This window comes from Streptomyces sp. NPDC051105 (assembly GCF_040682795.1).
Lineage (GTDB): Bacteria > Actinomycetota > Actinomycetes > Streptomycetales > Streptomycetaceae > Streptomyces.
Genome location: NZ_JBFBBR010000006.1, coordinates 337000 through 393820 on the forward strand (window position 1 = coordinate 337000; position 56821 = coordinate 393820).

48 protein-coding genes (1 of these 48 cut by a window edge) are annotated in these 56821 nt (G+C 71.6%); 25 read left to right on the forward strand and 23 right to left on the reverse strand.

What is annotated here, in order from left to right; translation table 11 throughout:
- Positions 1-641: the 3' portion of a thioredoxin-like domain-containing protein gene (locus AB0N16_RS17865; RefSeq protein WP_365797631.1), read on the forward strand. It extends 1213 nt beyond the left edge of the window; the window shows 641 of its 1854 coding nt (coding positions 1214-1854); its start codon lies off the left edge, out of view; the stop codon is at positions 639-641.
- 69 nt (positions 642-710) lie between these two features.
- Here AB0N16_RS17865 and AB0N16_RS17870 read toward each other — a convergent pair whose 3' ends face one another.
- From AB0N16_RS17870 to AB0N16_RS17880, 3 genes are all read right to left on the reverse strand, one after another.
- Positions 711-950, reverse strand: coding sequence for a DUF6458 family protein (locus AB0N16_RS17870; protein ID WP_365797632.1), 240 nt, complete (start codon positions 948-950; stop codon positions 711-713).
- Positions 951-1024: 74 nt separating this feature from the next.
- A complete protein-coding gene (locus tag AB0N16_RS17875) occupies positions 1025-2323 on the reverse strand; it encodes a M18 family aminopeptidase (protein WP_365797634.1) in 1299 nt (432 codons plus the stop codon).
- A 79-nt stretch (positions 2324-2402) separates the two neighbouring features.
- Positions 2403-4229: an acyl-CoA dehydrogenase gene (locus tag AB0N16_RS17880; protein ID WP_365797636.1), complete on the reverse strand. Its 1827-nt coding sequence runs from the start codon at positions 4227-4229 to the stop codon at positions 2403-2405.
- A gap of 175 nt (positions 4230-4404) precedes the next feature.
- Between AB0N16_RS17880 and AB0N16_RS17885 the strand changes: the two genes are divergently transcribed.
- The 3 genes from AB0N16_RS17885 to AB0N16_RS17895 all read left to right on the forward strand — a co-directional run bounded on the left by AB0N16_RS17885 (position 4405) and on the right by AB0N16_RS17895 (position 8246).
- Positions 4405-4884 carry an SseB family protein gene (locus AB0N16_RS17885; protein WP_365797638.1) on the forward strand — a complete coding sequence of 160 codons (480 nt, stop codon included), beginning with the start codon at positions 4405-4407 and terminating at the stop codon, positions 4882-4884.
- A 330-nt stretch (positions 4885-5214) separates the two neighbouring features.
- Positions 5215-7155 carry an Ig-like domain repeat protein gene (locus tag AB0N16_RS17890; RefSeq protein ID WP_365797640.1) on the forward strand — a complete coding sequence of 647 codons (1941 nt, stop codon included), beginning with the start codon at positions 5215-5217 and terminating at the stop codon, positions 7153-7155.
- Positions 7156-7268: 113 nt separating this feature from the next.
- Complete coding sequence (locus AB0N16_RS17895) at positions 7269-8246, forward strand: pirin family protein (protein WP_365797642.1); 978 nt, start codon at positions 7269-7271, stop codon at positions 8244-8246.
- A 241-nt stretch (positions 8247-8487) separates the two neighbouring features.
- On the opposite strand, the gene AB0N16_RS17900 is transcribed toward AB0N16_RS17895, so the two are convergent.
- Positions 8488-10605 carry a SpoIIE family protein phosphatase gene (locus AB0N16_RS17900; protein WP_365797644.1) on the reverse strand — a complete coding sequence of 706 codons (2118 nt, stop codon included), beginning with the start codon at positions 10603-10605 and terminating at the stop codon, positions 8488-8490.
- Between the two features lie 227 nt (positions 10606-10832).
- Between AB0N16_RS17900 and aspS the strand changes: the two genes are divergently transcribed.
- Together aspS and AB0N16_RS17910 are read left to right on the forward strand one after the other, a co-directional pair.
- Complete coding sequence (aspS, locus tag AB0N16_RS17905; RefSeq protein ID WP_365797646.1) at positions 10833-12596, forward strand: aspartate--tRNA ligase; 1764 nt, start codon at positions 10833-10835, stop codon at positions 12594-12596.
- A gap of 133 nt (positions 12597-12729) precedes the next feature.
- Complete coding sequence (locus tag AB0N16_RS17910; RefSeq protein WP_365797648.1) at positions 12730-13653, forward strand: intradiol ring-cleavage dioxygenase; 924 nt, start codon at positions 12730-12732, stop codon at positions 13651-13653.
- 144 nt (positions 13654-13797) lie between these two features.
- On the opposite strand, the gene AB0N16_RS17915 is transcribed toward AB0N16_RS17910, so the two are convergent.
- The gene (locus tag AB0N16_RS17915) at positions 13798-14274 is read right to left on the reverse strand and encodes a hypothetical protein (RefSeq protein ID WP_365797650.1); all 477 of its coding nucleotides are present in this window, start codon (positions 14272-14274) and stop codon (positions 13798-13800) included.
- A gap of 189 nt (positions 14275-14463) precedes the next feature.
- Between AB0N16_RS17915 and AB0N16_RS17920 the strand changes: the two genes are divergently transcribed.
- Positions 14464-15816, forward strand: a complete 1353-nt coding sequence (locus AB0N16_RS17920) for a polysaccharide lyase family 1 protein (RefSeq protein WP_365797652.1) — start codon at positions 14464-14466, stop codon at positions 15814-15816.
- Between the two features lie 67 nt (positions 15817-15883).
- On the opposite strand, the gene AB0N16_RS17925 is transcribed toward AB0N16_RS17920, so the two are convergent.
- The 5 genes from AB0N16_RS17925 to AB0N16_RS17945 form a co-directional block, all read right to left on the reverse strand.
- On the reverse strand, positions 15884-17374 hold the full coding sequence (locus tag AB0N16_RS17925) for a polysaccharide pyruvyl transferase family protein (RefSeq protein WP_365797654.1): 1491 nt from the start codon (positions 17372-17374) through the stop codon (positions 15884-15886).
- A gap of 141 nt (positions 17375-17515) precedes the next feature.
- Positions 17516-19234, reverse strand: coding sequence for a methionine--tRNA ligase (gene metG, locus AB0N16_RS17930; RefSeq protein WP_365797656.1), 1719 nt, complete (start codon positions 19232-19234; stop codon positions 17516-17518).
- 125 nt (positions 19235-19359) lie between these two features.
- Positions 19360-21216, reverse strand: coding sequence for a VWA domain-containing protein (locus tag AB0N16_RS17935; RefSeq protein WP_365797658.1), 1857 nt, complete (start codon positions 21214-21216; stop codon positions 19360-19362).
- A gap of 312 nt (positions 21217-21528) precedes the next feature.
- Positions 21529-23475 (reverse strand): FUSC family protein, encoded by a 1947-nt coding sequence (locus tag AB0N16_RS17940; protein WP_365797660.1) that lies wholly within the window; start codon positions 23473-23475, stop codon positions 21529-21531.
- A gap of 238 nt (positions 23476-23713) precedes the next feature.
- Positions 23714-24502, reverse strand: a complete 789-nt coding sequence (locus AB0N16_RS17945; protein ID WP_365797662.1) for an alpha/beta fold hydrolase — start codon at positions 24500-24502, stop codon at positions 23714-23716.
- A gap of 80 nt (positions 24503-24582) precedes the next feature.
- On the opposite strand from AB0N16_RS17945, the gene AB0N16_RS17950 reads away from it, so the two are divergent.
- A complete protein-coding gene (locus tag AB0N16_RS17950; RefSeq protein ID WP_365797664.1) occupies positions 24583-25935 on the forward strand; it encodes a PLP-dependent aminotransferase family protein in 1353 nt (450 codons plus the stop codon).
- Here the strand turns inward: AB0N16_RS17950 and AB0N16_RS17955 are convergent.
- On the reverse strand, positions 25914-26909 hold the full coding sequence (locus AB0N16_RS17955; protein ID WP_365797899.1) for a hypothetical protein: 996 nt from the start codon (positions 26907-26909) through the stop codon (positions 25914-25916). The genes AB0N16_RS17950 and AB0N16_RS17955 overlap by 22 nt on opposite strands.
- Positions 26910-27331: 422 nt before the next feature.
- On the reverse strand, positions 27332-27772 hold the full coding sequence (locus AB0N16_RS17960) for a hypothetical protein (RefSeq protein ID WP_365797666.1): 441 nt from the start codon (positions 27770-27772) through the stop codon (positions 27332-27334).
- 166 nt (positions 27773-27938) lie between these two features.
- Between AB0N16_RS17960 and AB0N16_RS17965 the strand changes: the two genes are divergently transcribed.
- Both AB0N16_RS17965 and AB0N16_RS17970 read left to right on the forward strand, forming a co-directional pair.
- Positions 27939-29039 (forward strand): PP2C family protein-serine/threonine phosphatase, encoded by a 1101-nt coding sequence (locus tag AB0N16_RS17965; protein ID WP_365797901.1) that lies wholly within the window; start codon positions 27939-27941, stop codon positions 29037-29039.
- Between the two features lie 190 nt (positions 29040-29229).
- Positions 29230-30285: a hypothetical protein gene (locus AB0N16_RS17970; protein WP_365797668.1), complete on the forward strand. Its 1056-nt coding sequence runs from the start codon at positions 29230-29232 to the stop codon at positions 30283-30285.
- 10 nt (positions 30286-30295) lie between these two features.
- On the opposite strand, the gene AB0N16_RS17975 is transcribed toward AB0N16_RS17970, so the two are convergent.
- Positions 30296-32269, reverse strand: a complete 1974-nt coding sequence (locus AB0N16_RS17975; protein ID WP_365797670.1) for an Ig-like domain repeat protein — start codon at positions 32267-32269, stop codon at positions 30296-30298.
- A gap of 649 nt (positions 32270-32918) precedes the next feature.
- Here AB0N16_RS17975 and AB0N16_RS17980 point away from each other — a divergent pair.
- The 4 genes from AB0N16_RS17980 to AB0N16_RS17995 all read left to right on the forward strand — a co-directional run bounded on the left by AB0N16_RS17980 (position 32919) and on the right by AB0N16_RS17995 (position 37228).
- Positions 32919-34262, forward strand: coding sequence for a helix-turn-helix transcriptional regulator (locus AB0N16_RS17980; protein ID WP_365797672.1), 1344 nt, complete (start codon positions 32919-32921; stop codon positions 34260-34262).
- 224 nt (positions 34263-34486) lie between these two features.
- A complete protein-coding gene (locus tag AB0N16_RS17985) occupies positions 34487-35491 on the forward strand; it encodes a permease (protein ID WP_365797674.1) in 1005 nt (334 codons plus the stop codon).
- Complete coding sequence (locus AB0N16_RS17990; RefSeq protein ID WP_365797903.1) at positions 35488-36318, forward strand: TIGR03943 family protein; 831 nt, start codon at positions 35488-35490, stop codon at positions 36316-36318. The genes AB0N16_RS17985 and AB0N16_RS17990 overlap by 4 nt, the downstream gene beginning before the upstream one ends.
- A gap of 115 nt (positions 36319-36433) precedes the next feature.
- The gene (locus AB0N16_RS17995) at positions 36434-37228 is read left to right on the forward strand and encodes an SDR family oxidoreductase (RefSeq protein WP_365797676.1); all 795 of its coding nucleotides are present in this window, start codon (positions 36434-36436) and stop codon (positions 37226-37228) included.
- A 100-nt stretch (positions 37229-37328) separates the two neighbouring features.
- Here the strand turns inward: AB0N16_RS17995 and AB0N16_RS18000 are convergent, their stop codons facing one another.
- Positions 37329-38114 carry a hypothetical protein gene (locus AB0N16_RS18000; RefSeq protein ID WP_365797678.1) on the reverse strand — a complete coding sequence of 262 codons (786 nt, stop codon included), beginning with the start codon at positions 38112-38114 and terminating at the stop codon, positions 37329-37331.
- 463 nt (positions 38115-38577) lie between these two features.
- On the opposite strand from AB0N16_RS18000, the gene thrS reads away from it, so the two are divergent.
- On the forward strand, positions 38578-39795 hold the full coding sequence (gene thrS, locus AB0N16_RS18005; RefSeq protein ID WP_365797680.1) for a threonine--tRNA ligase: 1218 nt from the start codon (positions 38578-38580) through the stop codon (positions 39793-39795).
- 72 nt (positions 39796-39867) lie between these two features.
- On the opposite strand, the gene AB0N16_RS18010 is transcribed toward thrS, so the two are convergent.
- Entirely contained in the window at positions 39868-40440 is a 573-nt protein-coding gene (locus tag AB0N16_RS18010) for a TetR/AcrR family transcriptional regulator (RefSeq protein WP_365797682.1), read from the reverse strand.
- 95 nt (positions 40441-40535) lie between these two features.
- Between AB0N16_RS18010 and AB0N16_RS18015 the strand changes: the two genes are divergently transcribed.
- Positions 40536-41423: an SDR family oxidoreductase gene (locus AB0N16_RS18015; RefSeq protein ID WP_365797684.1), complete on the forward strand. Its 888-nt coding sequence runs from the start codon at positions 40536-40538 to the stop codon at positions 41421-41423.
- Positions 41424-41837: 414 nt separating this feature from the next.
- On the opposite strand, the gene AB0N16_RS18020 is transcribed toward AB0N16_RS18015, so the two are convergent.
- Positions 41838-42776 (reverse strand): LAETG motif-containing sortase-dependent surface protein, encoded by a 939-nt coding sequence (locus AB0N16_RS18020; RefSeq protein ID WP_365797686.1) that lies wholly within the window; start codon positions 42774-42776, stop codon positions 41838-41840.
- 272 nt (positions 42777-43048) lie between these two features.
- Here AB0N16_RS18020 and AB0N16_RS18025 point away from each other — a divergent pair, with 272 nt between their 5' ends.
- Positions 43049-44695 (forward strand): alpha-amylase family glycosyl hydrolase, encoded by a 1647-nt coding sequence (locus tag AB0N16_RS18025; RefSeq protein WP_365797688.1) that lies wholly within the window; start codon positions 43049-43051, stop codon positions 44693-44695.
- Here AB0N16_RS18025 and AB0N16_RS18030 read toward each other — a convergent pair.
- Entirely contained in the window at positions 44692-45477 is a 786-nt protein-coding gene (locus tag AB0N16_RS18030; protein WP_365797690.1) for a DUF4142 domain-containing protein, read from the reverse strand. The genes AB0N16_RS18025 and AB0N16_RS18030 overlap by 4 nt on opposite strands.
- A gap of 250 nt (positions 45478-45727) precedes the next feature.
- On the opposite strand from AB0N16_RS18030, the gene AB0N16_RS18035 reads away from it, so the two are divergent.
- The 3 genes from AB0N16_RS18035 to AB0N16_RS18045 all read left to right on the forward strand — a co-directional run bounded on the left by AB0N16_RS18035 (position 45728) and on the right by AB0N16_RS18045 (position 47862).
- Complete coding sequence (locus AB0N16_RS18035) at positions 45728-46456, forward strand: DUF6445 family protein (protein WP_365797692.1); 729 nt, start codon at positions 45728-45730, stop codon at positions 46454-46456.
- 156 nt (positions 46457-46612) lie between these two features.
- Positions 46613-47347 (forward strand): DUF4232 domain-containing protein, encoded by a 735-nt coding sequence (locus AB0N16_RS18040; protein WP_365797694.1) that lies wholly within the window; start codon positions 46613-46615, stop codon positions 47345-47347.
- A 101-nt stretch (positions 47348-47448) separates the two neighbouring features.
- A complete protein-coding gene (locus tag AB0N16_RS18045; RefSeq protein WP_365797696.1) occupies positions 47449-47862 on the forward strand; it encodes a hypothetical protein in 414 nt (137 codons plus the stop codon).
- Positions 47863-47872: 10 nt separating this feature from the next.
- On the opposite strand, the gene AB0N16_RS18050 is transcribed toward AB0N16_RS18045, so the two are convergent.
- Positions 47873-48100: an SUMF1/EgtB/PvdO family nonheme iron enzyme gene (locus AB0N16_RS18050; RefSeq protein WP_365797698.1), complete on the reverse strand. Its 228-nt coding sequence runs from the start codon at positions 48098-48100 to the stop codon at positions 47873-47875.
- Positions 48101-48148: 48 nt separating this feature from the next.
- On the opposite strand from AB0N16_RS18050, the gene AB0N16_RS18055 reads away from it, so the two are divergent.
- Positions 48149-48823: a hypothetical protein gene (locus tag AB0N16_RS18055; protein ID WP_365797700.1), complete on the forward strand. Its 675-nt coding sequence runs from the start codon at positions 48149-48151 to the stop codon at positions 48821-48823.
- Positions 48824-48842: 19 nt separating this feature from the next.
- Here AB0N16_RS18055 and AB0N16_RS18060 read toward each other — a convergent pair whose 3' ends face one another.
- The 4 genes from AB0N16_RS18060 to AB0N16_RS18075 form a co-directional block, all read right to left on the reverse strand.
- Positions 48843-49055 (reverse strand): hypothetical protein, encoded by a 213-nt coding sequence (locus AB0N16_RS18060; RefSeq protein WP_365797702.1) that lies wholly within the window; start codon positions 49053-49055, stop codon positions 48843-48845.
- Complete coding sequence (locus tag AB0N16_RS18065; protein WP_365797704.1) at positions 49052-49780, reverse strand: VOC family protein; 729 nt, start codon at positions 49778-49780, stop codon at positions 49052-49054. Before AB0N16_RS18065 ends, AB0N16_RS18060 begins: the two co-directional genes overlap by 4 nt.
- A 130-nt stretch (positions 49781-49910) precedes the next feature.
- Complete coding sequence (locus AB0N16_RS18070; RefSeq protein ID WP_365797706.1) at positions 49911-50528, reverse strand: TOPRIM nucleotidyl transferase/hydrolase domain-containing protein; 618 nt, start codon at positions 50526-50528, stop codon at positions 49911-49913.
- A gap of 180 nt (positions 50529-50708) precedes the next feature.
- Positions 50709-52022, reverse strand: a complete 1314-nt coding sequence (locus AB0N16_RS18075; protein WP_365797708.1) for a hypothetical protein — start codon at positions 52020-52022, stop codon at positions 50709-50711.
- Positions 52023-52569: 547 nt separating this feature from the next.
- Between AB0N16_RS18075 and AB0N16_RS18080 the strand changes: the two genes are divergently transcribed.
- The 3 genes from AB0N16_RS18080 to AB0N16_RS18090 all read left to right on the forward strand — a co-directional run bounded on the left by AB0N16_RS18080 (position 52570) and on the right by AB0N16_RS18090 (position 55105).
- Entirely contained in the window at positions 52570-53235 is a 666-nt protein-coding gene (locus AB0N16_RS18080) for a DUF4328 domain-containing protein (RefSeq protein ID WP_365797905.1), read from the forward strand.
- 130 nt (positions 53236-53365) lie between these two features.
- Positions 53366-54031, forward strand: a complete 666-nt coding sequence (locus AB0N16_RS18085) for an SDR family NAD(P)-dependent oxidoreductase (protein WP_365797710.1) — start codon at positions 53366-53368, stop codon at positions 54029-54031.
- A gap of 135 nt (positions 54032-54166) precedes the next feature.
- A complete protein-coding gene (locus tag AB0N16_RS18090) occupies positions 54167-55105 on the forward strand; it encodes an MIP/aquaporin family protein (protein ID WP_365797712.1) in 939 nt (312 codons plus the stop codon).
- 34 nt (positions 55106-55139) lie between these two features.
- Here the strand turns inward: AB0N16_RS18090 and AB0N16_RS18095 are convergent, their stop codons facing one another.
- Positions 55140-55364 carry an antitoxin gene (locus tag AB0N16_RS18095; protein ID WP_365797714.1) on the reverse strand — a complete coding sequence of 75 codons (225 nt, stop codon included), beginning with the start codon at positions 55362-55364 and terminating at the stop codon, positions 55140-55142.
- A 169-nt stretch (positions 55365-55533) separates the two neighbouring features.
- On the opposite strand from AB0N16_RS18095, the gene AB0N16_RS18100 reads away from it, so the two are divergent.
- On the forward strand, positions 55534-56796 hold the full coding sequence (locus AB0N16_RS18100; protein WP_365797716.1) for an amidohydrolase: 1263 nt from the start codon (positions 55534-55536) through the stop codon (positions 56794-56796).
- The last annotated feature ends 25 nt before the right edge of the window (positions 56797-56821 follow it).

Below are 56821 nucleotides of genomic sequence, written 5' to 3' on the forward strand. Positions count from 1 at the left end.
TCCAGCACCCGCTGGGCGTGACGGCGCTTCCTGACGGCTCGGTCGCGGTGTCCGACACCTACAACCACGCGCTGCGCCGCTACGACCCGGCTACCGGCCAGGTCACCACGCTCGCGACGGATCTGAGAGAGCCGAGCGACGCGGTGCTGGCCGGGGACGACATCGTCGTGGTCGAGTCGGCCCGGCACCGGCTGACCCGGCTGCGGCTGCCCGAGGAGGCGGTCCGGGTGGAGTCGGTCGCCCACCGCACCCAGCGGGCGGCGACCGAGGTGGCCCCCGGCAGCCTCCGCCTGGACGTGATCTTCCAGGCCCCCGCGGGCCAGAAGCTGGACACGCGCTACGGCCCGTCGACGCGGCTGCTGGTGTCCTCCACCCCGCCGGAGCTGCTGCTCAAGGGCGACGGCGCGGACACCGACCTGACCAGAGAGCTGGACCTGAACCCGGCGGTGCCGGAGGGTGTCCTGCACGTCTCGGCGATGGCCGCGTCCTGCGACGACGACCCTGCGAACGAGTACCCGGCCTGCCATGTCCACCAGCAGGACTGGGGGGTCCCGCTCCGCCTCACGGAGGGAGGAGCGAACCGCCTGCCGCTGGTCCTGGCCGGAATGGACCAGCAGGACCAGGAGGACCAGGAGGCCTAGGCAGCCCAGGGGGCAACCCCCTGAGGTTCGCGGTGGCCGGTGACGCCGCTGTGGGTGCGGCCGTGTCCGTCACGCGCCGTACCCGCCGCCGTATCCGTCGCGGCGCCGGTCGTCCTCGACGACGGCCGTCGGCGGTACGACGACCCGGCGGCGCCGGGCGATGCTGCTGAACGTGGCGACTCCGATGATCCCGACGGCCATCAGGATCAGGCCGACGACATCCAGGTTGACGCCCTGCATGTGCCAGTCGGTCGCGAACGTGAGGATGGCCCCCACGGCGATGAGGATGATGCACCCGCCGAGCCCCATGAGCGTTGCCCTTCCTTCAGGTTCGGTGGTTCCGGTCCACACCGGGTACCCAGGGGCGGGCGGGACATGTGCAACTAGCCCCGCAGGAAAGCCGTCAGCGCGTTCGCGAGGAGGAACGGGTCCTCGGCGCCGCACAGTTCGCGGGCGCTGTGCATGGAGAGAATCGCCGCGCCGATGTCGACGGTCTGGATGCCGTGGCGGGCCGCGGTGATCGGCCCGATGGTGGTGCCGCAGGGCATGGAGTTGTTGGAGACGAAGGTCTGGAAGGGAACCCCGGCCCGGTCACAGGCGGCGGCGAAGATCGCCCGGCCCGAACCGTCCGTCGCGTAGCGGTTGTTGACGTTGACCTTGAGGATCGGGCCGCCGTTGACGCGGGGGTGGTGCGTCGGGTCGTGGCGCTCCGCGTAGTTGGGGTGCACGGCGTGGCCGGTGTCGGAGGAGAGACAGACGGTGGCCGCGAAGGCTCTCGCCCGGTCCTCGTACGACCCGCCGCGCGCCAGCACGGAGCGCTCCAGCACGCTGCCGAGCAGGGGGCCGTCCGCGCCGGTGTCGGACTGGGAGCCGGTCTCCTCGTGGTCGAAGGCGGCGAGCACCGGGATGCAGGGGAGCTGCGCGCCGGCCGTCGCCGCGGCCGCGAGGGCCGCCGTGCCGGCGTGCACGGACAGCAGGTTGTCCATCCGGGAGCCGGCCAGCAGCTCCTGGTCGCGGCCCAGGTAGGCCGGCGGTTCGATGGCATAGGTCATCAGGTCCCAGCCGGTCACCGAGCCGGGCGGCAGGCCCGACTCCTGCTCCAGGAAGGCGATCAGGTCGCCGTCGCGGATGTCGTCGCCGAGGCCCCAGATCGGCTGGAGGTGGCGCTGCTTGTCGAGCTTGAGGCCCTCGCTGCTGACCGAACGGTCCAGGTGGATGGCGAGCTGGGGCACCCGCAGCAGCGGCCGGTTCACGTCGACGAGCCGGGTGGAGCCGTCGCGCAGGCTCAGCCGGCCGGCCAGGCCCAGGTCCCGGTCGAGCCAGGAGTTCATGAGCGGTCCGCCGTAGATCTCCACGGCGACCTGGCGGAAGCCGTGCGCCCCGGTGTCCGGGCGGGGCTTGACCCGCAGGTTCGGGGAGTCGGTGTGCGCGCCGACGATCCGGAACGGGGTGTGGGGTGCGGCGCCCTCCGGGACGTACCAGGCGATGATCGCGCCGCCGCGCAGCACGTACTTGCCGCCCGCCGTCCCGTCCCAGACGTCCGTCTCGGCGACCTGCCGGAAACCGGCCTTCTCCAGCCGTTCGCCGGCGTTGGCCACGGCGTGGTACGGCGTGGGGCCGGCCGCGAGGAAGGACATCAGGTCGTCGGTGTGGCCGCGATCGAAGCGGGCTGGTTCGCTCATGGTCCTCACCTTAACGACGGACGGTGGCCCGCTCCCCGGCGAGGGAGCGGGCCACCGTGGGCGGATCAGGCCGGCCGGATCAGAATGCGGCCTCGTCCAGTTCCATCAGGTCCAGGTCGACGTCGGCCGCGACCTTTCGGGCCAGGGTGACGCCCGGCAGCACGTTGGCCGCGAAGAACTTCGCCGCCGCGATCTTGCCGGTGTAGAAGGGCTTGTCCTTGCTGGACGCCGTCTCCAGCTTCTCGGCGGCGATCGCGGCGCCCTTGAGCAGCAGGTAGCCGACGATCACGTCGCCGGAGGCGAGCAGCAGGCGGGTGGTGTTCAGGCCCACCTTGTAGATGTTCTTGACGTCCTGCTCGGTGGCCGCGAGGTCGGTCAGCATCAGGCCGACGATCGCCTCCAGCTCCACGGCCGCCTTGGCGAGGTGCTCGCGGGCGCCCGCCAGCTGCTCGCCGCCGGTGCCGAGGGCCAGGAACTTCTTGATGTCCTCGGCGAGGGAGTTCAGCGCCGCGCCCTGGTTGCGGACGATCTTCCGGAAGAAGAAGTCCTGGCCCTGGATCGCGGTGGTGCCCTCGTAGAGGGTGTCGATCTTGGCGTCGCGGATGTACTGCTCGATCGGGTACTCCTGCAGGAAGCCGGAGCCGCCGAAGGTCTGCAGCGACTGGGCGAGCTGCTCGTAGCCCTTCTCGGAGCCGTACCCCTTGACGATCGGCAGGAGCAGGTCGTTGAGCGCGTGCTCGGCCTTCGGGTCCTCGCCGTTCGCCTCCTTGACGGCGATGGCGTCCTGGATCGAGGCGGTGTAGAGGACCAGGGCGCGCATGCCCTCGGCGTACGCCTTCTGCGTGATCAGCGAGCGGCGGACGTCGGGGTGGTGGGTGACGGTGACCTTGGGCGCGGTCTTGTCCATGAAGTTCGCGAGGTCCGGACCCTGGACGCGCTCCTTGGCGTACTCAAGGGCGTTGAGGTAGCCCGTGGAGAGCGTGGAGATCGCCTTCGTGCCGACCATCATGCGGGCGAACTCGATGATCCGGAACATCTGGCGGATGCCGTCGTGCTTGTCGCCGATCAGCCAGCCCTTGGCCGGGTGGCGGTCGCCGAAGGTCATCTCGCAGGTGTTGGAGGCCTTGAGGCCCATCTTGTGCTCGACGTTCGTGGCGTAGACGCCGTTGCGCTCGCCCAGTTCGCCGGTCTCGAAGTCGAAGAGGTACTTGGGCACGAGGAAGAGGGAGAGCCCCTTCGTGCCCGGGCCGGCACCCTCGGGCCGGGCCAGCACGTAGTGAAGGATGTTCTCCTCCATGTCGTGCTCACCGGAGGTGATGAAGCGCTTCACGCCCTCGATGTGCCAGGAGCCGTCCTCCTGCTGGACCGCCTTGGTGCGGCCGGCGCCGACGTCCGAACCGGCGTCCGGCTCGGTGAGGACCATGGTGGAGCCCCAGGTCCGGTCGACGGCGATCTGGGCCCACTTCTTCTGCTCCTCGGTGCCCTCCTCGAAGAGGATGCGGGCGAACGCCGGGCCGGAGGAGTACATCCACACGGCCGGGTTGGCACCGAGGATCAGCTCCGCGTACGACCAGATCAGCGACGGGGGAGCGGTGGTGCCGCCGATCTCCTCGGGCAGGCCGAGCCGCCAGTACTCGGAATCCATGAAGGCCTTGTAGCTCTTCTTGAAGGAGGCCGGGACCGGCGCGGTGTTGGTCTCCGGGTCGAAGACCGGCGGGTTGCGGTCGGCGTCGGCGAAGGACTCGGCCAGCTCGTTCTCGGCGAGCCGGGTGAGCTCCTCCAGGACGCTCTTCGCGGTGTCGGTGTCCATCTCGGCGAACGGGCCGGTGCCGTACAGCTTGTCGCGACCGAGCACTTCGAAGAGGTTGAATTCGATGTCGCGGAGGTTGGACTTGTAGTGCCCCATGGTGACGGCTCCGTATCCGGATCGGCGAGGCACTGAATCCTCGCGCAAGCTTTCACATACCAACGAGTAGCCCCGATGATGCTACCCGCCGGTAATAAGGCGCAACCCCATCGGTTGAAGTGTGAGAAGGGTCTACCTTCTCGCAGCGGCCGCGTGTCTCGGTAGGCTTGCGCGCATGTATGGATACGGCCAGCCCATGGACGGTGGGGCCGCTCAGCAGCAGTACGCTCAGCCGCAGCAGCAGATGCCCGGCGCGGGTGGGTACGGCCAGCAGCCCCCGCTCTACCCCGAGCCGTCTCCGCCCTCGCTCGCGGACGCGGTGCGGGCTTTCACCACGGGCCAGTTGACCGCCGAGGACTTCCAGCAGGTCTTCGCCACGTCCAAGGTGTACTGCCCGCGCGGCGACAACCCCGGCTTCCTCGCCCTGCACAACACGCAGCAGCCGGTGATCCCGATGTTCACCTCACTGAAGGAACTGCGCCGGTACGCGGGCAAGGAGTCCAAGTACTTCGTGATCACCGGCGCGGAGGTCATCGACCTGCTGCCGACCGGCTACGGCTTCGTCCTCGACATGGAGGGCGAGCACCGGATGGTCTTCGACGCGAAGGCGGTCGAACAGATGGTGGACTTCGCGATGCGGCGGATGTACGGGTAGACGCCCCCACTGGGCAGACGCGCCCACCCGGCTAGACGCGCCCACCCGGCTAGCCGCCCCCCGCTCGGGCAGACGCGCCCCGCGGTGGGCCGCCGCTTTCGGACGCACATGTCCCACGGCGGCCGCTGTCCTCGGAGCCCCCGGAGCCCCCGGAGCCCCCCCGGATCCCTCCGTAAACCCGCTCCCCCTTTGTCACAGCCATGCCATAGGCTGCCCCTGGCAGCCGCGCCCCACGCGCAACCGCTCTTCCGCGGTCGTGTCGGGTGCCGCGCGGCGCTCTCATCCACCCGGCGAACCCGGGTTTCCACTGGGGGTTTCATCACTGTGCGCATGCGCAGCACCTCGGCCGCGACGGCGCTCGCGGTCCTCTTCAGCTCGGCGGCGCTGAGCGTCGTGGCGGCGGGGACCGCCTCGGCGCAGTCGGCCGTCCTCGGCACGCCGGTCGGTCTCGTCGCCGACAGCGCCGTGAAGCGTGTCTTCGTCGCCGACGAGGCCAACGGCCGGATCCTGGCCACCGACTACAACGGCACCCTCGTCGACCTGAACGTCGGATTCGGTGACGTCAGCGACCTGGCGGTGTCGGACGACGGCGCCACCCTGTACGCGGCCCAGGCCTCCGGTCACGCGATCCTGGCGCTCGACGCGGCCACCCTCGAGATCAAGACCACCTACGACATCGGAGCCGGGGCCACCCCGCACGAGGTCGCCTTCACCGGCGGCCGGCTCTGGTTCTCGTACCGGACCGAAGACACGGACGGGTTCCACGGCAACCTGGGCTCGGTGGACCCGGCCGCCACGGATCCGGCCGCCGCGGTGACCCTGGGGCAGCTGCCGGAGACGGTCGCCCCCTACTACAACTCGGGCCTTCTCGGCGCGAACCCGGCCGTCCCCGGCCTGCTGACCTACGCCGACAGCGGGGACTCCCCGGGCGCGGTCAACCTCCTCGACGTCTCCGGTGCCACCCCGCAGCTGGTCGCCAAGACGGACGGCGGACGCTACTCCAGCGACGTCGACCTCCTGCCCGGCACCTCCCAGGTGCTGTGGAACGGCTACCGGAAGCTGAACTACGCCGACGGCACCTTCACGGAGGGTTCGGGCCTCACCGAGACCGGCTGGTTCGGCGACGTCTCGCCGAGCGGCCTGATCGCCCAGGTCTACGACCGTCACGTGAACGTCTACAAGGCGGGCTCGGCCACGCCGGTGCGCCGGTTCGACGCCGGGAACTCCACCATGGGCGCGGTCGCCTGGGCTCCCGACTCCTCCCGGGTGTTCGCCCTGGCCGGCAACTACGACAACACGTACACCCTGAAGGCGTTCTCGGGCCCGGCGCTCAGCGTCCCGGCCCTCACCGTCAACGCGCCGGCGTCCGCGGCCCGGGCCAAGAAGCTCACCGTCACCGGAAAGATCACCGCGAGCGTCGCCCTCCCGGCCGGCTCGCGGCTCGCGGTCACCCGCACCGACCTGGAGTCCCCGAACGGCAAGGCGCTCGCCTCCGCCACGGTCAAGGCGGACGGCACGTACTCCTTCTCGGACACCCCGCCGGCCGGCGGCACGGTCACGTACAAGGTGAGCTTCGCGGGCGACGCCGAGCACACCGCGGTCTCCGCCTCCGACAAGGTCGCGGTCTCCCGTGCGGCGGCGAGCCTGAGCCTGAACAACAACGGCAAGCTGTACAACTACGGCGCCGACGTGAAGTTCACCGCGCACCTGGGGACGACGTACAAGAACCGTTCGGTCAAGATCTACGCGGACCCCTTCGGCGGTGACAAGGGCAAGAAGCTGATCAAGACCGGCAAGGTGGACTCCCACGGGAACATCGCCGGCTGGGTGGACATGACCCGGGACACGGCCGTCTCCGCGGTCTTCGACGGCGACGCCCGTTACGCGCCGAAGACGGTGAAGGCCACGGCGTACGCGCGGGTCAAGATCTCCACCGCCGTCTCCAAGCACTACAAGACGGCGAAGATCGGTTCGACGTCGTACTACTGGTTCCACAAGAACACGGACCCGGTGTTCACCACGACCATGACCTACTACCCGGGCCGCGAGCACCGCCTGGACGTGCAGGTCTACTACCAGGGCACGTGGTACTCGACGGACTCCGAGTACTTCGCGCTCGGCACGAGCGGCAAGTCGGCCGTGCGGCTCGGCGCTCCCGGCGAGTCCGGCATCCGCGCGCGGCTGCGTTCGGTGTACGTCAACGGCTCGTCCGGCGACACCGTGAACTCCACGACGTACGGCGGCTGGAAGTACATCTACTTCAGCAACTGATCCACTGATCGGCGGATGACCGGGCCCGGAGGGAATGTCCTCCGGGCCTTCGCCGTTAGGGGTGGCAGAAAGTTCAACGCTCAACTAAACTGGGCGTACAAGGAGGAGCCAACATGCCTGCAGTGACCGTCGAGAACCCGCTGACCCTTCCCCGGGTGGCCGCACCGGCCGACGCCGTGGCCCGTCCCGTGCTCACCGTCACGACCGCGCCGAGCGGATTCGAGGGCGAGGGCTTCCCGGTACGCCGGGCGTTCGCGGGGATCAACTACCGCCACCTCGACCCGTTCATCATGATGGACCAGATGGGTGAGGTGGAGTACGCGCCGGGTGAGCCCAAGGGCACGCCCTGGCACCCGCACCGTGGCTTCGAGACCGTCACCTACATCATCGACGGCATCTTCGACCACCAGGACAGCAACGGCGGCGGTGGCACCATCACCAACGGTGACACCCAGTGGATGACGGCCGGTTCCGGCCTGCTCCACATCGAGGCGCCGCCGGAGTCCCTGGTCATGTCCGGCGGCCTCTTCCACGGTCTCCAGCTGTGGGTGAACCTTCCGGCCAAGGACAAGATGATGGCCCCGCGCTACCAGGACATCCGCGGTGGCAACGTCCAGCTGCTGACCACCCCCGACGGCGGTGCGCTGCTGCGTGTCATCGCCGGTGAGCTGGACGGTCACGCCGGTCCGGGCATCACGCACACGCCGATCACCATGATCCACGCGACGCTGGCCCCCGGCGCCGAGCTCACGCTCCCCTGGCGCGAGGATTTCAACGGGCTGGCGTATGTGCTGGCCGGCAAGGGTGCGGTGGGCGCGGAGCGCCGGCCGATCCACCTCGGTCAGACGGCCGTCTTCGGCTCGGGTTCCTCGCTGACCGTCCGCGCGGACGAGAAGCAGGACTCGCACACCCCGGACCTGGAGGTCGTCCTGCTCGGCGGGCAGCCGATCCGGGAGCCGATGGCTCACTACGGCCCGTTCGTCATGAACACCAAGGACGAGCTGATGCAGGCCTTCGAGGACTTCCAGAAGGGCCGCCTGGGCACGATCCCGGCGGTCCACGGAATGACGGAGACGGGCCCGCAGGCGTAACCGCCCCGCACCCCGAGAGGCCCGACGTGACCCCTGCGCCGGGCCTCCCACCATTCCCTGACCGGCCGAGCCGACCGGGCCCCTCGACTTCGCTAGCCGCCCGACCGAGTCGGTGCCGGCGCCTCGGCTGGGCTTCCTGTCCGACCGAGTCGGTCTCGGTGTCTCGCTTTTGGATTCCTGTCCGACCGAGTCGAGCGCGGTACGCGACCACCTAGGCATACGCACCCAGGCACCCAGGCACCTAGGCCCCGTCGCCCGCGTACCCCTCGTACAGCTCGAACCAGATGCTCTTGCCCTCCCCGCGCGGTTCGACGCCCCAGGCCTCCGCCAGGAGCTCGATCAGGACCAGGCCACGGCCGGAGGAGGCCAGCTCCCCGGGGCGGCGCTTGTGCGGGAGGTCGTCGCCGACATCCGTGACCTCGACGCGCAGCCGGCGCTCCGGGGCCTGGCCGCAGACCTCGGCGAGCAGCAGCGCGTCCGCGTCGGTGTGGACCAGCACGTTCGTGAGCATCTCGGAGACCAGCAGCACCGCCGAGTCGACCTGGTCGGTCGAGCTCCAGTCGTGCAGCAGCTCGCGCAGTTGCTGGCGGGCCTCGGCGATCCGCTCGGGCTCGTCCTGGGCCACCGACAGCAGGGTGCGGCGGGCCCGGGGCCGTACCGCTATGGTCCCGTCGCCGTGCCCGGCGCCCGGCCGGGACAGCAGCAGGACCGCGATGTCGTCCTCGCGGCGGTCGGCGAGCGGTCCGGTGGTGTGGTGCGAGGAGGGGCCGTGTACGGCCTGGACCAGGGCGTCGGCCAGTTTCTCCAGGTCGCTGTCCTGGTCCTCCATGATCGCCCGGACCCGCTGCCAGCCGCTCTCGATGTCATGGCCGCCGGTCTCGATCAGACCGTCGGTGCAGATCATCATGATCTCGCCGGGTTCGAGGGCGAACCGCGTGGTCGGATAGTCCGCGTCGGGGTCGATGCCGAGCGGCAGCCCGCCCGCCGTCGGCCGCCGCAGCACCGTGCCGTCGGTCATCCGGATCGCCGGGTCGAGATGCCCCGCGCGGGCGATCTCCAGCACCCCGGTCGCCGGATCCGCCTCGACGTACAGGCAGGTCGCGAAGCGGAGGTCGGCGATCTCCTCGTCGTAGGTGATCCCGTGCAGGAAACGGGAGGCCCGGGAGAGGACCGCGTCCGGGCGGTGGCCCTCGGAGGCGTAGGCGCGCAGCGCGATCCGGAGCTGGCCCATGATGCCCGCGGCCCGTACGTCATGCCCCTGGACGTCACCGATGACCAGCGCGAACCGGCCGGACGGCAGCGGGATCATGTCGTACCAGTCGCCGCCCACCTGGAGTCCGCCGCCGGTCGGGATGTAGCGGGCGGCCATGTCCATGCCGGGTATCTCGGGGCCGAGCGACGGCAGCATGGAGCGCTGGAGGCCGTCGGTCAGCTCCCGCTCCGAGTCGGCGATCCCGGCCCGGGACAGGGCCTGCGCCAGCATCCGGGCCACCGTGGTGAGCACGGACCGCTCGTCGGGCGTGAACGACACCGGGTGGGTGAACCCCGCCATCCAGGCGCCCATGGTCCGGCCGGCCACCGTCAGCGGCAGAAAGGCCCAGGACCGGCGGCCGAACCGCTCGGCCAGCGGCCAGGTGACCGGGTAGCGGGACTTGTACTGCTCGGCCGAGGAGATATAGACGGCCCGGCCGGTCCGTACCACCTCCGCCGCCGGGTAGTCGGTGTCCAGCGGCATGCTGGTGAAGGGGCTGTCCTCGTCGATCTGCTGACCGTGGTGGCCGATCATCGTCAGCCGGTCGCCCTTGGCCCCGAAGACGGCCAGTCCGTCCGGGGAGAACCCGGGCATCGACAGTCCCCCGGCGACCCGCAGCACTTCCTCGGTGGACCGCGCCTCGGCCAGCGCTCGGCCCGCGTCCAGCAGGAACGCCTCACGGGAGCGCCGCCAGTCGCCGGTGACCGGATGGCGGCCGGCGCTGCCGGGGGTCGGCTCGGTGACTTCCTGGATGGTGCCCGTCACCCGGTAGACGCGCTCCTCGGAGTCGTACACCGGCCGGAAACGGCTGCGGACGGTACGGATCAGCCGGCCCCGCTCGTCCATGACCCGCAGCCGTACCTCGCCGAGGGTGCCCTCGGTGGCGGCCAGCCGGGTGATGCTGGTGTTCTCGTTCCAGTCCACGGGGTGGAAACGGGACCGGACCAGGGCCTCCGACAGGAGGGACGGTTCGGCCGGCAGCCCGATGAGCCGGGCCGCCTCCGCATCCGCGGTGACCAGCCCGGTGGCGGTGTCCCAGTGCCACAGCCCGGTCGCGAGGGCGGCGAGGACGTCCTCCACGGCGGGCAGGGGCTCGCCAGTTCGCATTGCCCTACTTTAAGAAGATGAGATCGAAGAGTGCCACTGTTTCAGAGCGAGATTAGTGGGACTGAGACCGTCGCCCCCGGCCCCGGTGCGCCGTCGCCTCCGCCTGCGATTAATGGTGGGGAGGCGATCTTTGGGTGCCCGGTACGCTTGATGGGTCCGGGCACCATGGCTTGGTGCCGGTCGAGGAGAGCACCTCGGCAGACCACAAAGAAGAGGAACACCCGACGATGCATCGGTACAGGTCCCACACCTGCGGCCAGCTCCGCGCCTCTGACGTCGGCACCGACGTCCGGCTGAGCGGCTGGCTGCACAATCGGCGCGACCTGGGCGGCATCCTCTTCATCGATCTGCGCGACCACTACGGCATCACGCAGCTCGTCGCCCGCCCCGGCACCGCGGCGTACGAGGCCCTGGACAAGCTCTCCAAGGAATCCACCGTCCGGGTCGACGGCCGCGTTGTTTCACGTGGAACCGAGAACATCAACCCCGACCTGCCCACCGGCGAGGTCGAGGTCGAGGTCGGCGAGGTCGAGCTGCTCGGCGCGGCCGCCCCGCTTCCGTTCACGATCAACGCCGAGGACGGGGTCAACGAGGAGCGGCGCCTGGAGTACCGCTTCCTCGACCTGCGCCGCGAGCGCATGCACCGCAACATCATGCTGCGTACGGCCGTGATCTCGGCCATCCGCCACAAGATGGTCGCCCTCGGCTTCAACGAGATGGCCACCCCGATCCTCACCGCGACCTCCCCCGAGGGCGCCCGTGACTTCGTGGTGCCGTCCCGCCTGAACCCGGGCAAGTTCTACGCCCTGCCGCAGGCCCCGCAGCAGTTCAAGCAGCTGCTGATGATCTCCGGCTTCGACCGCTACTTCCAGATCGCGCCCTGCTTCCGCGACGAGGACGCCCGCGCCGACCGCTCGCCCGGCGAGTTCTACCAGCTCGACGTCGAGATGAGCTTCGTCGAGCAGGAGGACGTCTTCCGCCCGATCGAGCAGCTGATGACCGAGCTGTTCACGGAGTTCGGCGGTGGCCACGAGGTCACCTCGCCGTTCCCGCGGATCCCGTTCCGCGAGGCGATGCTGAAGTACGGCTCCGACAAGCCGGACCTGCGCGCCCAGCTGGAGCTGGTCGACATCACCGATGTCTTCGAGGGCTCGGAGTTCAAGGCCTTCGCCGGCAAGCACGTCCGTGCGCTGCCGGTGCCGGCGGTCCAGGACCAGCCCCGCAAGTTCTTCGACCAGCTCGGTGACTTCGCCGTCTCGCAGGGCGCCAAGGGTCTGGCCTGGGTCCGCGTCGCCGAGGACGGCTCGCTGTCCGGCCCGATCGCCAAGTTCCTCACCGAGGACAACGTCGCCGAGCTCACCAAGCGGCTCCAGCTGGCCGCCGGGCACGCCGTCTTCTTCGGCGCGGGCGAGTTCGACGAGGTCTCCAAGATCATGGGCGCGGTGCGGGTCGAGGCCGCCAAGCGCGCCGGGCACTTCGAGGAGAACGTCTTCCGGTTCTGCTGGATCGTCGACTTCCCGATGTTCGAGAAGGACGAGGACACCGGGAAGATCGACTTCTCGCACAACCCGTTCTCGATGCCCCAGGGCGGCATGGAGGCCCTGGAGACCCAGGACCCGCTGGACATCCTGGCCTGGCAGTACGACATCGTCTGCAATGGCGTCGAGCTGTCCTCCGGCGCGATCCGGAACCACGAGCCGGACATCATGCTCAAGGCGTTCGGCATCGCGGGTTACGACGAGGAGACCGTCGAGCGGGAGTTCGCCGGCATGCTGCGCGCGCTGCGTTTCGGCGCCCCGCCGCACGGTGGCATCGCCCCGGGTGTGGACCGCATCGTGATGCTCCTCGCCGACGAGCCCAACATCCGCGAGACCATCGCCTTCCCGCTCAACGGCAACGCCCAGGACCTGATGATGGGCGCGCCGACCGAGCTGGATGAGGCCCGGCTGCGCGAGCTGCACCTCTCCATCCGGAAGCCGCAGCCGAAGTAAGGCACGCGGAACCAGCACAGCTGAAGGAAAGGCTCGAAACCTGCGTCGGTTTCGAGCCTTTCGCCTGCGTGCCGCGCATTCACAGCTCTCTCCGATGTTCGCACCGGCTCCGCCTTGTCTACGGTCCCTGACCATGACAGACACCCACACCCCCACAGACGCTCAATCCCCCGAAGAGAGAAGAAAGTTGGCCCGTCGTACGGTCCTGGCGGCGGGCAGTGCGGCCGTGACCGCGGTGGGCGTCGGCAGCGCCTTCGCCGCGAGTGACGGCACCGTCGCGGAGACCGGCACCGGCACCGCGGCCTCCCCCTCCGCCTCGGAGGGCGCCTGCTACACGCTGACCTCCGAACTCGTCGAGGGCCCGTACTACATCGACGCCGACAAGCTCCGCCAGGACGTCACGGAGGACCAGGCGGGCATTCCCCTGCACCTCACGCTCAAGGTGATCGACGCGGAGACCTGCAAGCCGCTCAGGAACGCGGCCGTGGACATCTGGCACTGCAACGCGTCCGGCGTCTACTCCGGGTACGAGGCGGTGGGCAGCGGCGGCGGTGGCGGAGGCGGCACCCCGCCGACCGGCGCCCCGCCGACCGACGCGCCCACCGGCACCCCGACCGGCCCCCCGCCCGGCGGGGGCGGCGGCCACCAGGAGCCGACCGACGACACCCGCTACCTGCGCGGCACCTGGCACACGGACCGGCACGGGCAGGTCACCTTCAAGACCGTCTTCCCCGGCTGGTACCAGGGCCGGTGCGTCCACATCCACGTCAAGGTGCACGTGGACGGCGAATGGACGGACGCCGGCTACGAGGGCGGTCACACCTGCCACACCGGCCAGCTGTTCTTCGACGAGAAGTCGGTCCTGCTGTCGGCCGAGGTGGAGCCGTACGCGAGCAACACCACCACCCGCACCACCCTCGACGGGGACAGCATCTATCCGGACAACGGGCACGAGGGCGGCCTGCTCTACCTCAAGTACGACCGCCACCGCATCGCCCGCGGTGTCCGCGCCCACCTGACCCTGGGCGTCGAACCGGACGAGACGAGCAACGGCTGACATCGGGGGGACACCGGTGAAGCATCCCTGACGCGGGCGCCCGGGACTCATGAAGGAGACCTCGGGCGCCTCCGGCGCGTTCAGATCACCGAGAGCAGTCCGTCGCCGCCCAGCATGGTGCCCCACTGCTGGGTGCGGCCAAGGTCAGGTGTCGTACCGGCCGTCCCAGGGCTCGCCGAAGCCCAGATGGTCCGGGTAGAGCTCGGCCCACCCCCCGTCCTCGTCGTCCTTCGCCACCAGCCCGAAGAACACGCCGTCCACCATGAGCTGGAACGGGCGTATCGCGATGTCCGTGTACGTCCGCCTCGGCAGGCTGCGCAGCATGCCCGCCAGGTGCGCGCGGGCCCGTGCCAGCACGGAACCGGTGCCCTCCGGATCGCGTTGCTGCTCGGCCCAGCTGCCCGCGCACCAGATCTGCGAGTCGAGGTAGTTGCCCTCGGCGTCGAAGAGATGCAGCACCGAGTAGAGCCGTTTCCGCTCCTCCCAGCCCTCGTCGAGCCGGAACCCCTCGGGGAACGCGTAGGTGACCGACGCCAGGAACTGTCCGCCGGTGTAGTGACCGATGGCCTCGGTACGGCCGTGGGGCTCGTAGGCGATCGGGATGAGCTCAGGGATTGCCATGGCGAAACCATACGGATGTGTTGTGAGCATGCAGGTACGGGGCCGCCGCTCCTCCAAAAAATTCACGTCTTTCCGCCGGGTCCGGCAGGAGGTGACGGCAACCTTTTCGATCTCCGTGACCACACAGGGGTGAAGCCCGCCCCCGGCGGGCCGTCCCCCAGCACTTCGGAAGTACGTAAGGACTCCCCCGTGGCCTCTGCCTCTCACCGCCGGTCCCTCCGTAAGCGCCGCACCCTCGTCGTCTTCGCAGCCGTCGTGGCCGCCGGCGTCGGGGCCGGTGCGCTCGTGCTGAACGCGAACGCCACGTCGTCCGTGGACCTCTACCACCAGACGCTCGCCGCCAAGGACGGCTGGGCGTCGTCCGGTTCCGGTACGACCGGCGGCGCGAAGGCCGACTCCGCGCACACCTTCACCGTCTCGACCCGCGCCCAGCTGCTGAAAGCACTGGGGTCGGCGTCCGACACCACGCCGCGCGTCATCAAGGTCAAGGGCACCATCGACGCCAACACCGACGACTCCGGCAAGAAGCTGACCTGCGCCGACTACGCGGCGGGGACGGGGTATTCGCTGGCCTCGTACCTGAAGGCCTTCGACCCGTCGACGTACGGCCGTGCCAAGCTGCCCTCGGGGACGCAGGAGAAGGCGCGGGCCGCCGCCCAGGCCAAGCAGGCGAAGAACATCGTCTTCCGGGTGCCGGCCAACACGTCGATCGTCGGCGTGCCCGGCACCAAGGCCGGCATCACCGGCGGCATGCTCCAGATCCAGAACGTCGACAACGTCATCGTCCGCAACCTGACCTTCTCCGGCACCGAGGACTGCTTCCCGCAGTGGGACCCGACCGACGGCGACGACGGCAACTGGAACTCCGCGTACGACTCGGTCACCCTGCGCGGTGCCACCCATGTCTGGGCCGACCACGACACGTTCAGCGACGCCGGGCACTTCGACAGCACCAACCCGAAGTACTACGGCCGTGAGTACCAGGTCCACGACGGCGAACTCGACATCACCAAGAGCTCGGACCTGGTGACCGTGGAGCAGAACCAGTTCACCAGCCACGACAAGACGATGCTGATCGGCAGCAGCGACAGCGAGCCCGGCGGCAAGCTGCGCGTCACCCTGCACCACAACGTCTGGAAGGGCGTCGTCCAGCGCGCCCCGCTGACCCGCGTCGGCCAGGTGCACCTCTACAACAACTACTACGACGTGACGACCCTCAACGGCTACGCGCTGCAGTACAGCATCAACTCCCGCGCCAAGGCCCAGGTCGTGGCCCAGAACAACTACTGGACCGTGCCGACCTCCATCAAGACCTCCAAGCTGCTCAGCGGCGACGGCACCGGCTCGGTCGCGGGCAGCGGCAACCTCGTCAACGGCACGACGACCGACCTCGTCGCCGCCTACAACGCCGCGAACTCCAAGAAGATCAAGACGACGGTCAACTGGACGCCGACCCTGACGGCGGGCCTGGAGAGCAGCGCGAAGAACCTGCCGGCGGAGCTGGCGAAGACGGCGGGCGCCGGGGTGCTCACCGCGAGCTGAGCAGCGCACGGCCCCCGGATCCCCGCGCAGGATCCGGGGGCCGGGGGCCGCGCCCGCGGGGCGGTGGTCAGTCCTTCGGGGACTGGGGCTTCGGTCGGGGCATCCGGCGGCGCAGGGCCGGGCCCAGGCGGACCAGTAGCCGCTTGTCGATGCCGGTGACCCGGCGCTCCACCGCGGACAACTGCTGGGTGACGGCGGTCATTTCCTTGCGGAGGGCGTCGAGCCGGCGGGTCGTCTCGGCCGCGCGCTTCTCGGCGGTGGCCAGCCGGTTGCGCAGCTCCTTGTTCTCCTTGGCGTGCTGGGCGGCCTTCGTGTCGGCCGCGGTGATCCGCTCGCGCAGCCGGCTGATCCGGTACCGCATCTGGCCGTCGTCCCCGCCGTCCCAGACCGGCATCGACGCGGGCAGGTCGAGAGCGGCCAGCCGGGCGTCGAAGGCGGCACCGCCGTCGCCGTGGGTGTAGGTGTTCTGGAGTTCGTTGCGGTCGAGGAAGGCGATGATGCGCTCGAAGCGCTCCCCGTGCCCCTTGAGCATCGCGGAGAAGTCGGCGTCCTCGTACAGCTCCCGCGGGTCGGTGCCGGCGCCCAGTTCGGTGAGCGGGCGGTGCGGGATGTCGAAGTAGCGGCACAGTTCGAGGGTGCGTGAGTCGTGGGTGAGGACCACGCTCGGGGTGCCGGCCAGCAGGGCGGCGACATTGCCGTGGATACGGGTGCCGTAGGCGAAGTCGTAGCCGCGCAGTTCGTCGATCCAGGTGGCCGGGTCCAGCGGCATGCGGACCTTGTTCTCCTGGAGCAGGGCGTGGCTGAGCTGGAGCGGGAAGGGGTCCGTGTGCCCGGACTCCGGCGAGGTGTCGCCCCACATCAGCAGTTCCGCGTCGACGGTGTTCTGCGCGTAGTAGGTGAGGTGGGGGTAGCGCTCCCACGCGTGCCGTGCCAGGCCCGCTATGTCGCCGACGGGTATCGCGTCCGGCGAGAGGTTGAGGGCGATGCGTGAGCCGGCGCCCAGCTCCGTGGCCCGGATCTCCGGGAAGGTGTCGCCGTACAGGAACATCGACGGGCAGCCGATGATGTCGACGTCGTGGAAGCCGAGGCCCTTGAGGTAGTCCGAGGTCAGCTCGCCGCGTACGCCGATGGAGGCGGAGCGGTCCAGGACGGCGCGGGCGAAGCGGCGGACCGAGTCCGCCATGGGCTTCAGCCAGCCGGTGTCGTAGTCCGCGGGGGCCTGTGCGCCGACGCCGAACACCACGACCGGGATGGTGAGTTGCTCGATCAGGGTCGAGAGCCGGTCCAGGGAGGTCTGGAAGGTCGGGCGGAAGGCGTTGGCGAGCGGGACGACGAAGACGTCGTACTGCTCGTTGATCTCCGCGGCACGGCGGGCGGAGGGGTCGGTGCGGATGCCGTTGGACGTCACCTCGGTGTCCGGGGTGGTCAGCATCTTGTGGGCCGAGTCGCTGAAGAGCAGGTTTCCGGTATTCGTCCCGATCAGGTCCTGGTGGATGAACTCCGCCGGAGTGGCGACACGGAACGGGCTCTTCCCGGAACGGATCAGGATGCGTTTCACGAACGGCACACTATCCCGGAAGTAAACGCACGGTGAAGGAGGAGTAAGAGACTCATAGGTCTCTTTCCTGGGACTTACCTCACGCCGAAGGCCCGGCGGGAGGGGGTCCTCCTGCCGGGCCTTCGGTGGTGCGTGCGGGGCTTACGCGGCGGTCTCGCCGCCGAAGCGGGTCTTGTACGTCTCCAGGTCCTCGTCCGTGAGCTTCGCGAACAGGACCGCGGGCACGGTGAAGGGGGTGCCCGCCGGGACGGCGGTCAGTGCCTTCGCCTCGTCGGCGGTGACCCAGGTCGCGGTGTCGTCGGCGAGGGCGAACGCCTCGCGCATCGTCTTCGCCGTGGCCGGGATGAAGGGTTCCGAGACGACCGCGTAGAGGTGGATCAGGTTCATCGCCGTGCGCAGGGTCAGGGCCGCGCCGTCCTTGTCGGTCTTGATCTCCAGCCAGGGGGCCTTCTCCTCCAGGTAGGAGTTGCCGGCCGACCAGAGGGCGCGGAGGGCCGCCGCGGCCTTGCGGAACTGGAGGGACTCCATCTGCGCCTCGTACTCGGCGAGGAGGGCCGAGATCTCCTCGCCCAGCTTCGCCTCCGCCTCGCCGGGCTCGCCGCCGGCCGGGACCTCCTCGCCGAAGCGCTTCTTGGAGAAGGACAGGACGCGGTTGACGAAGTTGCCGAGGGTGTCGGCGAGGTCCTTGTTCACGGTGGCCGTGAAGTGCTCCCAGGTGAAGGAGGAGTCGTCCGACTCGGGTGCGTTGGCGATCAGGAAGTAGCGCCAGTAGTCGGCGGGGAGGATCGCCAGGGCCTGGTCGGTGAAGACGCCGCGCTTCTGCGAGGTCGAGAACTTGCCGCCGTAGTACGTCAGCCAGTTGAAGGCCTTGACGTAGTCGACCTTCTTCCACGGCTCGCGCACGCCGAGTTCGGTGGCCGGGAACATCACCGTGTGGAAGGGGACGTTGTCCTTCGCCATGAACTCCGTGTAGCGGACGTCGTTGTCGACGTCGTACCACCACGACTTCCAGTCCCGGGTGGACGGGTCCTGGTCGGCCCACTCCTTCGTCGCGCCGATGTACTCGATCGGGGCGTCGAACCAGACGTAGAAGACCTTGCCCTCCGCCGCCAGCTCCGGCCAGGTGTCGGCCGGGACCGGGACACCCCAGTCCAGGTCACGGGTGATCGCCCGGTCGTGCAGGCCCTCGGTCAGCCACTTGTGGGCGATCGAGGAGGCCAGCTGCGGCCAGTCCCTGTCGTGCTGGGAGACCCACTCGCGGACCTCGTTCTCCAGCTTGGACTGGAGGAGGAAGAGGTGCTTGGTCTCGCGGATCTCCAGGTCCGTGGAGCCGGAGATCGCCGAGCGCGGGTTGATCAGGTCGGTCGGGTCCAGCACGCGGGTGCAGTTCTCGCACTGGTCGCCGCGGGCCTTGTCGTAGCCGCAGTGCGGGCAGGTGCCCTCGACGTAGCGGTCCGGGAGGAAGCGGCCGTCGACCGGGGAGTACACCTGGCGGATCGCCCGCTCCTCGATGAAGCCGTTCTGGTGGAGCTTGCGGGCGAAGTGCTGGGTGATCTCGCGGTTCTCGGGGCTGGAGCTGCGGCCGAAGTAGTCGAACGCGAGTGCGAAGCCGTCGTAGACCGCCTTCTGCGCGTCGTGCGCCTGGGCGCAGAACTCGTCGACCGGGAGGCCCTGCTCCTTCGCGGCGAGTTCGGCGGGGGTGCCGTGCTCGTCCGTCGCGCAGATGTAGAGGACGTCGTGGCCGCGCTGGCGGAGGTACCGGGAGTACACGTCCGCCGGGAGCATGGACCCCACCATGTTGCCCAGGTGCTTGATCCCGTTGATGTACGGAAGGGCGCTGGTGATGAGGTGTCGAGCCATCGGGGGCTGCTCCCAGGTCGGATTCGTTGCTGGTTTTGCGAACCTTGAAATCGTAGCCGACATGTGTATGCCGCCCGCCTCCCGTTTTACGGGGTGAGAGACGGGCGGCATGGGAGAGACAGGTGCTACGGGCGCCAGTCGATCAGGACGCCGTCGTAGACCTCCGCGTCCGTGAGTTCCAGGGGGGTCGGGCCCGCGTGGAAGAAGGCCGTGTTGTCGGTCTTCAGCTTGCGGAGGTAGTCGAAGGCCTTGTTCTCGTGCTCGCCGAACGCGACGAAGGAGAAGAACACCGAGGGGTGGGACTTCGCGGCCTCGGTGAGGGACTGGGTGGCGGGGGTCTTGGCGTCGGGGGCGCCGTCGGTCTGGAAGATGACGAGGGCGGGGGCGCCGGGGGTGGCGTTCTTGTCGTAGTGGGCGAGTACGGCTTCCACGGCGGCGTGGTAGCTGGTGCGGCCCATGCGGCCGAGGCCGGCGTGTGCCGCGTCGATCGCGTTCTCGGGGGAGGCCGGGGTGAGGTCGGTGGTGCCGTCGACCTCGGTGGAGAAGAAGACCACGTGGACGGTGGGGGTGTCCGCGGCCGGGGTGAGGTGGCTGGCGAGGGCGAGGGTCTGGTCGGCGAGGGCCTGGGCGGAGCCGTCCTTGTAGTACGCGCGCATGCTCGCGGAGCGGTCGAGGACGAGGTAGGTGGTGGCGTGGGTGCCGGTGAGGCCGGCCTTGGCGAGGGCGGTCGCCGCGGCGTCGTCGGCGGCGGCCTCGGCTTCGCCTTCGGCGGGGTCGTTCCCGCCCGCACCACCCGTGACAGTTTCGTTGTCGGGTGCGGGTGGCCCCTGCGGGGCGGATTCGCCGTCGGCGGCCGCGGCGGGTTCCGGGGCGTCGGCCGCGGTGGCTTCGGCGGGTTCCGGGGTGCCGGTCGGAGCGGCTTCGGGGGTGGGCTCCGTGAGCGTCTCGGCGGCCGGTTCGCCCTCGGCCTCCTGGGAGACCTTCGGCTCGGGGGCGGTGTTCGTCTCGGCGGTCGCCGGTGCGGGCTCGTCCTCGGCCTCGGCCTCGGCCGTCTCGGCCGGGGTGGTCTCGGCCGGGGTGCTCTCGGGCTCGGCGGGCGCGGCGGACCCGGCCTCCGCGACCGGCACGGACTCTACCTCCGGCTCGGGTTCGGGCGACGGCTCGACCACCGCCTCGGCGACCGGTTCGGCCGCGGGCTCCGGCGTCGGCTCGATCACGGTCTCCGGCTCCGCCTCAGCCTTGTCCTCGGCATGCGGCGACGGCTCGACAGCCGCCTCGGCCTCCGGCTCCGCGACCGGCTCGACCTCGGCTTCCGGCTCAGCCGCTACCTCGGCCACGGGCTCAGCGTCGGCCTGGGCCTCGGTCCTCGCCACCGGCTCCGCAGTGACTTCAGCCTCGGTCTCGGTCTCGGTCTCGGCCTTCGCCTCGGCCACCGGTACGGCTTCGGCGTCCGGCGTAACGACCGGCGTGGCCTCGAGCTCAGGCTCGGACTCCGGCTCAGTCGACGCTTCTGCCTCGGCCGGCGCCTCAACCTCGGTCTCCGCCGACGCCTCCGGCTCGGCCGCCGCCTCCCCCTGAACCTCGGCCACGGCCTCGGCCGATGCCTCTGGCACCGCCGATGCCTTCGGTGCCTCCGGCTCCGCCGACGCCTCAATCTCGGCCTCAATCTCGGCCTCGGCCTCAGCCGGTGCCTCCGGCTCCGCCGATGCCTCCCCGGGGACCTCGATCTCCGGTTCGATCGTGCGTGACGCCTGCTTCGGGACGGTCACGTTGTCGAAAGCAGCCGTTACCAGATCGTGCTCGTCGGTGTCCCCCGGGCGGGGTTCCGGGACCACCGCCGGGGTGGCCGGTTCCGGTGTTTCCTGCTTCGGCGCCGGTGCCGGCGTCGGCTGCGAGGGGAGCTGGTCTGCACCCTCTGCCTCGGCGGGGCGCGGCTTTCGCGACCGGCCGAATGCGTTCCGCAGGAGAGTGAGAATGCCCATGTGCGCAACCCTTCGCGTGAGTTGATACCCGTCAATCGCTGGCCAGGACGGACACGTAAGGTTAGCGGCCCCAGGTTGCGATCTTGGGGAGGGTCGATGACTCCTGTCGGGCGTACGGCGGTCGAGTTCCGGCCCGTTCTCAACTCCCCTCCGGTTCCCCTTGGTTCACCCCTCGTTCATTCGGCGGCTCTTCATGTACACGACTCCGCCCTCAGGTCACGCTCGCGCCAAGGGGTCGCAAGGGGAGAGTAAAGCGCGAACGCCCGCTGGTGCGGGACCGGCGGGTGCCGGGGGCCGTGCGGCACGCGGGGCTCAGTGCGGGGACGCGATCGCCCATGCCGCCGCCACCTCCTGGCGCAGGGGTTCCAGGACGCTGTCCGGTGGGCCCGTGAGGTCCGTGCGGACCGCGACCAGGGTGTCCGCCTCGCGGACGCCTTCCGCCAACTCGCGTAGTCGCAGGGCGATCTGGTCCACCTCGGCCCGGGGCGGCGGCGGTGCTCCGTGCCGTACCCGGACCCGGGCCGCCGTCGTCGCGTCGACGATGCGTTCCACGGCGACGACGAGCGGCCACCAGGCCGCGGCGCGGCGGCCGGTGGGCGGCGGCTCGGTCAGGGCGCGCTGGAACTCCGTACGGATGGTGGACAGGTCGCGGTAGAGACGGCGGCGCATCCGGGCGCGGGCGCCCGGCTCCGCGCCCACCTCGAAGGCCAGGTCGACATAGTCCGCGGTGTCCGCCACCGCGTCGGCGAGCCGGTCGCCGACCCGGGTGCGCCAGCTCTCCGGCCAGAGCAGATACCCGGCGACGAGCGCGATGGCGCAGCCCATCAGGGAGTCCAGGAGGCGGGGCAGGAGCAGGCCGGTGCCCTGGTGGTTCAGTACGTCGGAGAGGAGCAGGATCACCGGGGTGATCGCGGCGGTCTGGAAGCCGTAGCCCCGGGGGGTGAGGGCGGGGACCAGCGGGGCCAGGAGCAGCATCACCGGGACGTCCGGCCAGCCGCGCGGGACCAGGGTGAGGACGGTCGCCGCCACCCCCAGGCCCCCCACCGTGCCCAGGGCGCGCAGCAGCGCCCGGGAGAAGACCGAGCCGAAGTCGGGCTTGAGGACGAAGGTGACGGTGAGGGCGACCCAGTAGGAGCGCGGGACCGGCACCAGGGACACCAGCGCCTGCGCGATGCCGATGCACAGGGCCAGGCGGATGCCGTAGCGCCAGGAGTTGGCGGACAGCACGACGTTGCGGGCGGCGCGGGCGGTGCGGATGCCGAGGGCGGCGGGGCGGCCGAGGCGGTCGTCGATGCCGCGCGGGTCGACGTCGGGGCTGGTGGCGACCTCGGCGATGTGCCGCAGGGCGTGGTCGACGGCCCGGGCGGTCTCGCTGCGCGGCTCGGGGAGGTCGAGTCCTATCGGGCCCGTGTAGCCGGTGTCGATGGCGTCGGCGATGCGGTGCATCGCCGCGGGGATCTCGGGCGGCAGCGGTTTTCCGGCGAGCCGGGCGGCGGGGACGGCCTCCACCACTGGGGTGATCGCGTTCAGCTGGGCCAGCATGCGGGTGAGGTCCCGGCTGCGGCCGCGGTACCGGGCGCGCCGGGCCAGGATCAGGTCGTACGACTGGTTCAGCGACTGGGTGACGGTGTGCCGGGCGCGGTCGTACTCCTCGGCGTCGGCGGTGCCGATGGCCGTGAGCTGGGCGGCGACCGTGCGGTAGGTGGCGGCGACCGCCGAGCGTTCCGGTACGCCCGAGCGCAGCGGCCAGGCCAGCAGGGCGAGGAGGAGGACCAGCAGGCCGCCGCCGGTCATCAGGACCGGGGTCAGCCACCAGGCGCCGGGCAGCGGCAGGCCCGCGCCGATCACGGAGTTGAGCAGGAGGAGGAGGCCGGATACGGAGGAGACCGCGCCGATCGTCGAGATCATCCCGGAGATCAGCGCGATGCCGGTGATGACGACGACCGTCAGCCAGCCCTGGCCGTAGACCAGCGCGCCGGCGGTGACGCCGACGGCGCCGAAGAGCTGGGGGACCGCGATGTTGAGGATCCGCATCCGGTAGGCGTCGGCGGTGTCGCCGATGACCCCGGACAGGGCACCCATGGAGGCGAGCGCGCCGTACGCGGGCTGTCCGACGGCGAGTCCGATGGTGAGGGGGAGGGTCATGCCGAGGGCGGCGCGGGCGAGGGCGGGCCAGTTGAGGGGTGGGGCCTGCTGGGGCCGGAGGTTCCTTACCAGCCAGTCGGGAGGGGTGAGGCCGATGGGGAACTCGCGGGACATACGCCCATTATCGGCGCCGCTGCTGGTGAAGTGGGATGTCCCCGACGAGGGCGCGGTGGTCGGTGTCCGACAACCGTGGGCAACGGGCAACGGGCGCCGGTCGTCCTCGAACGCCGGACGGGGTGGAATCCGTGGCTGAGAGGGCGGCGGGCCGGGTAGGGCATCACTCACGGATCACCCTTCACGGAGGAGGCACGCCATGCGTTCAGCCACGCTCGGGTGTGTCACGTGAGCGACGTCACGATCCCCCGTCGACGCGCGCCAGGAACTCCCCCAGCGCCCGGTTGAACTCCGTCGGCTGTTCCAGGTTCGGCAGGTGGGCCGCCGCGTCGATGATCCGGAGGGTGGCGTCGGGGAGGAGGGTGTGCATGGCCTCGGCGTCGGAGACGGGGGTGTACTCGTCGTCGGTGCCGACCACCACCAGGGCCGGGACCGTGACCTTCGCCAGCAGGGGGCGGTAGTCGGGGCGTTCGGCCCGGCCGCGCAGGGCCGCCGCCGCGCCCTCGGGGTCGGTGGCCGTCATCATGCGGTGCACGTGGGCCTTCACCTCCGGGCGGGCGTAGGGCGCGACCATCTTCTCCAGGACCTCGTCGGCATAGCCCCGCATGCCCTCGCGGAGCAGGCGGTCGGCCATGGCGTCGCGGTCCCGCCTGCCCTGCGGTGTCTCCGGGGCGGGGAACGTGTCCGCCAGGACCAGGCCGCGCAGGCGGTCGGCGCCGAACCGGTCGTAGCACTCCATCGCGATCTGGCCGCCCATCGACAGGCCCGCGACGACGCAGGTCCGTACGTCCAGCGCGTCGAGGAGGTCCTCGAGGTCCGCCGCGAAGCGGGAGAGCGGGGTGCGCCCGGGGGTGACCGGGGAGGCCCCGTAGCCGCGCAGGTCGGGGGCGATGACCCGGCGGTAGGGGGCGAAGGCGGTGCGCTGGGGGTGCCACATCGTGCGGTCGAAGGGGTGGCCGTGGATCAGGAGCAAGGGGGTGCGCGAGGTTTGGGGGTCAATGTCGTCGTATGCGAGGAAGGGGGGCATGCGGACGACCCTAGGCGCCGCCGACTTCTCGGTGCAATAAGATCTTTGCCCTCGGTGCAATGTGGACGGGGGGACGGGGCGTGGACGACTTCCGGGGGATCGCCGACCGGATCGCGCTGGACATCGCGCGGGGGCGGTTGCGGGCCGGGCAACGGCTGCCTCCGCAGCGGGCGTTCGCGCGACGGCACGGGATCGCCGCCTCGACCGCCGGGCGGGTGTACGCCGAACTGGTGCGGCGCGGGCTGGTGGTGGGCGAGGTCGGGCGCGGCACCTTCGTCCGGGCCACCGAGGTCACCCCACGGGGGCGGGCGCTGGTCGAGGACGGCGCCGCCCGCGTCAATCTGGAGCTCAACTACCCGTCCGTGCCCGGGCAGCCGGAGCTGCTGGCCCCCGCCCTCGCCCCCCTGCTGCGGCCCGACGCGCTCGGCGACGCGCTGCGCACCGGCGCCGCCGACGGCACCCCGCGGGCCCGGGAGGCCGTCGCCGCGCTGCTCGCCACCGGCGACTGGCGGCCCGAACCCGGCCGCGTCCTCTTCACCGGCAACGCCCGGCAGGCCGTCGCCGCCACCCTGGCCTCGCTGGTCCGGCCGGGTGGCCGGGTCGGGGTCGAGCCGTTGACGTATCCGCTGGTCAAGGAGGTCGCGGCCCGGCTCTCCGTCACGCTCGTCCCGGTGGAGACGGACGAGCAGGGGCCGGTCGTCGAGTCCGTGCGTGCCGCGCACCGGTCCGCCCCGCTCTCCGCCCTCTACCTCCAGCCGACCCTGCACAACCCGACGTCCCTGACCGTACCGACCGAGCGGAGACTCCAACTTGCCCGGTGCGTGGCCGACTTGGCGCTGCCGGTCGTGGAGGACCGGGTCTGGTCGTTCCTGCACACCGGCCCCGAGCCGCCGCTCGCCGTGCTCGCGCCCGGCCTCGTGCACGTCGTCGACTCGCTCTCCAAACGGGTCGCACCCGGCCTCACCGTCGGGTTCGCCGTCGTACCGCGGGACCGGGTGGACGCGGTGGCGGCGGCCGTACGGTCCGGGGGGTGGGGGCCGGGGGCGTTCGCGCTGGAGGCGGCCGTGCGGTGGATCGGGGACGGGACCGTGGCACGGCTCGTCACGGCCAAGCGGGCGCAGGCCGGGCGGCGGCAGGGGCTCGTCCGCGAGGTGCTCGACGGGTTCGCCGTACGGGCCGACCCGTGCGGGTACTTCGCCTGGTGGGAGTTGCCCGCGCCCTGGCGGGCGGACGGCTTCGCGGCGGCCGCGGCGGCGCACGGGATCGGGATCACGCCCGGCACCGCCTTCCGCGTCGACCCGAAACGGACCCCGGACGCGGTACGGCTCGGGCTCGCCTCGGCGGCCGAGCCCGAGCTGGTAGGGGCGCTGCGCACGCTCGCGGAACTCGCGGCGCGGCCCCCCTTGGGGCGTCAGTCCAGCAGGCCGTCGTAGTCGGGGAGCTTGTACGTGGTGTCGGCGTAGCCACCCGACAGGTCCGTGGTGTTGTTGCCGATAGTGGTGGGCATGTTCTGCCCGGCAGGCTGTGAATCCGCCCTGAGGGAAGAGGAATCGGGCGTGTCGAGGGCCGGTTCCTGTTCCTCGTCGGGGCCCCGGCGGACGCGTCCGCCGAGCCAGGCCAGCGCGGCCACCGCCAGGCCCAGGCCCAGGAGCAGCCAGGAGACGGTGCGCAGAGTGGACGTCAGGGCGTCGTAGACGGCGGCCGCCGCCGGGTGCGAGACGTCGGACGGCAGGCCGGACAGGGTGAGTGAGCGGCCGACGGTGAGGGCGAGCCCCAGCAGGGCGCCGCCCAGCGCCGTACCCAGCGCGGTCGCCAGCACCGCACGGCGGCGGTGGACGGCGATGGTGATACCGCCGACCGCGAAGACGACGGCCGTGACGGGAAGCCAGAAGCCGGCGACCTCAAGCACGTGGAACCCCTTCCGGAGCCGGTCCAGTTCCGCCACCGGAAGCACCGCGACGGCCGTGTGCTGGACCGGGATACGGGCCGCGAGCGGCACATGGTCCTGGGTGAGCTGGTCCTTGACCTGGGCGGTGACCGGGGCGAGGTCGACGGTCACGGCCTCCTCGCGCTCGTTCTGGAGCGCGCGCAGGACCGCGTCGTGGGTGGCCCGGTTGCCCGCGTCCCAGACCAGCCGGAACGCCCGGGTCTGGGTGAAGGAGCGGACCGCCTCGCGCACGAAGGGCGCCACCGTGCCCTGCATCGGCCGGCCGACGTCGACCTCGCGCATGATGCCCTCGCCGACGGTGTCCGCCACGGCGTCCCGGACGTCCGGGTCGTCGGCGAGCGGTGCCATCGAGCTGACGTACTGTCCGGTGTCCGCCAGCCCGTACGCCGCCCAGGCCGCCAGCGCGCCGAACGGCAGCAGCAGACAGGACAGCGCGATCAGCAGGGCCGACAGGGCCATCCGGAGACGTACGGCCCGGGTGCGCCGTACGGGCCGCGCGGGCCCTGTGGGCACTGAGGGCACTGGGGGCACGCTTCCAGGCAAGCCTCTGAGGGCAGGTCAGGCGAGCGGGGTGACTGCATCCGGGGCACGGCGGGGCGTCAGGTCGAGCCGAACGGACGACACGGCGGTCAGGGGGCGGGCCGCCGGGCGCCGAAAACCCTTGGGGCGCCGCGCTCCGGTGGAGGGCCGGCCCGAACGGGTGTTTCCTGGTGGTGCGGAGGTCTCGTGCCCGGCCTGACGGCCGGAGCGGCTTCGCAGGGATGTCGCCGGGTGCCCCCGGGCGGCCCGGCGGCCGGTGAGGGGAAACAACCCGTGAGGGAAAAAGGGGAACGCGTGGGCCCCGGCCGGCACGGCCGGGGCCCACGCGCGGGCGGGAGCGGTCATCGGACGCGATGGCCCACCGCGTCCTCGTGCGTGTAGAACCGGTAGAACATCACGATGAAGGTCACCGCCGCGACCGCCAGGGACATGCCGGTGGAGCGCAGGATCGACTCTCCGCTCTGGCTGTACAGGAAGCCGAAGGCGATCCCGATGAACGCCGTCCACATCAGCGCGTGCACCTCCCGCCGCAGCCGCGGGCCGATCGTCAGCACGCCGAACAGCACCACCGCGAAGACGAGCGCGGTCACGAAGCCGAACAGCAGGTTCCAGCCGGTGACGGGCGCGCCGCTGCGCCGGTTCGCGGCAGCCCAGTAGCCGTAGATCAGACCGGTCACGATCGGGAAGGCCAGCCTGGCCATGACGTGGGTGTGCGGGCTGAAGATGTCGGGCGTGGGGCCGCGCCGGGGCATACCGCCGGTCGTGGGTGCCGCTTGAGCCATGAGAGTGCTCCTCTCTCCTCGCCCCCAGGTTCCAGAGCACACCTGCGGGTACCCCCTGGCAAGTCGGCCGCACGAAGGGGTACGCCGGCCACGACATGCGGCGGCTCCCGGGACGTGTTTCCCTGCTGTCGTGACCGACCACCCGGCCCCGCGGCGGTGGCAGGATCTGCCGCGCCGGCGGCCCCTGCAGTGGGCCCGGGGCCGGAGCTTCTCCTGGGCGGCGCCGCTGCTGCTGGCCGGGATCACGACGGTCGACCTCAACACCACGGAACGGTTCCGGATCATCACCTGGATCGTGCTGGTCCCCGGGATCGCGGCGGCGATCTGCGGGGTCCGGGTGACGGCCGTGTTCGCGGTGCTGACGGTCCTCGACTACATCGCCGTGGACAGCGTCTGGCCGCACCGGTACCAGGCCAAGCTGCCCGACTTCATCCTGGTCGCCTTCGCCGGGCTGCTGGCCGTCCTCGCCTGCGCGGTCCGGGCGGGCGGCGAGCGGCGGCTGCTGCACATGCGGGACATCGCCGAGACGACCCGCCGCACCGTGCTGCGTCCGCTGCCGCCGGGGTGGGCGGGGCTGGACCACGCGGAGGTCTATCTCGCCGCCGACACGGTGGCCCGGGTCGGCGGCGACTTCTACGACATCCAGCCGGGCCCGCACGGCACCCGGGTACTGGTCGGGGACGTGCAGGGCAAGGGGCTGGGCGCGGTGGAGACGGCGGCCGCGCTGCTGGGCACGTTCCGTGAGGCGGGCTATCACGAGAAGGACCTGGCGACGGTGGCCGTCCGGCTGGAGACCCGGATGCTCCGGCACCGGGGTCACACGGTCGCCCTGGGCCGCGACGACGGCGACCGCTTCGCCACGGCGGTGCTGCTGAGCTTTCCGCCGGGCGCCTCGGACGTGGTGGAGATGGTCAACTTCGGTCACGAGCCGCCGCTGGCGGTGGGGCCGACGGGGGTACGCGCGTTGCCGCAGGGCGACGGACTCCCGCTGGGCATGGCCGAGTTGGCGACGGGCTCCGGCCCCCCGCCGACCCTCACCGTCACCCTCGCCGCCGACGAGACCCTCCTGGTCACCACGGACGGCGTCACCGAGGCGAGGAACGCGGACGGCGACTTCTACGCGCTGCCCGAGGAGGCCGCCCGGGCCGCCACCGCCGACCCGGACCTCCTGGTCGCCTACCTCCGCGACGGCGTACTGCGCCACAGCCGGGGCCGCCTCTCCGACGACACCACGATCTTCGCGATCCGCAGAACGGCGGCCCCCTGACGGGGCGCGGGCAAGGCGTGGACCGCGGTGACCGTCAAGAGGCCCACGGGCGCAAATCCCGGCCGATCGTGCTCTCCCGACTCCCGGAACACTCCCATCCCACCCCAAACCTCGCCCGCACCCTCCGCTGTGCAGGCGCAGCGGTTACCGTGCTGACGTAAGTGGACCTGGGGAACAAGGGGGAGGGCCGATGCCCGGAACCGTGCTGCTGCTCGCGGCCTCGCCGAACGGCAAGGGGGGTCTGGTGGACGCGGCATCCGTGCTCCCCGTGCTCGCGGCCGTCCCCCCGGCGATACTCTCCGGCACCGACACCGCCAACGTCGTCGAACTCGCCGACCCGCTGGAGCCGCAGGCCGTCCTGACCCGGCTGCGGGCCGCCGCGGCCGCCCCCGGCCCGCTGACCTTGTTCGTCACGGGCCAGCTGCACCTGGACCGCAAGCAGCGGCTGCCGCATCTCGCGCTGGCCCGGACCACGCCCGCCACCGTCCGCTACACCGGCCTGCCCTGGCACTGGATCCGGGAGGAGCTGCGGTTGCGGCCGGCCGGGGCGACCACGCTCGTCCTCGATCTGCACGCCGACCACGAGACCTGGGAGTGGCTGCGTACCGTGCCCCTCGACTCCGGGCGCAACAACGCCGTGCACGGGCGTATCGCACCGCCGCCGGCCCGGCGGGAGGTCGCGGCGCCGTCGTACATGAAGGCCGTGGCGACCGTACTGCGCAGCGGGCACCGGCCGCCGATGACGCAGTTGCACCAGCAGGTGCTCGCTCGGCTCGGCGCGGAGGCCGCCGGCTGCATTCTGCTCAGCACCCACACCCCGGACAGCGGGGATCCGCACGACGCCATCAGCACGGCCGCGCGGGGCGGGCGGTACGCGGAGGCCGACGGGCTCGCCGCCCGCTGGGAGGAGGCCGCCGCGCGGGCGCACGGGCCGGCCTCCGAGGACGCCCTGCACTGGTCCGAAGTCCGGGCCGACCTGGCGATGTTCGCGGGGGACGCGGCGCGTAGCTGCCGTACCTGGCTGACCGTCGCGCACGTCCGGCTGGCCGCGGGGCAGCCGGCCGACGCGCCGGCCGTCGAGGCGGCCGTGGACCGGGCCCACCACCAGTGGGGTGCCATCAAGGACACGGCGCGGGCCCGTGAACTCGGACCCGCGCTCGCGGAGTTGAGACTCAGGGTGCCGGGCCGCCGGGAGGGTGCCCTGGACCATGTCCAGCAGCACCTGCGGCAGCTTCAGACCAGCTGAGTCACCGGTACTAGCTCGTGAAGGTGAAGTACTTCCACGCCCCGTAGGTCGTGGAGTTGACGGTGTCGCCGGACGTGCCGTTGATGTAGTCGGAACGGACCCGGAAGCGCCAGCCGACGTCGTCCTTGTGGCTGCCGGTGAACTCGACCTGGGAGATCCCGTCGGTGGCCAGCGCGAAGTACTTCGAGTCGTCCGAGTACCACGTGCCCTGGTAGTAGACCTGGAAGTCGAACCGCTGCGAACGGCCGGGGTAGTAGGCCATCTTGGTGGTGAACAGCGGGTTCTTGGTCTTGTGGAAGACGTAGTACTTCTGTCCCCACGCGGTCTTCGTCTTGTACTGACGGCTCGGCGTCATGGAGATGCTGACCTTCGCGCCCACCGAGCTGGACACCGACCGCGGCTGCCAGCGCGCGTCGCCCGTGAACTTCGCGGTGACCTTGGTGTCGCGCTTGAGGTCCAGGGTGACGGACAGGTTGCCGTGCGAGTCGACCTTGCCGGACTTGGCCAGCTTGTTGGGCTTGTCCGAGCCGAACGGGTCGGCCCAGATCTCCACCGTGCGGTTCTTGTACGTCGTACCGAGGTGGGCGGTGAACTTCACGTCCTGCCCGTACGCGTACACCTTGCCGTTGTTGTTCAGCGTCAGCGTCGGCTTGGCGCGGGAGACGTCCACGGTGTCCTTGGCGGAGGCGGCCGTGTGGTCTGCGTCGCCCGCGTAGGAGACCTGGTACGTCACCTTGCCGCCGGCCGGCGGGGTGTCGGTGAACGAGTAGGTGCCGTCGGCCTTGACGGTGACGGCGGGCAGCGCCTTGCCGTTCGGGGAGTCCAGGTCGGTGCGGGTGACCGCGAGCTGGGTGCCGGCGGGCAGCGCGGTCGTCGAGGAGACCGTGCCGGTGACGGTGAGCTGCTTGGCGCGGGTCGCCGTCGCCGGGGCGTTCACCGTGACGGTGGTGGCCGCCCGGCCCGGGGTGTCGTACTCGCGCAGGGAGTACACGTCCGCGTCGTTGTACGTCACCGCGAACAGGCGGGAGCCGTCCGGCGTCCAGGCCAGGCCGCCGTCGGCGAGCGTGTCGGCGCCGCTGGACGTACCCGTGTTGGGGAAGTCGTACGTGCGCACGGCCTCGCTGCTGCCCGGGTGGAAGATGTAGATGTCCGGGTCGTACCAGGCGAAGCTGCCGCCGGCGACCGTGCCGTCGGGCGCGATCGCGACCGCGTTCGGGTAGGCGGTGCTGGTGTACTTGCCGTCCTCGTTGAGGTCGGACGTCTTGTACACCTGGTGGTAGTACGGCGCCCCGCTGGCCACCACGACGTCCTTGCCGTCGGGGGTGACCTGGAGGTCGTTGAGGTTGCTGCCGTCGGTGCGGATGTGGGCCAGCTGGGTCGCGGTGCCCGACGAGACGTCGTACGAGGACAGCGACGCGGGGCTCAGGTCGCGGTCGCCGGCGACCAGGATGTCGGTGCCCGGTGCCGCATCCAGGATGGGCGCCGAGTACCAGCTGCTGTCCTGGCCGAGGGTGACCTGGTGGTCGCCGGTCAGGTCGACCGAGCCGATGTTGCCCTCGGCGTCACCGCCGTAGCCGAACCACAGCTTGCCGTCCGCGACGGCGACGCTCCGTGGCTTGTCGCCCACGGCGTAGCGGGTGGTCTCGGCGTCCGTCGCGGTGTCGATGACGGCGACGGCGTCCAGGTCCCGGACGGCCGCGTAGAGGGTGCCGGAGTCGGCGGACAGCTCGAGGCCGGTGACACCGGAGAGGTTGGTGGTGAGCTGCTTGAGCACGTTGCCCGAGTAGTCCGTCACGACGATCTTGCCGTTGCTCGGGTCGCTGATGAAGACCTGCTGGTGGACGCCGTCGACGACGATGTCACCGGTCGACTTGATCGGCAGCAGGGCGCTGGTGTCGGCGAAGGCCGGCGTGGTGGCGGCCAGGGCCGCGGAGCTGAAGAGGACCGCCAGGGTGGTGGCGGCCGTGATGGTGCGGGTGCGCATACGCACGCTGATTCGAACCCCCCGGAACGAATGAAGTGGGTGCCACGGACCTCGGCCCACATGTGTGCGTGCGCTGTGAGCCGGGTGTGGCGGATGCGATGAAGACTAGGACATGCCACTGACAAACAGCACCCGGGATTCCCGGCCACGGGCGAGCCGGGTCAGGCGTACCCGCCGAAGGTGATGCCGGTCGGCTCCGCCTGTCGAGGCGGTCGTCGAACCGGGAGTCCTGGAGCGGGAAGTTGACCGGCAGGCGAGGGGACGTCGGCCGGCCGCGGGGAGGCGCGTCGGCCGGCAGGGGGGAGCGCGTCGGCCGGCCGGTGGGAGGCGTCAGCGGGGGGCGTGTTCGGCGGTGGCCGGCACGGAGGAGCGGGAGCCGTCGTCCGTCGCTCTGGCCGGGCCCGCGTTCGCTGCCGTGATGAGCGCGGCCACAGCGATCACGGCAGCTGCCACACTACGGGCGGTGGGGGTCCCCCCGATCGAGCGAAGCCGGGAGTGGGGGAGTGCGGTGGGGCGTGCGGATGTGCGTCCGAGCACGGCGACCTCGCAACGACAGGGGCGGGTTAAGCGTGTTTAACTCGCCGTTTAACCTATGGGCTTACACAGCTCAACGGCAAGGGGTCCAGGGGGAGTTGGGGGGAGTGACAGAATGCAGGAGCGGGACGATCCGGTGACCGTCGGGCGACGGGTGCAGCAGCTGCGCACCGAACGGGGGCTGACCCAGCGCCAGCTGGCCGAACCGGCCTACACACCGGCCTACATCTCCACACTGGAGGCGGGGCGGGTGCGGGCCTCCGACGAGGCGCTGCGGCACATCGCCGGGCGGCTCGGTGTCGGCTTCGAGGAGCTGGTCAGCGGGCGCCCCGCCCATCTCGCCACCGACCTCAGGCTGCGGCTCACCGAGGCACAGCGCACCCTGGCCACCGGCGCGGCCGAGGAGGCCGCCGTCCTGTACGCCGGCCTCTTCGAGGAGGCGGAGGCGCACGGGCTGTCCGTCGAGCAGGCCACCGCGCTGCTCGGGATGGGTGAGTGCGCCCTGGACACCGGTGAGCTGGGCCGGGCCCGGGAGTTCTTCGAACGGGCCGAGCTGTGGACGGCCGACGAGCCGCTGCCGGTGCGCGTCCCGGCGATCCGCGGCCGGGCCGTCAGCCACTACTTGGCCGGTGAGCTTCGTTATGCCGTCTACCTCCTTGAGACCACGCTCGACGAGCTGAACCGGAGCGGGCTGCACGACCCGGACGCGCTCCTGCTGCTCTACGCGTCCGCCATCGGCCCGTACATGGACATGGGCGCCCACGCCCGCGCCGCCCAGGCCGCGGAACTCGCCCTCGCCCTCGCCCCGCAGGCCGGCGACCCCGCGCTGATCGCCCGGATGCACCGCTCCGTCGCCCGCACCCTGCTCGCCGAGGGCCGGGTCGCCGAGGCCGACGCCTCGCTGGCCAAGGCCGCCGAGCTGTACCGCCAGCTCCAGCTGCGCACCGAACTCGCCAACTGCCACTGGATGCGCGGCTACGTCTGCGCTCAGAACGGCGAACTGGAGCGTGCGGAAGGGGAGTTGCGGGAGGCCCTGGCGATGTTGTCGGAGACCCGGGCGGCCCTGTACCGCAGCCAGGCCGCCGTCGAGCTGGCCGACGTACTGCACCGCCGGGACAAGTCCGAGGAGGCCGCCGCACTGCTGAACGACGTGCTCGGCGACTTCTCCTCCGAGCGCGGTGCGGTCCACGCGGCCGCCGCGCACCGCCTGCTCGGCATCATCGCCGAGGACGCCCGGGAGACGGAGGCCGCGGAGGAGCACTACGTCCGCGCCCTGAGCCTGCTGGAGCGGGCGGGCGCGGCCGGGGACCTGGCGGACCTGTGCCGGCTGCTGGGGGACCTGCTGCGCCGCACCGGCCGGGTGGAGGCGGCCCTGGACGCGTACCGCACGGGTCTCGGCCACCGAACGGCCCCGGGCACCACGACCCTGGGCCCGGCGCCGGCCCAGCCGCCGTTGTAGGGGCTGCCGCTACCGTCCTGGATCCGCACCCTCGGCATCCCCGTCACGGTCCAGGCGGCCTACCTGACGGGCGAGTCCCACCTGCGCGGCCCACTTACGCCGGGGCGCTGGGCGGACCTCACGGTGTGGGACCGGGACCCGGCGAACGAGCCGTCAGCCACCACACAGCCTTCTCCCTGCCAACTGAACCCCACCCCATAGCCGCCCTCGCTACCGTCCCCACGGTGCACAGCCAACGGACGGCAACCGACACCCTGCGCCTCCTCCTCCGCGCCCTCGTCCACGCGGTCCTCGGCGGCACCGCCCTCCTCGCCATCGCGACCGTCGCCTCCGTCCTCGGGCCCACCCTCGCCCTGGACCTCTACACCCCACCGGTCGCCGCCTGGTGGACCGTGTTCACGGCGGTCGCCGTCCAGGGCGTCCCCTTCCTCCTCCTCGGCACCGTCGTCTCCGCGGCGATCGGCGCCTTCGTCCCGGAGCGGGTGTTCACCCGCCTCCTCCCCCGCAACCAGGCTCTCGCCGTTCCCGTGGCGGGGGCCGCCGGCGTCGTACTGCCGGGCTGCGAGTGCGCCTCCGTCCCCGTGGCCGGCGGACTGATGCGCCGCGGGGTCGCCCCGGCCGCGGCCCTCGCCTTCCTCCTCTCCGCACCGGCCATCAACCCGGTGGTCCTGGTGGCGACCTCCATCGCGTTCCCCGGCCGGCCGGAGATGGTCCTGGCCCGCCTGCTCGCCTCCCTCGGCACCGCCGTGGTGATGGGCTGGCTGTGGGCACGTTTCGGCCGCGACGAGTGGCTGCGCCCACCCCGCACCGCCCAGGACTCCCACACCACCGGCCCCCGCGCCTTCGTCACCGGCCTCCAGCACGACTTCCTGCACGCCGGCGGCTTCCTGGTGCTGGGCGCGGGGGCCGCGGCGACCTTCAACATCGCCGTGCCCAGATCGGTCCTGGACGTCTTCACCGGCTCCGCGTGGACGGCCGTCCCGCTCCTCGCCGTGCTCGCCGTCGTGCTGTGCGTGTGCAGCGAGGCCGACGCCTTCGTGGCCGCCTCGCTCAGCGCCTTCCCCGCCACGGCGAGGCTGGCGTTCATGGTGGTGGGCCCGATGGTCGACCTGAAGCTGATCGCCCTCCAGGCGGGCACCTTCGGCCGGGGCTTCGCCCTCCGCTTCTCCTCGGCGACCTGGCTGGTGGCCCTGTCGGCCAGCGTCCTGGTGGGGTGGTGGCTGCTGTGAGGCGCTACGGCGGACCGGTCCTGCTCTGCCTGGTCGGCGCGGCGGCCCTGCGGATCACCCTCTTCGGCGACCTGTACCTGCGGTACGTACAGGCGTCCCTGCGCCCGTACCTGATCACCTCCGGGATCGCCCTGATCCTGCTGGGCCTCACGACGGCGGCACTGCGCAGCCGCACCACGGACGACCATGACCACAGCGACGACCATAACCACAGTGGCGACCATGACCACAGCGACGACCATAACCACAGTGGCGACCATGACCACGGCGACGACCATGACCACAGCGAGGACCACGACTACCACCACAACCACGAGCACCACCACAACCACGGCCCCCGGATCGCCTGGCTGCTCACCCTCCCCGCAGTCGCCCTGCTCCTCTTTCCCCCGCCCGCGCTCGGCTCGTACAGCGCGGAGCGCGAGGCGGCGCAGCGGGCGGCGCAGGGGGTCGGGGACTTCCCGGCGCTGCCCGCCGGGAACCCGGTGCCGCTGACGCTCGCCGAGTTCAGCTCACGGGCGATCTACGACAGCGGGCGCTCGCTGACGGGCCGTACGGTCCGTATGACGGGCTTCGTCACGTCCGGCTCCGCCGGTGGTACCTGGTATCTCACCCGGCTGATAGTCACCTGCTGCGCCGCCGACGCCACCACCAGCAAGGTGGAGATCAGGGGCGAGGACGCGCCGCTCACCGATACCTGGGTCACCGTCACCGGCACCTGGCACCCCAAGGGCAAGCTTGGCTCGGACGCGGCCTGGCCGCCGGTGCTGGACGCGAAGTCGGCACACACGGTGCGGCAGCCGTCGGACCCGTACGAGACGCCGTAGCCCGTTCGGGTCAGGCGGGTGGGTCGTGCCGCCCGACATGACGGACGGTGGCATGCAGAGGCACCTGCACACAAACCCTGGCATTCACCGGCGTACGAAGGGAACCCTCCCGCCCATGCGTATCGATCTGACAGGACGCACCGCACTGGTCACCGGCTCCACGCAGGGGATCGGTGCGGCCATCGCCGTGGGGCTCGCCCGGGCCGGAGCCCGTGTCGGCGTCAACGGCCGCGACGAACGTCGGGTGGCCGACAGCGTGCGGGCGTTGGCCGAGCAGGCCCCCGGCGCCGACCTGGTGCCGGTGGCCGCCGACGTCTCCACCGACGAGGGAGCGGCCCGGGCGACGGAACTGCTGCCCGGGGTGGACATCCTCGTCAACAACCTGGGTGTCTTCGGGGCCGCCGACCCGTTGGAGCTCAGCGACGACGAATGGCGCCGCTACTTCGAGGTCAACGTGCTCGCCGCGGTACGACTGACGCGGCTGTACCTGCCGGGCATGACCGAACGCGGCTGGGGGCGCGTGCAGTACATCGCCAGCGACTCGGCGGTGGCCATCCCGGCCGAGATGATCCATTACGGGATGTCGAAGACCGCGCTGCTGGCGGTGAGCCGCGGATTCGCCAAGAAGGCGGCCGGCACGGGCGTGACGGTGAACTCGGTCATCGCGGGCCCCACGCACACCGGCGGCGTCGAGGACTTCGTGTACGGCCTCGTGGACCGGGACCTGCCGTGGGAGGAGGCGCAGCGCAGGTTCATGCGCGAGTACCGGCCGCAGTCCCTGCTGCAACGGCTGATCGAGCCGGAGGAGATCGCCCACATGGTCGTCTACCTCAGCTCCGAGCAGGCGTCGGCCACGACCGGGGGCGCCCTGCGGGTGGACGGCGGTTACGTCGACGCGATCCTCCCCTGACCGGTCGACGCGGTCCTCCCCTGACCGGTCGACGCGGTCCTCCCCTGACCGGTCGACGCGGTCCTCCGCCGACCGTCGGCGCTGGGTTCCAGGACGGGCCCTAGGCCTGCGCCCGGCCCTGTTCCCGTACCTCGGCGAGGCGCCGGACGCCGATGTCGAGGGTCTGTGCGGCGATGTCCGCCGGGAGGGTGCCGAGGGCGCCGGCGGTGAGGACGATCGCGTCGTCGCCGACGCGGACGACGGCGATGTCGACGGTGAGGGTGGTGGGATCGTCGCCCGGGGAGGGCTGCGCGGTGAGGGTGACCCGCAGCCCCTGCCGGGCCTCGCCGAACTCCGGCAGCCGGTAGTCGGCGACCTGGACAGCTTCGGTCCCGGCCGAGGTGGTCTGCGCGGCGAACTGCCCGCAGACGCCGGGCACCGCCCGCAGCCAGGCCAGAGTCCGGTCCACGTCGGCGGCGCGGCTCGCGTAGACCTGGTAGCGGAGCTGGGCGTCGTCGTCGCCGTCGTCGAGGACGGTGACGGCGTGCGGGCCGGCCGGTTCCAGCAACTCGTCGGCGTACAGGGTGTCGAGGAGGCGCTGGCAGTCGGGCTGCCCGGCGACGGCCTTGAGCAGCCCGTCGTGCCAGGTGGCGGTGGAGTCGCCGGCCGTCCACGGCACCCCGAGGTCGGCCTCGCCGATCAGCGCCGACTGGGCCTGCCCGGGGGTGAGCGCCGGGGTGCCGGGCGAGGCGGCCGGGCTGGCGGGGGCGGGAGCGGGCTGCTCGGCGGCGGTCGCGTTCGCCGCCGGGGAGGCGCCCGGAGCGGACGCTTCCGGCGGCCGTCCGGCCGTACAGGCGGAGACGGCGAGCAGACCGGCCACGGCAAGACCGGAGGCGATGACTCTCATGGCGGGGCCTCTCCGGGAACAGGAGCGGTGGGACGCGTGAGATCACGCCATCACCACTGGCGTCCGCCTACCACCGCTCCGGTCCGTCCGGGTGAGGGCTCACCTGTTCGCCGACTGCCCGGCATTCAGCTAGACGCACCCGAGTTCAACCCGGTCGACACTGCCCACGACGATGGCGCTCACGGTCCCGGCTGGCCCGGCGTACGTGCCGACCTTCGCGCCGATCCCGGCCCCGGGCGGACGGGGGGGCAGGCTGGAAGCAGGCTGGAAAACCTTTCGCCAGGTGTCCCGTCTTGTCGTTAGCGTGTCGCGCATGAAGCGCGCCCTGCCGTGTCCGTTCCGTACGACGACGCCGGAGACCGTCCCGGCGCGCTGACATCCGATCTGTCCGAAGCCCCGGGGGAACGTCCCGGGGCTTTGTCGTGTCGCGGGTCGTTCGCCTCTCCGACGAAGGAGATCCGCCATGCAGGACCACCGCCGGCTCGGCCGTGAACTCGGCCTGTTCGACACCGACCCGCTGATGGGCGCGGGCCTGCCCTACTGGCTGCCCGACGGGGCGGTCGTACGGCACACCCTGGAGGAGTACGTCCGGGACGCGGAGCGGCGCGCCGGGTACCGGCACGTGTACTCGCCCGTCCTCGGTAAACGCGAGCTGTACGAGATCTCCGGGCACTGGTCGCACTACCGCGAGGACATGTACCCGGCCATGCGGGTGGGGGCGGAGGAGGTCGTGCTGCGGCCGAGCCTGTGTCCGCATCACGCGCTGATCTACCGGTCCCGGGCCCGCAGTTACCGGGAACTGCCGCTTCGGATCGCCGAGTTGGGGGCGATGTACCGCGCCGAGCTGTCCGGTGTCCTCGGCGGTCTCACCCGGGTACGGGCCATCCAGCTCAACGACGCCCACATCTTCTGCACCCTCGACCAGGCCGTCGAAGAGGCCCGCGCCGCCCTCGAGTTGATCGCCCGCGCCTACGCCGACCTCGGCATCAGCGCCGTACGGCACCGGCTCTCGCTGCCCGGCGAGGGCGGGAAGTACGTCGCCGACCCGGAGTTGTGGCAGCGGGCCACCGTGCTGCTGCGGGAGGTGCTGGACGGGGCGGGCGTGGCGTACGAGGAGGTCGAGGGGGAGGCCGCGTTCTACGGCCCGAAGATCGACGTGCAGATCGCGGACGCGGCGGGGCGGGAGTCGACCCTGTCCACCGTGCAGATCGACTTCCACCAGCCGGAGCGGTTCGATCTGCGGTACGTCGGGTCGGACGGCGGCAGGCACCGGCCGGTGATGGTGCACCGGAGCGTGATCGGGAGTGTGGAGCGGGCCGTCGCGCATCTTCTCGACGTGCACGGCGGCGCCTTCCCGGCCTGGCTGGCGCCGGTGCAGCTGCTCGTCCTGCCGGTCGCCGAGGCGCAGCTGGCGCAGGCGGGGGCGCTGGTCGCGGCGGCGGTCGCGGACGGGCTGCGGGCCGAGGTGGCCGGTCCCGGGCAGGGCAGTCTGGGCGCGCGGGTGCGCGACGGCAGGCTCGTGCCGTACCAGGCGGTGATCGGCGAACGCGAGGCAGAGGCGGGGCTGGCGGCCCTGCGGCTGCGGGACGGGCGCCGGGTGGGTGCCCTGCCGGTGGCGGAGCTGGTGCGGCGGATCGGGGAGCGGGTGGCGGGACGGGGGACCGCGCTGTGGGCCGGGTGACGGGCGGAGCGAGGGGCCGGGCGATGGGCCGGGTGACGGGCCGGGTGACGGGGTGGCCGGGGAGGACGGCCATCAGGTGAGGGCGGCCGCCGCCTCGCGGAGTTCGGCTAGGGCGTCGTGGGCCAGGCCGGGGAAGGGGCGGTCGTTCTCCGGGACGATCCACCGGGCGAAGGCCGTGGCGAAGGCGCGGACGCCCAGGTCGGCGGCGAGGCTCGCGGTGGGGTCGGGGACGCCGCGGCGGCGGAGGGCGTCGGTCAGGGTCGCCGCGAGGTTGAGCTCCTTGAAGGCCAGGCGCTCCCGCAGTTCGGTGTGGCCGGCGATGACGGCGCCGAGGCGGGGACCGAACTCGCGCTGTTCGGGGGTGAAGGACGCGGTCAGGGCGTCCAGGGCCGCGGCGACCGCCTCCAGCGGGGTCGCGGAGGCCGGAGCCGCCTCGGCGCCCTCCGTGAGGAGGCGGCCGTGCACCTCCTGCCCGGCGAACAGCACCTCGCGCTTGTCCGGGAAGTGCCGGAAGAAGGTCGTCTTGGTCAGTCCGGCCCGCTCGGCGATCTGGGCGACGGTGGTGCTGTCGTAACCCTGCTCGCCGAACAGGTCGATCGCGGCCTGCACGAGTCGCTGTCGTGCGTTCGGTTCCCATCGAGCCATGGGCACAGCTTAGGTGATGTGACTCGGTACCATCACAGTGCTACGGTGACGGTACCGAGTCACATCACCTTCTTCTCGTTCCCGGGAGAGCCGTCATGCGTGTCTTCGTCACCGGCGCCAGCGGTCATATCGCCTCCGCCGTCATCCCCGAACTGCTCCGGGCCGGGCACGAGGTCGTCGGCCTCGCCCGGTCCGACCGCTCCGCCGCGGCCGTGACGGCACTGGGCGCCGAGGTGCGCCGCGGTGACCTCGCGGACCTGGACGGACTGCGGGCGGCCGCGCGGGACGCCGACGCCGTCGTCCATCTCGCCTTCGACCACGCGGCCATGGCCGCCGGGGACATGGCCGGTGCAGCGGCCACCGACCTGGAGGTGACCCGGGCGTTCGGCGAGGTGCTCGCCGGCACCGGCAAGACCCTCATGGGGATCGGCATGGGGAGCGACGGCAACGAGCACGTCGAACAGGCCCTCGACGCCCACCCCCGGTCCGCCACCGGGCGCCTGGTCGGCGAACTCACCGAACAGGGCGTGCGTACCGTGCTCGTCGGGATACCGCCGGTCGTGCACAGCACCCTGGACCGGGGCGGGTTCCTGCCGACACTGATCCGGATCGCCCGGGCCACGGGGGTCTCCGGCTATGCCGGGGACGGCGGGAACCGGTGGTCCGCCGTGCACACGCTGGACCTCGCCCGGCTCTACCGGCTGGCGCTGGAGCAGGCGCCCGCGGGAGCGCGACTGCACGCCGCCGCCGAGCAGGGCGTCACGGTGCGGGAGATCGCCGAGGTGATCGGGGCACGGCTGGGCCTTCCGGCCGAGAGCATCCCCGGTGAGCGGGCCGCCGAACACTTCGGGTTCTTCGGTGCGCTGATCACCTACGACATGCCGTTGAACAGCGGGCGGACGCGGGAGCTGCTGGGGTGGGAGCCGAGGGAGGCGGGGCTCGTGGCCGACCTCGAGGAGGAGCACTACTTCAAGGACGAATGAGCCGGGGCGAGAGGCGCCCGCCGGTGGGTCGGCGCGGGGGGACCTGGGCCTGCCCGCGTCCGCCCGCCGGCCCGCCGACGTCGACGCCGTCACCCTGCTCCGCCGCGAGATCCTCGCCTCGCCCCTGGACGTGGCCCTGGACATGGACGTGGCACGGTACGTGCGGCTGTATCTGGAGACGGTCGTCACCGGGTGAGCGGCGGGGCCCCGCCGGTCATCGAGCCGGGCGGGCTGCTCGGCCGTACCCGCGCGGCCATCCTGGAGGTCTCACCCCTGACGGCGGCCTCGACCAGCCCTGCAACCGGGGTCCGGTCTGGCACATCGAGAACCGCTGAGCCACGGCCGTACAGGTACGCCCCAGCCGCTCGAGACGGCCGGGGCGTACCTGTGTCGTGGTGTGTGCGGGGCCTCGGGTCAGGCGCGGGTCGCCTTACGGCGTCGCGTGGCGACGACGATCGCCGCGCCGCCGGCCAGCAGCACGGCCGCGCCGCCGGCGATGAGCGGGGTGGTGGAGCTGGCGCCGGTGTGGGCGAGGTCGCCGCCACCGCCGGAGTTGGTGCTCGGGGCCGGCGCGGGGGCGGTCGTCGACTCGGAGGCGGAGGCCGACGGGGTGGCCGTGCCGGTCGACTCGCTCTCCGAAGGCGACGGGGTCTCCGCGGCCGGCGGGGTGGTCTCCTCGGCCGGGGTCGACTCCGAGGCGGAGGGCGACGGGGACGGGGAGGACGACTCGCCGGTCGCGCAGTCCTTCGTGCCGCCGTTCCAGGACGCGATCAGCTTGTCCTTGATGACCGCGTGGTCCGGTCCGGCCGGCAGGTCGCCGTGCTCGAAGCCGTCGTTCGCGTCCTTCTCGCCGTCGAACTTGACCGCGCCCCGGTACAGGTCGATCTGCGCGAAGCAGCCGGCGTCCGGAACCGCGATGTCGAGGGAGTCGGTCTGGCCCTGCTTGACCGTCACCGAGTCGAAGTCGACGAAGATCTGCTCGCCCGAGGTGGCGAAGGTGGCGCCGTGGGCCAGGTAGGAGGCGAGCGAGGCGGTGCAGCTCGCGGCGTCGGCGGCGGCGCGGACCTTGATGTGGACCTTGCCGTCGTCGGTGACCTTCAGGTTCTGGTCGTCGACCTTCACCGAGTCGAAGAAGTTCGAGCCGTCGACCGAGAACTGGCACTTGTCGGTGCCGGTCTCCGTGCCGGCTCCGGTGCCGGGGCTGTAGTGGCCGCCGGACTTCCAGCCGTCACCGCCGGGAGCGCCGTGTGCGAAGGCGCCGGACGCCCCGGCGACGGAGGCGGCACACAGGGCGAACGACGCGAGGCCCGTCCCCAGCAGGCGGCGCGCGGTGACATGTCTGGTTATGGACATGGATATCCCATCGTGGATCTCGCGAGAAGAGCAGCGGAGGCTGCGGAAAACGAAGAAGACACCAGGCTCATTGGTCACATGCGCCACGGTGTGCGCCCATGGTCGTGTGACGTGCCGAAGCCTGTCAACCTGCCCTGAATCAAGAGAGGTTCGGGGCTCATTACAACTCCCTCACACAGGGAATGATCCGCTCCGGGCGGTGTGAAGGTTCGCTTTCTCGGCAATATGGACAGACTGGTTCTCGGTTTCCCTCCCGCCCGAAAGGAACGCGCGTGGTCGACCTCTCCTCCCGGAACCCCGACTGGTGGCGCCAGGCCGTGATCTACCAGGTGTATCCGCGCAGCTTCGCCGACGCGAACGGCGACGGGCTCGGTGACCTCCGAGGCGTCACCGAGCGGCTGTCCCATCTGGGCGCGCTCGGCGTGGACGCCCTGTGGCTCAGCCCGTTCTACCCGTCCGAACTCGCCGACGGCGGCTACGACGTCGCCGACTACCGGGACGTCGACCCGCGCCTGGGCACCCTGGACGACTTCGACGTGATGGTCGCCGAGGCGCACCGGCTGGGCCTGAAGGTGATCGTCGACATCGTCCCGAACCACACCTCGCATCTGCACCCCTGGTTCCAGGAGGCCCTGCTCGCGGGCCCCGGCTCGGCGGCCCGCGACCGCTACGTCTTCCGGCCCGGCCGCGGCGAGCACGGCGAACTCCCGCCCTCCGACTGGCAGTCGGTGTTCGGCGGCAGCGCCTGGCGCCGGGTCCCGGACGGTGAGTGGTACCTGCATCTCTTCGCCCCCGAGCAGCCCGACCTGAACTGGGCGCACGAGGAGGTCCGCGCCGACTTCCGCACCACCCTGCGCTTCTGGTCCGACCGGGGCGTCGACGGCTTCCGCGTCGACGTGGCGCACGCCCTGGTGAAGGACCTCGCCGAGCCGCTGCGGGACGTGGCGGAGTTCGGTGCGACCGGCGAGGAGGCGCTGGAGCGGGTACCGCCCGGCACGCACCCCTACTGGGACCGTGACGAGGTGCACGAGATCTTCCGGGACTGGCGCAAGATCTTCGACGCCTACACCCCGCCGCGCACGGCCGTCGCCGAGGCCTGGGTGCCCGGCGGCCGCCGCACCCTGTACGCCCGCCCGGACGAACTCGGCCAGGCCTTCAACTTCGAGTACCTCCAGACCCCGTGGGACGCGGACGCCCTCCGCGAGGTCATCACCGGCTCCCTCGCCACCGCCCGCGCGGCCGGCGCCTCCGCCACCTGGGTGCTCTCCAACCACGACGTCGTACGGCACGCCTCCCGGCTGATGCTGCCGCCGGGTACGGACGAGAACGCCTGGCTGCTGTCCGGCGGCCGGGCGCCGGAGGTCGATGCTTCTCATGGTCTCCGCCGGGCCCGCGCCGCCACCCTGCTGATGCTGGCGCTGCCCGGATCGTCGTACGTCTACCAGGGTGAGGAACTCGGGCTGCCCGAGGCCGCCGACCTGCCCACGGCCGTCCTCCAGGACCCGATCTGGGAACAGACCGGCCATGTCCGCAAGGGCCGCGACGGCTGCCGGGTGCCGCTGCCGTGGACGGCGGGCGGACCGTCGTACGGCTTCGGGTCCGGCGGTGCCTGGCTGCCGCAGCCGCGGTGGTTCGCGTCGTACGCCGTCGAGACGCAGGCCGGTACGGCGGGCTCCACCCTGGAGCTGTACCGCACCGCGCTGCGGCTGCGCCGCAAGCTGATCGAGGGCGAGACGCTGACCTGGGGTGAGGCGCCGGAGGGGGTGCTGCACTTCGCCCGGTCGGAGGGCTGGCGGTGCGTCACGAACGTGTCGGACGCGCCGGTACCACTGCCGCCGGGCGAAGTGCTGCTGGCCAGCGCGCCGCTGCCGCTGGACGGCACGCTGCCGCCTGACACCACGGTGTGGCTGGGCGCCTAGCCGGCGGTGGGGCTGGGGGCCGGGGAGACGCCGGTGGCATTGCCATCGGCGTTGCCGGTGCCGACGCCGGCACCGCTGCCCGTGAAGCCGTTCTCGCCCGGCAGCGCCGGCGGGCTGGTCGTGCTGTTGACCGGCGGGGTGAGGACGACCTGCGGCTGGCCCGCGGCCGGGGGCGGCGGGGTCAGGTCGGTGGCGGGCAGCTTCGGCGGGGTCGTCTCCTGGAAGAGGACCGACGGGAAGTCGACCAGGCCGGTCTGCTCCATCACCGTGATGTGGTCCAGGACCGTGGCGTTGGCCTGGTCGGCCAGGATCCGCACCAGGGTGTTCTGGGTCGTGGAGCGGATCTTGGCGATCGTGTTGAAGATCGACCCGTGCGTGATCCGCAGGATGTTGGCGAAGTCCGTGTCGAACTTCTTGCCGCTGTCCGCCGTCAGCGTGTTGACGAAGCCCTGCTGCTGCGGGGAGGGCAGGTCCGGGATGGTGATGTTGAGCATGGGCGCGATCTTGCGGCAGCTGGCGTCCAGCGCCGCGTGGCCGTCGATCAGGTGCTTGCTCGCGGTGATGACCGCCTGGCTCTGGCCCTTCTTCACGCCGAGCTGTCCCACGGGGTACTCCCACAGCCCGGCCGCGCGCACCTTCACCACGAAGTCACGGTCGCCTTCGGTCAGGGGCCCCCACTGGGTGTTGGCGATGACGCGGGTCGTGTCGCTGGACACGGTGTTCACGCCCAGCATGCTCGGGTAGGCCAGTGCCGCGAGGGTCAGGCTGAGGGCTCCGCCCACAAAGAGAGTTCCCGTCGCGTTCCGCGAAAAGCGCACTGGTGCCTCCTGCCGGTCAGGGATCCCGCGCAGGGGCGGGGTCGGTCGCCCATGAATACGGACGGGGAAAGCGTCAGAAACCTTTTGGTTTGGCAAAGAACTTGTGAGACCTTGCTCTGCCGGGGACGCCGCCTCCCCATGTCTTGCCCACGGGAGGGTGATGACTTCCCCTGGTCTGTGTGGCCATGACAAAGTCGCGGGCTAGCTTCGCCGCATGCCCCCACAGCCACCGTTCCCGCGCGCTCCCCGCGGCGCCGCTCCCGGTCAGGGTCCCGGCCGCGGCCCCGCCGCGCTGCCCGTACTGCCCTATCGCAAGCCCACCAAGGGCCGCGACTACTGGGTGTTCGACGACGTCCTGCCGGACGTGGACGCCGTACGCGAGCGCTGCCTGGCCAAGGACGACTGGGTCCAGGGGTACCCGTACACCTCGGAGACCTGGCCCGGACTGCGCACCATGCCCGGCCTCGAACCCGCCGAACTCGCCGTCGTGGAAGGGCTGGTGAAGCAGGCGACCGGCGCCGGGAGACTGTGGGTGCAGCAGGCGCCCGGCGGCGGCACCCTCAACCACAACTGCGTCCAGGTCGTCGGCGAGGGCGAGAGCGAGCCGCGCCCGCACACCGACTCCCGGGCGCTGTGCCGGTACGCGGCGGTGCTGTATCTCAACCCCGGTGTCGCCAAGGACTGCGGCACCGCCTTCTACCGCCAGTCGCTGCCCGGTGGCCGCCTCGGCGGCAACATCGTCCAGGCCCCGCACAACAACCTGGTCGAGGCGCTGGGGACCCGGTTCGTCCCGGGCGACCACTTCGAGGAGGACGTCCGCGTCCCGCACAGGTACAACCGGCTGCTCCTCTACAACGCCAACCTCGTGCACAGCGCCACCGGGTACGCCGGCAAGACGCTGGAGGAGAAGCGGATGACCGCGGTGTTCTTCTGGATGGCCTGATGTCACAGGGGACTTGAGCCGCCGGATTCTGTAACGGCGGGCGTGACACGACCACGACGGTCCCGTGACGGCGGGCCCCGAACTTCCCTGCCCGGGGCCGCATCGAAAGAGGTGTCCGGCAGAGAGCCGGGGAGAACACCACCGCTGGGGGATCCCATGTCGAACCGCCGCCGCAACCTCCGCAAGGCCGCCGCCGCCCTGACCGGCGCCGCCGCGCTGATGGCCTTGCTGACCGCCTGCAACGGCACCGCGACCGGCTCTGTCACCGCCGACGGCGGTACGGCGGCTCCGGCGGCGGGCGACGCGACGGGCGGCGGCGGCTCCACGGGCTCCAACGGTTCGACCGGTTCCGGTTCGAGCTCCGGTTCCGGGGCTACGCCGGCCGGGAACACCGGGTCGGGGAGCGGCACGGGTGGGAGCACGGGCTCGTCCACGTCGGGCGGCTCGTCCACCTCGGGTGGTTCCCCGGCCTCCGGCGGCTCGGTGGCCGCCTGCCGGGCCGCCGGGCTCGGCTACTCCTGGGCGGACTCCGGCAGCGGCACCGGCCAGCAGAAGCACGCGGTCGTGGCGCTCACCAACAAGAGCGGCCACTCCTGCACGCTCTACGGCTTCCCGGGCGTCGACCTGGTCAACAGCGGTCAGCAGTGGTCGCTCCAGCGCACGAACGCCACCCCGAAGCGGGTCACCCTGGCGAACGGCGCCTCCGCCAACTTCACGATCACCTTCCTGGTGCCGGCGCAGGGCGACTCCACCACGTTCACGCCGACCACGGTCGTCATCACCGCGCCGGACCAGCGCACCTCGTACGACCTGCCGTGGCACGGCGGTGCCGTGGTGCTCCAGGACGGTGCGACCCACCCGGGGACGTACGTCGGCCCGGTCGGCGAGTGACGACCGGGGTCTGGGGTGCCACCGGCGGCGCAGGGATCAGGCTCACCCGTTCGGAGTAGCTCCCGTGGTGGCGGGCCAAGGTCGGCCGGATCGTCGTACCCATGACACAGCAGACGCATCCGGCACCCGCTCCGACCAGCGGCTGGACCACCGGCGGTGTTGTCTTCGCGGGAGTCCTCCTGCTGATCAACGGCGTCTTCGCCATTCTGCAGGGCATCTCCGCCATCGCCACCGACGACGTGTACACCCGCATCCACAACTACGTCTACAAGATCAACCTCACTGGCTGGGGCTGGATCCTGTTGATTCTCGGCGTCCTCGGCGTCGTCGCGGGCGCCGCCCTCCTCAAGGGCGCCCCCGGCTGGGCCCGTGGGGTCGGAATCTTCCTGGCCGCGCTGAGCATGCTCGCCCAGTTCCTGTTCCTGCCCTATGCCCCGCTCTGGGCCCTCATCATGATCGGCATCGACTTCTTCGTGATCTGGGCGCTCGCGGTGTACAGGCCGGAGCCCGCCTGACCCCTCGGGGTCATCCCGCGTCGCGGACGCAGCGGAAGCCGGTGTGGCCGGTGGAGCTGTCGGGGGTGTCGGCGGTGCGGGCGGCGACCCGGTAGCGGTCGCAGTAGGAGGCGTGGCACAGGTGGGAGCCGCCCCGGATGACCCGGGCACTGCCGTGCTCGGTCGTCCACCGGTCGGCGCGCCGTTCCGAGGGTCGCGGCACCCGTGCTCTCTCCCGGCCAGCGATAATCCTCCTCATGGCACCCCCCACTGCCGCCGGACTCCCCCGCAGGACACCGGCCGCCACGTGAACCTCAACCTCAGCGAGTTGCACCGCCGTCTGCTGCCCGACCTGCTGTCGGCCGGCGCCGCCTACCCCCTCGCCCTGACCGGCGACTACGCGGCCCTGGCCCACGGCCTGTTCGACCGCCCCGGCCGCACCCTGGAGGCCGCCACCCAGCACCCGGCGCCGATGCGGACGATCGCCGAGACGGTCGCCGCGGTCCTGCGCGAGCGCGGCTGGAGCGTGAGCGTGCGTGAGACGGACCCGCTCTCCGCCCAACTCATCGTCACCGACGCCGTGTCGGAGGAGGCCGGCGAGGTGGACCTCCTCAAGGAGGCCCTGTGGCACCCGCCGGTCCGGACGGAACTCGGCCTGACCCTCTCCCTCGAAGACACGGTCGGCATGCGGGTCTGGGCGCTGACCGACCGCGGCCTGCCCCGCGACCTCCTCGTCGTGCACGCGGCGGCGGACCGCTGGAGCCTCCCCGACCTCGAAGACCTCGGCCGTCGCCACGCCCGCGACACCTTCGACCTCACCGACCTCCAGTCCCGCCTCACCGGCACCGACTGGATGGACGACAGGGAGTTCACCGCGTACGGCCTCGACGACCAGGCGATCACGGCCCTCCGCCAATGGGCCCAGACCTGGTCGGACGACATCGCGGAACGCCTGATCGAGGCCCAGCCGCCCGAGGAATGACACCTGCCCGCAGGCAGGCTCAGGCCGGCCGGACGGCATGTCCGGTCACCGGTGCGCTCGTGCTGCGGCCGTTCTCCGGAGAAAGACGGCCCCACGAAGCGTCAGCCAGCGGGAGCCACCGCATTCCCAGCCGTTCGACCCGCACGGTCCCCGCCGCGTCGAGCGGCTCGCGCCCAGTGGCCTTGCGCACGAACGTCTTCTGGTCCCAGCCGAGTTCGCCCAGTGTGCTCACGTGGTTCGGGGGGTCAGCACACAGAACTCGTGACCGTCGGGGTCGGCCATCACCACCCAGTCGACGTCCCCTTGGCCTATGTCGATGCGCGTCGCCCCGAGGGAGACGAGCCGGTCGACCTCCGTCTGCTGGTCACCGCCGGCCGGTGGGGCGAGGTCGAAGTGCAGCCGTTCCTTCCCCGTCTTCGGCATCAGGGGCGGACCACCCCACGTGACCTTCGGGCCACCGTGCGGTGAACGGATCGCGGTCTCCTGGTCCTGGTCCCAGACCAATGGCCAGCCCAGTGCTCGGCTCCAGAAGTACCCGGTCTCCTGCGAACCGTCGCCCGCCAGCGCTCCGATGAACCCGCACTCGGCGAGGAAACCGTTGCCCGGCTCGATGACACAGAACTCGTTGCCCTCGGGGTCGGCGAGCACCACATGTTCCTGGTCCGGGCGTTGGCCGACGTCGATGTGCTCGGCGCCGAGTTGGAGCGCCCGCTCCACCACCTGCTTCTGGTCGTCGAGGGACGTGCTCGTCAGATCGAAGTGCATGTGGTTCCGGCTGGTCTTCCGCTCCTGGGTCGGGAGGAAGCGGAGCCGGAACCCGGTGTCATCACTGGGAAGCAGTGTGATGCCGTCCGAGGTGTCGTCGGACGTCTCCCAGCGGAGAAACTCCGCCCAGAAGCGCGCCAGACGGAGCGGGTCGTTCGCATCGAAGCAGAGCGCGTGCAGGTGAGAAGTCATCCGTGAGTCTCCCGGTAGGGGCCAGGCGGGTCGTGCTGGAGCCTGCCCAGCCGCTGCCACCCGGTCAACTGGTCAAGCCCGGCCGTCGTCTGCCGTCGAGCACGTTCGAAACGGCGGTCCGTCCACGACCTCACAGGCTCGCGAGGAGGCCGTCGAGCGGGGGCGGTGTCCGGTCCGCTGCGAGGGCCTCCACAAGGAGACGGCCGTAGCGGATCTTGCGGCCCTTCTTCGTGCCGAGGAAGCGCCGCACCTGCCGATGCCGGGGACGGCCGTGCTGTGCGGGCTGGCGCTGGAAGGTCTGCCAGGCGCGGAAGTCGCCCTCGGCGCGGAAAATCTCCTCGACTCCTGCCGTGCCGAGCGCCCGGATGAGTTCGTCCTCCAGATCCGCGGAGCACACGTGGATGTCCTGGAGCGATGCCTGCGCCCGCGTCAGGCCGCGCTCGTAGAAGCCCTGTTCGCCCTCGTCGCACAGTCCGGTCAGGCGCAGACCGAGGCCGGACGGCCCGAGGAGGCCGGCATAGCGGCCGACGTTCATCGCCCCGCCCATCGGCACGACCCACACCCCCTCGGCGGCCAGGTCCCGGCCACGCCGGGCGGCCAGCGCCTCGACGGCCGCGAGATCGCTCAGCCCTTCCAGGAGTACCGCGGTCCGTGCCCCCAGGCTTTCCGCCAGATCGCGCGCCGGCCCGCCGGGACCGCCCGCCGCCCAGCGGGTGACCGCCTCCTGGAGCGCCCTCATGTCCGCCATGGGGCGAGTCTGCCCGTCCACCGGCGACACGGCACGGGATTATGCGACGGCCTCAGGAGCCGCGACGGCAGGTGTCACTTCCCCACCACCTGCCCCAGCTCCCGTCCCGGCTGCCGTTGACTCAGGCACCGTGGAGCGGGCGCGGGCCCCGGCGCCCCGGCGGGGCGCCCGTCCGTCCGCCTATGCCGGGTGGGTGAGCCGCCCGGCCCCGGGCTTCCGTGCCGCCAGGAACTCCACCACCGCCAGTGCGAACAGCAGGCACAGGGCGATGCCGATCACCACCCAGCCGGTGGGGTACGACCACAGCAGGTAGACCAGCAGGGCCACGGCGACCAGGAGCCAGCTGATCCAGGTGCGGTAACGGCGTACGAAGGGGCCGACCGGACCGGTGCGCAGGCCGGCGTGGTCGGCGGAGCCGCGCACCGCGCCGATCCCGGCGGTCCACAGCCGCCGTACCAGCGCGGCGTACCGGCCCGGCCCGGTGAGCCAGGCGCCCAGGGCGACCACCACGGCCAGGGCCACGACCATGCGTACGGTGGTCCGGAGGAAGTGGACCAGCGCGTCGTAGACGGCGGCGGCCGCGTCCGGGGAGACACCGGCGGGCAGCCGGTCCAGATAGATCACCCGGAACACGCTCAGCCCGACGCCGAGGATCCCGGTGGCGACGGCGACGCCGATGCAGCCCGCGACCAGGGCCCGGCGGCGCCGGACCGACAGCAGCACGCCGACGGCGACCAGCAGGACGGCCAGCACCGGAAGCCAGTTCCCGGCGAGTTGGAGCAGCCGTACGTAGGTCTTGACCTTGTCGATCTGGTCGGACCTCGCCAGGGTGAAGTCGGCGTGCACGGCGGGGATGTGCTCGGCGGGGGTCAGGCCCGCGTCGACGAGCCGCTGTTTGACCTGGTCCACGAGGGGGCCGAGGTCGAGGGTGACGGTGTCGTTCTTCAGCTGGACCGCACCGCCGCCGCTGCCGGTGAGGGCCTTGTCGAGGGAGCTGTGGATCCGGCGGTTGGCGTCGGTCCAGACGGTCTTGAACGCGTCCGACGCGGCGACCTTCCGGGCCTCGTCGTGGACGAAGCTGCGGACGGCCCCTTCGAGCGCGCCGCCCAGCCTGCCGCCGAGCGCCTGCTGCAGCCGGGGCCGGTCGGCGGGGGTCACGTCGGCGAGCAGGGCGGGCAGGTCGAGGCGGGTCATCAGCGCGTCGGTGGCCCGGTTCGCGACGGCGTCCTGCACGGCGGGGTTCGAGGCGAGCGGGGCGACGGTGGCGACGTAGCGGTTGGTGTCGCCCACCACGTCGGCGGCCCACGCGGCGACGACGGAGAGCGGGGCGAGGAGACAGCCGAGGACGAGGAGCACGGCGGCGAGGAGGGATCTGCCGTGGTGCCGGGGAGACCGCCGCGCCCGCTCGTTCTCCAGAGCCGTCAGCCGCCCCCGCAGCTCCTCCAGCTCGGTGCGCTCAGCACCGTTGTCCGTGGGTGCGCCCCCGTCCTCCATCCGTGCCTCCTCCTCGCCGACGACCGGGCCGCGTGCCCGGCGTCGAACGGAGGCTGAGCACGGGCGTGCCGAACACCGGCGCCGCCACCGCGGACGCGGCCACTGCCACCCTCACCCGGCGCATGCGCGTCCACGAGCGCATGAAGGCCGTACGGGTGAAGCGGCCCCCGTCACCCGCTCACCTGTTCCTGCCGCTCCGCCCGGCTCCTCCGGTAGGGCCGCCGGGTCCCGGGTCGGTGGCGGTACCCGGCGCCCGCGCACCGGGCAGGCGTATGGCCTGGCGCCGCCTCGCCGTCCTCGATCCGCTCGTCGCGGGGTGCCCGGGAAGAACGGGCGTCACGTTCGCCGGGACGCCTCGTGGGCCGGCAGGGAGCGGAGCGTGTCCCGGGTCTTGCAGAGCGGCCGGGGTCCCGGCCCCGGTTATGCCGCGGCCCACGCCGTACCGGCCACTGCTCGGGCATGTCGACTGTGCTTCGGCTGTCCCAGGGCGGTAACGGCCATGGCCCCGGTACCGGGCATGGGCCAGGATGACCCGGTGAACGAAGACATGGTCTCCCTGAGCCCCGTCCGGACCACCGGGGTCGTCGCCTTCTCCGCGCTGCTGCTCGCCGGTGGTGCCTGGGCCGTACGGGCGGTGTGGGAGCTGCGGCTGGCCGGGACCGGGGTGCCCGCGGGCGGGGTGCCGGAGCAGGGGGACGGACGGCATCGGCCGCTGACCTCGTTGGAGAACGGGTATCACCTCGTCAGTTCCGCCGGCGGGGTACTGACCGTCGTCTGCGCCCTCGCCTTTCTGCTGTGGCTGGGGCGGGTGCGCGACAACGCGCGGACCCTGTCCGGGCGAGCGCCCCGATACAGCGGGATCTGGGTTCTCCTGGGGTGGGTCATCCCCATCGGGAATCTCTGGATTCCGCGCGGGATCGTCGCCGACGTGTTCCGGGACAGTGCACCCGAACGGCGGTTGCCCTGGGTCGTCAATGTGTGGTGGGCACTCTGGCTGGTCGGTCTGGTGAGCGGGACCGGGCTGATGAGCCGCGACTCCACCGACGACCTCATCGCCCGCGCCTACGACGACGTCTGGCCGCTCGTGCTCTCCGACCTGGCGCTCGTCGCGGCCGCCGTCGCGGGCGCGTTCGTCGTGCGGGCCGTCAGCCGGGTGCAGGAGGAGCCGAAGGGTGAGGGGGGCGTCCGGGTGCCGGCCGGGTCGCACGTGTGAAGTCGGGGGCGGCGCGGTACGGAGCTAGTGCTGTGAACCGGAAAGGTTTGCCGGGCGTCGCGAGCCGGTGAACCTTTCCGGTCGCAGCACCAGGTACGACCTCGCCGCCACAGCCGTCAGGAGTCACGTCGTGAGCAGTGTCGCCATCGTGGGTGCCGGGCCGGGGCTGGGGGCCGCCGCCGCCCGGCGGTTCGGGCGGGAAGGGTACGGCGTCGCGCTGCTCGCCCGGGACGAGGAGCGGCTCGACGGGATCGCCCGGGAACTCGCCGGCCTGGGCGTCGAGGCCCGCGGGTTCGCCGCCGACGTACGGGATCCGCTCGCCCTCACCGGAGCCCTGGAGCGGGCCGCCGAGGAACTCGGGACCGTCGAGGTCCTGCAGTACAGCCCCGTCCCGCAGCGGGACTTCATGCGGCCCGTGCTGGAGACCACCCACGCGGACCTGCTCGGGCCCGTCGAGTTCTCGGTGTACGGGCTCGTCGCCGCCGTGCAGCAGGTGCTTCCGGGGATGCGGGAGCTGGGCCGGGGGACCATCCTCCTCGTCAACGGCGGTACGGCCGTCATCCCGCACCCGGACCGCGCCGGGACGTCCATCGCCTTCGCCGCCGAGAGTGCCTATGGGCATCTCCTGCACGACCGGCTCGCCGGGGAGGGGATCCATGTGGCGCAACTGGTCATTCCCGGGGCCATCGTCGCGGGACACGCGCGCAAGGATCCCGCCGTGCTCGCCGACACGCTCTGGACGATGCACCGCGACCGGCACGGATTCCGGCACTACGCCGACGACCTCGAGGGATAGCCCGTAGTGAGCGCTGGACGGTAGCCCCCGCCGGGCGCGATGGGCAGATCTGCGCGAACATCATTTGTGGGTCAATATGGTGTTCGGCCCGATTGCTCCTCTCAGGGAGCCAGCGATGGCTAAAGGGGGCCAGCGATGGCTGTGGAAATATCTCCTCTCCTCAAGCCCTCTCGGCTCAGAAGCCGTGGAGGCCTGCTCGGTGAGTGCCTGGCAGAGTTTCTCGGGACCTTCGTCATCCTCTCGTTCGGCGCCGGTGTCGTGGCGATGGCCGTCGCGGCACTGCCCGGGTCGGGGCGTGCGGAGACCCCCACGACGATCTTCCTGGCCGCCGGTGACTGGCTCCTGATCGCCTGGGGCTGGGGACTGGCCGTGACGTTCGCCATCTACGTGGCCGGTGGTGTCAGCGGCGCCCATCTGAACCCGGCGGTGACGCTCGCGTTCGCCGTCCGCCGTAAGTTCCCGTGGGCGAAGGTGGTGCCCTACTGGGTGTCGCAGGTGCTGGGCGCCTTCGCCGGGGCCGCGTTGGTCTTCCTCGTCTACCACGACGCGATCAACGCGTTCGACGCCGCGTCGAAGCCGCCGAAGGTGGGCGGGCACACCGAGGCCACCTTCTCCATCTTCGCCACCTTCCCGGCACCGTACTTCCACGGCGGGATCTGGGGGCCGCTGATCGACCAGATCGTGGGAACGGCGTTCCTGGTCATGTTCGTCGTCGCGGTCGTCGACCTGCGCAACACGGCCGTGGGGTCCAACCTCGGCCCGTTCGTCATCGGCCTCGCCGTCGCCGCCATCGGCATGTCCTACGGCGCGAACGCCGGCTACGCCATCAACCCGGCCCGCGACTTCGGGCCCCGGGTGCTCACCTGGCTCGCCGGGTGGAAGAGTCTCGCGTTCCCGGGGAACGGGGCCGGGTTCAGCAGCTATTGGTGGATCCCGATCGTCGGACCGCTGATCGGCGGTGTGATCGGGGTGCTGATCTACGACCTGTTCATCGGCGACGTCCTGCACGCCCGGCTCAAGCTGGGTCAACTGCCGGAGCCGGGCCGGACCCGCCCGACGACGGACGAGCCGTAGGCGGACCGGTAGGCGCGGCGGTGATCGGCGGCGGTCAGGGCTCGGGTTTCTCCGCGCCCTGCTCGCCCAGCCGCCGTACCAGTTGCCGGGCCTTCGAGACGCCGGTGTCGATCTGCTCGGTGTACTTGCCCTCGGTGCGTCCGTCGGCCAGGTCGCCAGCCTTCTCCAGACCGGCCTCGATGACGTCACCGTGTTCCTCGGCGAGGTCCTCGGCCTTCTCCGTCGCCTTGTCCGTCAGGTTCTTCAGTCCATCGAACATGGGGGAATCGTCCCCGGCGGGAGCCGGCCGCGGCAAGACGGCACCCGGGGCGTTCAGCACGGCGTGAGGCGTTCGGCAGGGCGTGAAAGGAGCGGTTGGACGTTCCCCGCGGCGGGTGACGGTGGAGACTCGACGGGCCACCACGTCACGCACCCCTGGAGACGACGCCATGAGCATCAGCCCCCTCCTGACCGGCCTGACCGGGAAGCTCCCCGAACTGCGGGCGCTGTACGAGGACCTGCACACGTATCCGGAGCTGTCCTTCGAGGAGGAGCGGACCGCGGCCCTGGTCGCGGAGCGGCTGCGGGAGCAGGGCTGGGAGGTCACCGAGCGGGTCGGCGGCACCGGGGTGGTCGGGGTGCTGGCCAACAGGGGCGACGGGGCCGACGGCGCCGAGGGGGACGGTCCCGTCGTGCTGCTGCGTGCCGACATGGACGCGCTGCCGGTGCGGGAGGAGACCGGGCTGCCGTACGCCTCGAAGAACGACGGGGTGATGCACGCGTGCGGGCATGACATGCATGTCGCCTGGCTGCTGGGCGCCACCGGGCAGTTGGCGGCCGTGCGGGACGCCTGGCGGGGCACGGTGGTGGCGGTGTTCCAGCCGGCCGAGGAGGTGGGCGGGGCGCCCAAGATGCTCGCGGACGGGTTCGCCGAGCGGTTCCCGCGGCCGGACGTCTGCCTGGCCCAGCATGTGGCGGCCGCGCCGGCCGGGCTCGTCGGGACCCGGGCGGGCGCGCTGATGGCGGGCGCGGACAGCATGCGGGTCACGCTGTTCGGGCGGGGCGGGCACGGGTCCACGCCGGAGGCGACCGTCGACCCGGTGGTGCTGGCCGCCGCCGTGGTGATGCGGCTGCAGACCGTCGTCTCCCGGGAGGTGGGCGCGGGCCAGCAGGCCGTGGTCACGGTCGGTTCGATCCACGGCGGCACCAAGGAGAACATCATCCCGGACACCGTCGAGCTGAAGATCAACGTGCGGTCCACCACGGCGGCGGTACGGGAGCGGGTGCTGGCGGCGGTCGAGCGGATCGTCCGGGCCGAGGCGGCCGCCTCCGCCGCGCCGAGGGAACCGGAGATCGTCCCCATCGAGTCCTTCCCGGTCACCCACAACGACCCCGCCGCCACCGAGGCCGTACAGGCCGCGCTGGCCGCCGAATTCCCGAGCCTCACCTTCGAGTTGACCTCGCCGGTCCCCAACAGCGAGGACTTCGGCGCCTTCGGTACGGCCCTGGGGGCGCCCTCGGTGTTCTGGTTCGTCGGCGGCGCCGACCACCGGCTCTTCGTGGACGTCGACCTGGAGGCCCTGGTCCGCGACGGCATACCGCCGCAGATCCCCTCCAACCACTCCCCGCGCTTCGCCCCCGTCCCGGAGCCCACGATCGAGACGGGCGTACGGGCGCTGCTCGCGGCGGCGGGCCACTGGCTGGCTCCCTGACCGATGGGTGCTGGACACCGCCGGC

Excerpts from the sequence above, each read along its gene's own strand:
- AB0N16_RS18080 (WP_365797905.1), top strand. The coding sequence starts at position 52,570 with ATGGTCTCCCTGAGCCCCGTCCGGACCACCGGGGTCGTCGCCTTCTCC.
- AB0N16_RS18045 (WP_365797696.1), top strand. The coding sequence starts at position 47,449 with ATGACACAGCAGACGCATCCGGCACCCGCTCCGACCAGCGGCTGGACC.
- AB0N16_RS18035 (WP_365797692.1), top strand. The coding sequence starts at position 45,728 with ATGCCCCCACAGCCACCGTTCCCGCGCGCTCCCCGCGGCGCCGCTCCC.
- AB0N16_RS17995 (WP_365797676.1), top strand. The coding sequence starts at position 36,434 with ATGCGTATCGATCTGACAGGACGCACCGCACTGGTCACCGGCTCCACG.
- AB0N16_RS18050 (WP_365797698.1), bottom strand. The coding sequence starts at position 48,100 with ATGAGGAGGATTATCGCTGGCCGGGAGAGAGCACGGGTGCCGCGACCC.
- AB0N16_RS18015 (WP_365797684.1), top strand. The coding sequence starts at position 40,536 with ATGCGTGTCTTCGTCACCGGCGCCAGCGGTCATATCGCCTCCGCCGTC.
- thrS (WP_365797680.1), top strand. The coding sequence starts at position 38,578 with ATGCAGGACCACCGCCGGCTCGGCCGTGAACTCGGCCTGTTCGACACC.
- AB0N16_RS18095 (WP_365797714.1), bottom strand. The coding sequence starts at position 55,364 with ATGTTCGATGGACTGAAGAACCTGACGGACAAGGCGACGGAGAAGGCC.
- AB0N16_RS17935 (WP_365797658.1), bottom strand. The coding sequence starts at position 21,216 with ATGGGCATTCTCACTCTCCTGCGGAACGCATTCGGCCGGTCGCGAAAG.
- AB0N16_RS18075 (WP_365797708.1), bottom strand. The coding sequence starts at position 52,022 with ATGGAGGACGGGGGCGCACCCACGGACAACGGTGCTGAGCGCACCGAG.
- AB0N16_RS17980 (WP_365797672.1), top strand. The coding sequence starts at position 32,919 with ATGCAGGAGCGGGACGATCCGGTGACCGTCGGGCGACGGGTGCAGCAG.
- aspS (WP_365797646.1), top strand. The coding sequence starts at position 10,833 with ATGCATCGGTACAGGTCCCACACCTGCGGCCAGCTCCGCGCCTCTGAC.
- AB0N16_RS17870 (WP_365797632.1), bottom strand. The coding sequence starts at position 950 with ATGGGGCTCGGCGGGTGCATCATCCTCATCGCCGTGGGGGCCATCCTC.
- AB0N16_RS17900 (WP_365797644.1), bottom strand. The coding sequence starts at position 10,605 with ATGCGAACTGGCGAGCCCCTGCCCGCCGTGGAGGACGTCCTCGCCGCC.
- AB0N16_RS17970 (WP_365797668.1), top strand. The coding sequence starts at position 29,230 with ATGCCCGGAACCGTGCTGCTGCTCGCGGCCTCGCCGAACGGCAAGGGG.
- AB0N16_RS18000 (WP_365797678.1), bottom strand. The coding sequence starts at position 38,114 with ATGAGAGTCATCGCCTCCGGTCTTGCCGTGGCCGGTCTGCTCGCCGTC.
- AB0N16_RS17955 (WP_365797899.1), bottom strand. The coding sequence starts at position 26,909 with ATGGCCCTGTCGGCCCTGCTGATCGCGCTGTCCTGTCTGCTGCTGCCG.
- AB0N16_RS18020 (WP_365797686.1), bottom strand. The coding sequence starts at position 42,776 with ATGTCCATAACCAGACATGTCACCGCGCGCCGCCTGCTGGGGACGGGC.
- AB0N16_RS17975 (WP_365797670.1), bottom strand. The coding sequence starts at position 32,269 with ATGCGCACCCGCACCATCACGGCCGCCACCACCCTGGCGGTCCTCTTC.
- AB0N16_RS18065 (WP_365797704.1), bottom strand. The coding sequence starts at position 49,780 with ATGACTTCTCACCTGCACGCGCTCTGCTTCGATGCGAACGACCCGCTC.
- AB0N16_RS17880 (WP_365797636.1), bottom strand. The coding sequence starts at position 4,229 with ATGGGGCACTACAAGTCCAACCTCCGCGACATCGAATTCAACCTCTTC.
- AB0N16_RS18090 (WP_365797712.1), top strand. The coding sequence starts at position 54,167 with ATGGCTGTGGAAATATCTCCTCTCCTCAAGCCCTCTCGGCTCAGAAGC.
- metG (WP_365797656.1), bottom strand. The coding sequence starts at position 19,234 with ATGGCTCGACACCTCATCACCAGCGCCCTTCCGTACATCAACGGGATC.
- AB0N16_RS17895 (WP_365797642.1), top strand. The coding sequence starts at position 7,269 with ATGCCTGCAGTGACCGTCGAGAACCCGCTGACCCTTCCCCGGGTGGCC.
- AB0N16_RS17945 (WP_365797662.1), bottom strand. The coding sequence starts at position 24,502 with ATGCCCCCCTTCCTCGCATACGACGACATTGACCCCCAAACCTCGCGC.
- AB0N16_RS17875 (WP_365797634.1), bottom strand. The coding sequence starts at position 2,323 with ATGAGCGAACCAGCCCGCTTCGATCGCGGCCACACCGACGACCTGATG.
- AB0N16_RS17915 (WP_365797650.1), bottom strand. The coding sequence starts at position 14,274 with ATGGCAATCCCTGAGCTCATCCCGATCGCCTACGAGCCCCACGGCCGT.
- AB0N16_RS18010 (WP_365797682.1), bottom strand. The coding sequence starts at position 40,440 with ATGGCTCGATGGGAACCGAACGCACGACAGCGACTCGTGCAGGCCGCG.
- AB0N16_RS18040 (WP_365797694.1), top strand. The coding sequence starts at position 46,613 with ATGTCGAACCGCCGCCGCAACCTCCGCAAGGCCGCCGCCGCCCTGACC.
- AB0N16_RS18100 (WP_365797716.1), top strand. The coding sequence starts at position 55,534 with ATGAGCATCAGCCCCCTCCTGACCGGCCTGACCGGGAAGCTCCCCGAA.
- AB0N16_RS17890 (WP_365797640.1), top strand. The coding sequence starts at position 5,215 with ATGCGCAGCACCTCGGCCGCGACGGCGCTCGCGGTCCTCTTCAGCTCG.
- AB0N16_RS17885 (WP_365797638.1), top strand. The coding sequence starts at position 4,405 with ATGTATGGATACGGCCAGCCCATGGACGGTGGGGCCGCTCAGCAGCAG.
- AB0N16_RS17910 (WP_365797648.1), top strand. The coding sequence starts at position 12,730 with ATGACAGACACCCACACCCCCACAGACGCTCAATCCCCCGAAGAGAGA.
- AB0N16_RS18070 (WP_365797706.1), bottom strand. The coding sequence starts at position 50,528 with ATGGCGGACATGAGGGCGCTCCAGGAGGCGGTCACCCGCTGGGCGGCG.
- AB0N16_RS17940 (WP_365797660.1), bottom strand. The coding sequence starts at position 23,475 with ATGTCCCGCGAGTTCCCCATCGGCCTCACCCCTCCCGACTGGCTGGTA.
- AB0N16_RS17960 (WP_365797666.1), bottom strand. The coding sequence starts at position 27,772 with ATGGCTCAAGCGGCACCCACGACCGGCGGTATGCCCCGGCGCGGCCCC.